The organism is Marinobacter sp. es.048 (genome assembly GCF_900188435.1).
Classification (GTDB): domain Bacteria; phylum Pseudomonadota; class Gammaproteobacteria; order Pseudomonadales; family Oleiphilaceae; genus Marinobacter.
In genome coordinates this window covers 1598919-1654405 of record NZ_FYFA01000001.1, presented here as the reverse complement: position 1 = coordinate 1654405, position 55487 = coordinate 1598919, and the positions used below count along the sequence as shown (strand labels likewise).

58 protein-coding genes (2 of these 58 cut by a window edge) are annotated in these 55487 nt (G+C 57.9%); 32 read left to right on the top strand and 26 right to left on the bottom strand.

Annotated elements, in window-relative coordinates; all coding sequences use genetic code 11:
- Together CFT65_RS07690 and CFT65_RS07685 are read left to right on the top strand one after the other, a co-directional pair.
- On the top strand, positions 1-1080 hold the 3' portion of the coding sequence (locus CFT65_RS07690) for a GNAT family N-acetyltransferase (RefSeq protein WP_088827477.1). Its footprint begins 87 nt before the window's first position; 1080 of the gene's 1167 nt are visible here — the last part of the coding sequence; its start codon lies beyond the left edge, outside the window; it ends in the stop codon at positions 1078-1080.
- A gap of 63 nt (positions 1081-1143) precedes the next feature.
- The gene (locus CFT65_RS07685; protein ID WP_228705802.1) at positions 1144-1794 is read left to right on the top strand and encodes a hypothetical protein; all 651 of its coding nucleotides are present in this window, start codon (positions 1144-1146) and stop codon (positions 1792-1794) included.
- Positions 1795-1805: 11 nt separating this feature from the next.
- On the opposite strand, the gene CFT65_RS07680 is transcribed toward CFT65_RS07685, so the two are convergent.
- On the bottom strand, positions 1806-2021 hold the full coding sequence (locus CFT65_RS07680; RefSeq protein ID WP_008173934.1) for a dodecin: 216 nt from the start codon (positions 2019-2021) through the stop codon (positions 1806-1808).
- Between the two features lie 193 nt (positions 2022-2214).
- Between CFT65_RS07680 and CFT65_RS07675 the strand changes: the two genes are divergently transcribed.
- Positions 2215-2982, top strand: coding sequence for a DUF3750 domain-containing protein (locus tag CFT65_RS07675; protein WP_088827475.1), 768 nt, complete (start codon positions 2215-2217; stop codon positions 2980-2982).
- Positions 2983-3115: 133 nt separating this feature from the next.
- On the opposite strand, the gene CFT65_RS07670 is transcribed toward CFT65_RS07675, so the two are convergent.
- The 3 genes from CFT65_RS07670 to CFT65_RS07660 form a co-directional block, all read right to left on the bottom strand.
- Positions 3116-4432, bottom strand: coding sequence for a hypothetical protein (locus tag CFT65_RS07670; protein WP_088827474.1), 1317 nt, complete (start codon positions 4430-4432; stop codon positions 3116-3118).
- Between the two features lie 88 nt (positions 4433-4520).
- Positions 4521-4832: an AzlD family protein gene (locus tag CFT65_RS07665; protein WP_088827473.1), complete on the bottom strand. Its 312-nt coding sequence runs from the start codon at positions 4830-4832 to the stop codon at positions 4521-4523.
- On the bottom strand, positions 4822-5568 hold the full coding sequence (locus CFT65_RS07660) for an AzlC family ABC transporter permease (protein WP_088827472.1): 747 nt from the start codon (positions 5566-5568) through the stop codon (positions 4822-4824). The genes CFT65_RS07665 and CFT65_RS07660 overlap by 11 nt, the downstream gene beginning before the upstream one ends.
- 370 nt (positions 5569-5938) lie before the next feature.
- Here CFT65_RS07660 and CFT65_RS07655 point away from each other — a divergent pair, with 370 nt between their 5' ends.
- Positions 5939-7036, top strand: a complete 1098-nt coding sequence (locus CFT65_RS07655; protein ID WP_088827471.1) for a Glu/Leu/Phe/Val family dehydrogenase — start codon at positions 5939-5941, stop codon at positions 7034-7036.
- A 91-nt stretch (positions 7037-7127) separates the two neighbouring features.
- The gene (locus CFT65_RS07650; RefSeq protein WP_088827470.1) at positions 7128-8540 is read left to right on the top strand and encodes a sodium-dependent transporter; all 1413 of its coding nucleotides are present in this window, start codon (positions 7128-7130) and stop codon (positions 8538-8540) included.
- A 7-nt stretch (positions 8541-8547) separates the two neighbouring features.
- Here CFT65_RS07650 and CFT65_RS07645 read toward each other — a convergent pair whose 3' ends face one another.
- The 4 genes from CFT65_RS07645 to CFT65_RS07630 form a co-directional block, all read right to left on the bottom strand.
- Complete coding sequence (locus CFT65_RS07645; protein ID WP_088827469.1) at positions 8548-9450, bottom strand: NAD-dependent protein deacetylase; 903 nt, start codon at positions 9448-9450, stop codon at positions 8548-8550.
- A gap of 15 nt (positions 9451-9465) precedes the next feature.
- Positions 9466-10197, bottom strand: a complete 732-nt coding sequence (locus tag CFT65_RS07640; RefSeq protein ID WP_088827468.1) for a spermidine synthase — start codon at positions 10195-10197, stop codon at positions 9466-9468.
- A 4-nt stretch (positions 10198-10201) separates the two neighbouring features.
- A complete protein-coding gene (locus tag CFT65_RS07635) occupies positions 10202-10762 on the bottom strand; it encodes a DUF1415 domain-containing protein (protein WP_088827467.1) in 561 nt (186 codons plus the stop codon).
- 181 nt (positions 10763-10943) lie between these two features.
- Positions 10944-12530: an ABC-F family ATPase gene (locus CFT65_RS07630; RefSeq protein ID WP_088828182.1), complete on the bottom strand. Its 1587-nt coding sequence runs from the start codon at positions 12528-12530 to the stop codon at positions 10944-10946.
- Between the two features lie 182 nt (positions 12531-12712).
- Between CFT65_RS07630 and CFT65_RS07625 the strand changes: the two genes are divergently transcribed.
- Together CFT65_RS07625 and CFT65_RS07620 are read left to right on the top strand one after the other, a co-directional pair.
- Positions 12713-12991: a peptidylprolyl isomerase gene (locus CFT65_RS07625; RefSeq protein WP_088827466.1), complete on the top strand. Its 279-nt coding sequence runs from the start codon at positions 12713-12715 to the stop codon at positions 12989-12991.
- Between the two features lie 23 nt (positions 12992-13014).
- The gene (locus tag CFT65_RS07620; protein WP_228705801.1) at positions 13015-13941 is read left to right on the top strand and encodes a succinyl-CoA synthetase subunit beta; all 927 of its coding nucleotides are present in this window, start codon (positions 13015-13017) and stop codon (positions 13939-13941) included.
- Here the strand turns inward: CFT65_RS07620 and CFT65_RS07615 are convergent.
- Entirely contained in the window at positions 13938-15119 is a 1182-nt protein-coding gene (locus CFT65_RS07615; RefSeq protein ID WP_088827464.1) for a M24 family metallopeptidase, read from the bottom strand. The genes CFT65_RS07620 and CFT65_RS07615 overlap by 4 nt on opposite strands.
- 97 nt (positions 15120-15216) lie before the next feature.
- Here CFT65_RS07615 and CFT65_RS07610 point away from each other — a divergent pair, with 97 nt between their 5' ends.
- Positions 15217-16296: an MBL fold metallo-hydrolase gene (locus tag CFT65_RS07610; protein ID WP_088827463.1), complete on the top strand. Its 1080-nt coding sequence runs from the start codon at positions 15217-15219 to the stop codon at positions 16294-16296.
- Here the strand turns inward: CFT65_RS07610 and CFT65_RS07605 are convergent.
- Positions 16268-17098 (bottom strand): DUF2059 domain-containing protein, encoded by an 831-nt coding sequence (locus tag CFT65_RS07605; RefSeq protein WP_088827461.1) that lies wholly within the window; start codon positions 17096-17098, stop codon positions 16268-16270. The two genes, CFT65_RS07610 and CFT65_RS07605, sit on opposite strands and share 29 nt — an antisense overlap.
- A gap of 186 nt (positions 17099-17284) precedes the next feature.
- Here CFT65_RS07605 and CFT65_RS07600 point away from each other — a divergent pair, with 186 nt between their 5' ends.
- Complete coding sequence (locus tag CFT65_RS07600; RefSeq protein WP_416376651.1) at positions 17285-17905, top strand: lysozyme-like domain containing protein; 621 nt, start codon at positions 17285-17287, stop codon at positions 17903-17905.
- Between the two features lie 6 nt (positions 17906-17911).
- Here CFT65_RS07600 and CFT65_RS07595 read toward each other — a convergent pair whose 3' ends face one another.
- On the bottom strand, positions 17912-18811 hold the full coding sequence (locus CFT65_RS07595; RefSeq protein ID WP_088827460.1) for a LysR family transcriptional regulator: 900 nt from the start codon (positions 18809-18811) through the stop codon (positions 17912-17914).
- A gap of 146 nt (positions 18812-18957) precedes the next feature.
- On the opposite strand from CFT65_RS07595, the gene CFT65_RS07590 reads away from it, so the two are divergent.
- A complete protein-coding gene (locus CFT65_RS07590; RefSeq protein ID WP_039882018.1) occupies positions 18958-19152 on the top strand; it encodes a hypothetical protein in 195 nt (64 codons plus the stop codon).
- Between the two features lie 136 nt (positions 19153-19288).
- Here CFT65_RS07590 and CFT65_RS07585 read toward each other — a convergent pair whose 3' ends face one another.
- Positions 19289-20971, bottom strand: a complete 1683-nt coding sequence (locus tag CFT65_RS07585) for an AMP-binding protein (RefSeq protein ID WP_088827458.1) — start codon at positions 20969-20971, stop codon at positions 19289-19291.
- Between the two features lie 346 nt (positions 20972-21317).
- The gene (locus CFT65_RS07580; protein ID WP_088827456.1) at positions 21318-21746 is read right to left on the bottom strand and encodes an Lrp/AsnC family transcriptional regulator; all 429 of its coding nucleotides are present in this window, start codon (positions 21744-21746) and stop codon (positions 21318-21320) included.
- A gap of 117 nt (positions 21747-21863) precedes the next feature.
- Between CFT65_RS07580 and CFT65_RS07575 the strand changes: the two genes are divergently transcribed.
- Together CFT65_RS07575 and CFT65_RS07570 are read left to right on the top strand one after the other, a co-directional pair.
- A complete protein-coding gene (locus CFT65_RS07575; RefSeq protein ID WP_088828180.1) occupies positions 21864-22985 on the top strand; it encodes an arginine N-succinyltransferase in 1122 nt (373 codons plus the stop codon).
- Entirely contained in the window at positions 22975-23781 is an 807-nt protein-coding gene (locus tag CFT65_RS07570; RefSeq protein WP_088827454.1) for a DUF1338 domain-containing protein, read from the top strand. Before CFT65_RS07575 ends, CFT65_RS07570 begins: the two co-directional genes overlap by 11 nt.
- A 22-nt stretch (positions 23782-23803) precedes the next feature.
- Here CFT65_RS07570 and CFT65_RS07565 read toward each other — a convergent pair whose 3' ends face one another.
- A complete protein-coding gene (locus CFT65_RS07565; RefSeq protein ID WP_088827453.1) occupies positions 23804-24460 on the bottom strand; it encodes a protein-L-isoaspartate(D-aspartate) O-methyltransferase in 657 nt (218 codons plus the stop codon).
- A gap of 191 nt (positions 24461-24651) precedes the next feature.
- Here CFT65_RS07565 and CFT65_RS07560 point away from each other — a divergent pair, with 191 nt between their 5' ends.
- Positions 24652-25317, top strand: a complete 666-nt coding sequence (locus CFT65_RS07560; protein WP_088827451.1) for a hypothetical protein — start codon at positions 24652-24654, stop codon at positions 25315-25317.
- A 15-nt stretch (positions 25318-25332) separates the two neighbouring features.
- Here CFT65_RS07560 and CFT65_RS07555 read toward each other — a convergent pair whose 3' ends face one another.
- On the bottom strand, positions 25333-26109 hold the full coding sequence (locus CFT65_RS07555; RefSeq protein ID WP_088827449.1) for a TSUP family transporter: 777 nt from the start codon (positions 26107-26109) through the stop codon (positions 25333-25335).
- 96 nt (positions 26110-26205) lie between these two features.
- Between CFT65_RS07555 and CFT65_RS07550 the strand changes: the two genes are divergently transcribed.
- The 7 genes from CFT65_RS07550 to CFT65_RS07520 all read left to right on the top strand — a co-directional run bounded on the left by CFT65_RS07550 (position 26206) and on the right by CFT65_RS07520 (position 33862).
- Positions 26206-28083: a methyl-accepting chemotaxis protein gene (locus tag CFT65_RS07550; RefSeq protein WP_088827447.1), complete on the top strand. Its 1878-nt coding sequence runs from the start codon at positions 26206-26208 to the stop codon at positions 28081-28083.
- Positions 28084-28168: 85 nt separating this feature from the next.
- Entirely contained in the window at positions 28169-29230 is a 1062-nt protein-coding gene (locus tag CFT65_RS07545; protein ID WP_088827446.1) for a PA0069 family radical SAM protein, read from the top strand.
- A gap of 66 nt (positions 29231-29296) precedes the next feature.
- Positions 29297-30985, top strand: coding sequence for a L,D-transpeptidase family protein (locus tag CFT65_RS07540; RefSeq protein ID WP_088827444.1), 1689 nt, complete (start codon positions 29297-29299; stop codon positions 30983-30985).
- A gap of 32 nt (positions 30986-31017) precedes the next feature.
- Positions 31018-31470 (top strand): hypothetical protein, encoded by a 453-nt coding sequence (locus CFT65_RS07535; RefSeq protein WP_088827442.1) that lies wholly within the window; start codon positions 31018-31020, stop codon positions 31468-31470.
- A gap of 6 nt (positions 31471-31476) precedes the next feature.
- Entirely contained in the window at positions 31477-31767 is a 291-nt protein-coding gene (locus CFT65_RS07530; protein WP_088827440.1) for a SelT/SelW/SelH family protein, read from the top strand.
- Between the two features lie 104 nt (positions 31768-31871).
- Complete coding sequence (locus CFT65_RS07525) at positions 31872-32972, top strand: NADH:flavin oxidoreductase (protein ID WP_088827438.1); 1101 nt, start codon at positions 31872-31874, stop codon at positions 32970-32972.
- 104 nt (positions 32973-33076) lie between these two features.
- The gene (locus tag CFT65_RS07520) at positions 33077-33862 is read left to right on the top strand and encodes a ZIP family metal transporter (RefSeq protein ID WP_088827437.1); all 786 of its coding nucleotides are present in this window, start codon (positions 33077-33079) and stop codon (positions 33860-33862) included.
- Here the strand turns inward: CFT65_RS07520 and CFT65_RS07515 are convergent.
- Positions 33849-34754 carry a LysR family transcriptional regulator gene (locus CFT65_RS07515; protein ID WP_088827435.1) on the bottom strand — a complete coding sequence of 302 codons (906 nt, stop codon included), beginning with the start codon at positions 34752-34754 and terminating at the stop codon, positions 33849-33851. The two genes, CFT65_RS07520 and CFT65_RS07515, sit on opposite strands and share 14 nt — an antisense overlap.
- Before the next feature lie 186 nt (positions 34755-34940).
- Between CFT65_RS07515 and CFT65_RS07510 the strand changes: the two genes are divergently transcribed.
- The 3 genes from CFT65_RS07510 (at position 34941) to CFT65_RS07500 (ending at position 38862) form a co-directional block, all read left to right on the top strand.
- A complete protein-coding gene (locus CFT65_RS07510) occupies positions 34941-36452 on the top strand; it encodes a CoA-acylating methylmalonate-semialdehyde dehydrogenase (protein WP_088827433.1) in 1512 nt (503 codons plus the stop codon).
- A 28-nt stretch (positions 36453-36480) separates the two neighbouring features.
- Positions 36481-38151, top strand: coding sequence for a GMC family oxidoreductase (locus tag CFT65_RS07505; protein ID WP_088827431.1), 1671 nt, complete (start codon positions 36481-36483; stop codon positions 38149-38151).
- Between the two features lie 90 nt (positions 38152-38241).
- A complete protein-coding gene (locus CFT65_RS07500; protein ID WP_088827429.1) occupies positions 38242-38862 on the top strand; it encodes a LysE family translocator in 621 nt (206 codons plus the stop codon).
- A gap of 5 nt (positions 38863-38867) precedes the next feature.
- Here CFT65_RS07500 and CFT65_RS07495 read toward each other — a convergent pair whose 3' ends face one another.
- A complete protein-coding gene (locus CFT65_RS07495) occupies positions 38868-39539 on the bottom strand; it encodes an NAD(P)H-binding protein (RefSeq protein ID WP_088827427.1) in 672 nt (223 codons plus the stop codon).
- A gap of 139 nt (positions 39540-39678) precedes the next feature.
- Here CFT65_RS07495 and CFT65_RS19015 point away from each other — a divergent pair, with 139 nt between their 5' ends.
- Together CFT65_RS19015 and CFT65_RS07485 are read left to right on the top strand one after the other, a co-directional pair.
- Positions 39679-39849 carry a hypothetical protein gene (locus CFT65_RS19015; RefSeq protein ID WP_172408434.1) on the top strand — a complete coding sequence of 57 codons (171 nt, stop codon included), beginning with the start codon at positions 39679-39681 and terminating at the stop codon, positions 39847-39849.
- 154 nt (positions 39850-40003) lie between these two features.
- Positions 40004-40516, top strand: a complete 513-nt coding sequence (locus CFT65_RS07485; protein ID WP_088827425.1) for a DUF2244 domain-containing protein — start codon at positions 40004-40006, stop codon at positions 40514-40516.
- Positions 40517-40540: 24 nt separating this feature from the next.
- Here the strand turns inward: CFT65_RS07485 and CFT65_RS07480 are convergent, their stop codons facing one another.
- Positions 40541-41323, bottom strand: a complete 783-nt coding sequence (locus tag CFT65_RS07480) for a substrate-binding periplasmic protein (protein ID WP_088827423.1) — start codon at positions 41321-41323, stop codon at positions 40541-40543.
- Positions 41324-41524: 201 nt separating this feature from the next.
- The gene (locus tag CFT65_RS07475; RefSeq protein WP_088827421.1) at positions 41525-42436 is read right to left on the bottom strand and encodes a diacylglycerol/lipid kinase family protein; all 912 of its coding nucleotides are present in this window, start codon (positions 42434-42436) and stop codon (positions 41525-41527) included.
- A gap of 79 nt (positions 42437-42515) precedes the next feature.
- Between CFT65_RS07475 and CFT65_RS07470 the strand changes: the two genes are divergently transcribed.
- Entirely contained in the window at positions 42516-43406 is an 891-nt protein-coding gene (locus tag CFT65_RS07470) for a haloalkane dehalogenase (RefSeq protein ID WP_088827419.1), read from the top strand.
- Positions 43407-43417: 11 nt separating this feature from the next.
- On the opposite strand, the gene rarD is transcribed toward CFT65_RS07470, so the two are convergent.
- From rarD to CFT65_RS07445, 5 genes are all read right to left on the bottom strand, one after another.
- Positions 43418-44308: an EamA family transporter RarD gene (gene rarD, locus CFT65_RS07465; protein WP_088827417.1), complete on the bottom strand. Its 891-nt coding sequence runs from the start codon at positions 44306-44308 to the stop codon at positions 43418-43420.
- A 22-nt stretch (positions 44309-44330) separates the two neighbouring features.
- A complete protein-coding gene (locus CFT65_RS07460) occupies positions 44331-45221 on the bottom strand; it encodes a DMT family transporter (RefSeq protein ID WP_088827415.1) in 891 nt (296 codons plus the stop codon).
- Positions 45222-45321: 100 nt separating this feature from the next.
- The gene (locus CFT65_RS07455; protein WP_088827413.1) at positions 45322-47520 is read right to left on the bottom strand and encodes a hypothetical protein; all 2199 of its coding nucleotides are present in this window, start codon (positions 47518-47520) and stop codon (positions 45322-45324) included.
- Positions 47517-48251, bottom strand: a complete 735-nt coding sequence (locus CFT65_RS07450; protein WP_088827411.1) for a TVP38/TMEM64 family protein — start codon at positions 48249-48251, stop codon at positions 47517-47519. The genes CFT65_RS07455 and CFT65_RS07450 overlap by 4 nt, the downstream gene beginning before the upstream one ends.
- 59 nt (positions 48252-48310) lie before the next feature.
- Positions 48311-48550, bottom strand: coding sequence for a TIGR02647 family protein (locus CFT65_RS07445; protein WP_088827409.1), 240 nt, complete (start codon positions 48548-48550; stop codon positions 48311-48313).
- Positions 48551-48605: 55 nt separating this feature from the next.
- Here CFT65_RS07445 and CFT65_RS07440 point away from each other — a divergent pair, with 55 nt between their 5' ends.
- Positions 48606-49304 (top strand): pseudouridine synthase, encoded by a 699-nt coding sequence (locus CFT65_RS07440; RefSeq protein ID WP_088827408.1) that lies wholly within the window; start codon positions 48606-48608, stop codon positions 49302-49304.
- Positions 49305-49381: 77 nt separating this feature from the next.
- Positions 49382-50731 (top strand): dicarboxylate/amino acid:cation symporter, encoded by a 1350-nt coding sequence (locus CFT65_RS07435; RefSeq protein WP_088827406.1) that lies wholly within the window; start codon positions 49382-49384, stop codon positions 50729-50731.
- 35 nt (positions 50732-50766) lie between these two features.
- Here the strand turns inward: CFT65_RS07435 and CFT65_RS07430 are convergent, their stop codons facing one another.
- On the bottom strand, positions 50767-51246 hold the full coding sequence (locus CFT65_RS07430; RefSeq protein ID WP_088827404.1) for a hypothetical protein: 480 nt from the start codon (positions 51244-51246) through the stop codon (positions 50767-50769).
- A gap of 78 nt (positions 51247-51324) precedes the next feature.
- A complete protein-coding gene (locus CFT65_RS07425; protein WP_088827402.1) occupies positions 51325-51849 on the bottom strand; it encodes a shikimate kinase in 525 nt (174 codons plus the stop codon).
- A 179-nt stretch (positions 51850-52028) separates the two neighbouring features.
- Here CFT65_RS07425 and CFT65_RS07420 point away from each other — a divergent pair, with 179 nt between their 5' ends.
- From CFT65_RS07420 to CFT65_RS07405, 4 genes are all read left to right on the top strand, one after another.
- Complete coding sequence (locus CFT65_RS07420) at positions 52029-52730, top strand: lytic transglycosylase domain-containing protein (RefSeq protein ID WP_088827400.1); 702 nt, start codon at positions 52029-52031, stop codon at positions 52728-52730.
- Positions 52731-52753: 23 nt separating this feature from the next.
- Entirely contained in the window at positions 52754-53686 is a 933-nt protein-coding gene (locus CFT65_RS07415; RefSeq protein ID WP_088827398.1) for a LysR family transcriptional regulator, read from the top strand.
- 68 nt (positions 53687-53754) lie between these two features.
- Positions 53755-54570 (top strand): putative hydro-lyase, encoded by an 816-nt coding sequence (locus CFT65_RS07410; RefSeq protein WP_088827395.1) that lies wholly within the window; start codon positions 53755-53757, stop codon positions 54568-54570.
- A gap of 50 nt (positions 54571-54620) precedes the next feature.
- Positions 54621-55487 carry the 5' portion of a TRAP transporter substrate-binding protein gene (locus CFT65_RS07405; RefSeq protein WP_088827394.1) on the top strand. The gene runs 99 nt beyond the window's last position, so only the first 867 of its 966 coding nucleotides appear in the window; the start codon lies at positions 54621-54623; the stop codon falls past the right edge of the window.

The window sequence follows — 55487 nt, the reverse complement described above, 5'->3', positions numbered from 1 at the left end:
GGGCATACCAATCCTTTTCTTCGCTACGAGTTTTTCCAGGCTCTCGAAGCGTCCAGCTGCACCTCCCCAGAGACCGGATGGTCACCAAGCCACCTCGTGTTCCGGATGGCTGGCAGGATTATTGGCCTGGCGCCGGCTTTTCTGAAGAGCCATTCCATGGGGGAGTATGTTTTTGACTGGGCCTGGGCCGATGCCTATCAACGGCATGGGCTGGCGTACTATCCAAAATTACTGATCGCCATTCCCTTCACGCCCTCCTCCGGGCCAAGACTGTTGCTGGATCCCGAGCTTCGACAACAGCTGACACCGGAACAGATTCATCACATGTTGGACACACTGACGGACGAACTTGGGGCCCACTCCTGGCACCTGCTCTTTCCGGACAGCGAGGACCAGAAACTGCTCCACCACGAGCAGGAGCTACACCGCATCGGATGTCAGTTTCACTGGCATAACCACGACTACCGGAATTTCGAGGATTTTCTGGCAGCGCTCACGTCCCGCAAGCGCAAGTCGATCCGCAAGGAACGTCGCCAGGTTGCGGATCAGGGTATTTCCTTTACGCGCTTTCACGGCCGGGATATTCCGGAGCATGTGTTATCCGCGTTCTACGTTTTTTACCAGGCAACCTACCTGAAACGGGGCCAACGGCCGTACCTCAACAAGCGATTCTTTGAACTGCTTCTGGAACAGCTGCCCGGGCATGTGCATCTGGTCATGGCCGTGCGCGAAGGCGAAATGATTGCCGGCGCCCTGTTCCTGGCGGGCAAAACCACCCTCTATGGGCGTTACTGGGGGTGCCTGGACGAATACAACCACCTGCACTTTGAAACCTGTTATTACCAGGGTATCGAATTGGCTATGGATCTGGGGCTGAGCCATATCGACGCCGGCGCCCAGGGTGAACACAAGCTGGTACGAGGCTTTGAACCGGTCATCACCCACTCCTGGCATGGTATTTTGCACCCCGGCTTCCGCGAAGCCATCGAGAACTTCACCCACGAAGAAGCGGAACACGTCCTTGGTTACTTTAACGATGCCGAATCCGCACTGCCCTTTCGACAGCAGACGCCGGATTAACTTCTATACTGATAGACCCAGACAGGATTTGCGCGGGGGTCAGACACTATGGATACAGACCCAATGTGGAGCATGTTATCAGCAGGCGGCCTGCCGTTTCTGCTTTCGGCGGTAGCGCTGGGCCTGGCCGTTATTGCCCTGTTTATCGGATCGGGAGCTCGTCGCCGCAGTCAGGACCAGTTAACCGCGCTGCGGGAGCGTTCCGATACGCTATGGCGGGAAGTTGACGACATACGGGTGGCACAATTCAATCGTCCCGGTGAGACCGTCAATGGCGCTTCGGGCTCCCCAGTGGAAGAAGCCCGCTATCAAACAGAAGTGGAAGCCTACGCCAAGATCTGGCCCCAGGTATGGCATCTTCATGAACGCCTGGGCATGTTCCTGAGGGCGGTTGAAGGCGGCGAGGCGGCCGGCGAACTCAGACTGGAAGCTCGTAATGCGGCCCTGGAGGCCCGAAATCTGCTTAACCGGAACCGCCCCTTCTGCACAGAGTCAGTCGATGAACTGGTTACCCGGCTGATCGATGCCGAGATCAAGGCGCACCTTGCGGCCTGCCAGTATCTGGACCTGCTCAAAGATGTCTCGAGTGACTCATCCAATCACGACCGCCGGGTATTGCAGGACAAGTGCCACAGCCTGCATGAGGGCGAAGCCCGAGAACTGATGAACCAGCTGGTTTCGTCCATTCGGCACCGGGCAATCAGAAGCAACTGAGGGGTATCTGTTTAGCTGTTGGCGATACGAAACCCTACTTTCATTACCACCTGATAGTGGCCAACCTTGCCATCAACGATATGGCCGCGGGTTTCGGTTACCTCAAACCACTCCATATTGCGGACGCTTTTTCCACACTCCTCAAGGGCGTTCTCGATGGCATCTTCAATGCTCTTCTTGGAAGAACCGACAATTTCCACTTTTTTATAAACGTGATGGTCAGACATAAAAGCCTCCTGAAAATTGCAACTTGTACCTTTCAGCCTAGAAGACAGGCTACCTGCCAGCAAACCGCAGCCCGGCGGCGCCCTCATCTGACAACTAACGACCGGCGTATCTGTTCACTACAATCGACATCGTAATCCGGAACTTTCTGCTCCCCACAGAGTCCCGGTTATCCTCACACTTTGGATAAGGTTCATGAAACGAATTCTCAAATACACCGGTTGGTTCCTCGGTGCCGTGTTCCTGCTACTTTCCGGCCCGATTCTGCTTGCCACCAGCAGCCTGCAGGGAGCCGAGACCTGGCAAACCGCGACCCGGGAAAGTGCCCGGATTGCACCTCCGCCCGACCAGGCCGAGGAGGCCATCGTTCAAGTCTACGGCGCCCGGGCCTGGAGTTGGCGGGGTTACTTTGCCGTTCATACCTGGATAGCCACCAAGGAAAAAGCCGCCAGCCACTATCGTGTTCATGAGGTAACCGGATGGCGAAGCTACGTGGTCAATTCCCGCCCGGGCGAACCGGATAGACACTGGTACGGAGCGAAACCGGAGCTCTATGCCGATATCCGCGGAGAAGAGGCCGAAAAGCTCATTCCCGACATCTACCAGGCGGTGGAATCCTACCCCTACCCGACCGAGTACGAAGCCTGGCCAGGCCCGAACAGCAATACCTTCGTGGCCTGGGTGATACGGGAAGTCCCGGGGCTTGAGGTTGCTTTGCCCAACCATGCCATTGGCAAGGACTACTTGGGCGATCGAGTGGTCGCGGAGGTTCCGGGTGGCGCGGGTTATCAAGTTTCGTTCGGAGGGTATTTTGGCGTGTTGGCAGGTATCCGCGAGGGACTGGAGTTGAACCTTTTAGGCCTCTCTTTCGGTATTAACCCGTTGGCACTGGGCGTCAAACTGCCAGGTATCGGCGAGGTAGCGCTTAGAAACACCAACCCGATGTCTGAAACCGCCCCGTAGGTTCGGGAAACAGTCGGGCGGGGCCTCCCAAAAATGTGCGGAGCCAGCGATGGCGTAGCCAAGCGTACAAGGATGTATTCACAGCGTTTTTTGGGAGGCCCCGCCCGACTGTTTCATGCTCCGAGGCTGAAAATCAAAGACTGGCGAACTCCAGATACCGGCTCGCCGCCTGCTTCTTCTCGTCCTGGCTGTTCAGCATTTCCAGACGCATCCTGTCGATCAGCTTCAGGTAATCATCAAGCGGTGATTCGGGCTTGCCAGCGTCTTTGGATTCTTCGATAAACGCTTTCTGCTTTTCGCGGATTTCATTCAGCTTCTCAAGGGCCGAGCGGATCGATTCCACCCGAGCATCAACCAGACCGTTGCCACCGCGATCCGGGGAGCCACGGTCAGAACTCAGCACGGTCTCGGCAGCCGGCGCGTCGGCAGTGCTCTGCTCGGCAAGGTCAATTTCTTCCAGGGTGCGGACCTCCCGGTCGGTGGTCAGGTAGATTCCCGACCCCTTGATCTGGCCCAGCGGCACGCCCTGGTTGTTGGCCAGGGTGAAGCGGTCTTCCACATTGTCCACGTACAGGGCCTGAACGCCGACTTCCTCCAGGGACCTCAGAGCCTGCGAGCCGTCGGCACCCTGGACCCAAACCGAGAGAGAAGCAAAAATCTCATCGTTGGCATCGATCCAGCGGTTGCCATCGTCATCAAATCTTGCCAGCTCATCAAAACCGGAGCCGCTCTGGGGGCCAAACAGCTCGGAGCCGTCGTCCACCTTCCCGTTGCCATTGCGATCCAACACCAGATAGCCACTGCCGCTGCCCAGGGAGGCGAACTGGCCGGTTTCGCCGTTGCCGTTCAGATCGAACTCGAACAGGGTGTCGGTCAGGCGGGCGGTGGCATTGCCGAAGTTGATCACCAGAGGGTCGGTGAGCGGTCGCTCCTGGATCTGGACCAGTTCCGAGTATTCGTACGTTCGGGACTGGGACTGTCGCAGGGAGAGTGTGAAATCAATGGTTTCGCCGTTCTCCAGACTTATGGTGCCGGTGGAGGCCATGCTTCTGGATTCGCTCTCGGAGTAGAACATGTAGCGCCCGGCTGAAACCGATAGGCTGCCGCGACTCTCGACGCCTGCATCACCGCCCAGGGCGGCTCGGCTGACGCTCAACGCCTGTTGGCCCATCAGAAACAGTTCCGTGGTTTTCTCGGCAAGCTGTGCACTGGTGAACACACTCTGCTGACCGTTCCCGGTTACCGTACTGCTGCCGCTGAAAGCGAGCTGTTCCTGGCTGCTGTAACGGTAGGCAGCCTGGCGCATAAGCGTCAGCTCCGAGCCCACCGCGTTCTCATTGGTCTGAAGCGGCGCCGGAGATTGCCGGTTGATGCGCAGCTGCGTGCTGTCAAAAGCCGATACCTGGCGGGAACTGTCCTGGAAAAGCGAAATCTGGCTGGAAGAAATCATGGCTTCGGGTACCTGTCATCACTACACAGGTGTATCGGCCGCAAACACTCAGACTTGAGCAGTTTTTAACCACCCGAATTTCAGAAGGTTACGTCATAAACCGCACGATCCCTGCGGCGGCAATTCCGGCGGCAATGGCTGGCAGAGGTTTACGTAGCGCCAGCATCGTAACAGCTGTGGTAAGCAGGGCCACCAGCGCTCCCATGTCACCGGTCACCGCCATGGGCACGATTATGGCGATCAGGACCGAGCTGGCCATGGTGTTGATGAAGCTTTCGATGCGGGGATTGATCTTCACGAACGACATGATGAACACGCCGCCAAAACGGGTTACCAGAGTAACGGCGGTCATGATCGCGATCAGGAACAGAATACCGGCTGTGGTGGTCTCAACGGCCATGGGCGCTGTCCTCCGCTTCAGAAGCAGGAGCAGGCTTTCGCTCAAGCCAGAAGAACCCGATCGCACCGCCGGCCAGCGCGCCCACGACAACGTGGGTATTCGCTGGCAGCCATTTCCAGGCCGCCAATGAAGCCAGCGCTGCAACGGTCCAGGCCACGAGCACTCTCGGGGATTTCTTGCCGCCCAGCGCCATGGCCAGGAGGAAGCAGCCGAGAACCATGTCCAGGCCCAGGGATTTGGGATCCTGCAGAAGGCCACCAAAATAGACGCCCAGACCGGTCCCGATGATCCAGGCCAGCCAAAGTGCCAACCCGCCGCCAAGGATAACCTCCAGGTTTCGCCGGCCACTCTGGTATTCCTGGGCCGAAACAGCCCAGTTGGCATCGGTCAGCAGCAGCAAGAGACCATAGCGCTTGCCCGGAGCAACGTCCCGGAGCATCGGGTACAGCGAAGCGCCCATGAGCAGATGGCGGGAATTGATCGCAAAGACCACCGCGATCATCGGGAGCAAAGATACCTCGGTGCCCCACATATCGACGGCAGCAAACTGGGAGGCCCCGGCAAAGACCGTGGCACTCATCAGAACTGCCTGGAGCGGCTCAAGGCCTTTTTGAGTAGCTGCCAACCCGAAGGCAGCGCCAAACGCCACCACGAATAACGAGATGGGAAGTAGCCGAAAAAACTCCACTCGTACCCGAGCCGGCTGCAGTTGATAAGAATAGGAAGCGACAGACATCACGGCAAACTAGGTCAGTTTCCCCGATACGCGTATAGGTAGTTTCCGCAGAATCACAAAATCTGAGACTAATGGAGCAGGTTTATGCCATTAAAGTGGGCTGGCAACACTGTGATCGCTATGCACCTCTCCCGAAAGTCTCGAGATCCCGAGAATGCGCACCGCTCCCAATAGTTCGCTTTTGCATGTTGACGTTAACGTCAATTGCCGCTAGTTTGTTTTTCGTCCAGCCCCAAAAGGGCACTTTCGATGGGCAACCCCCAAGCGAATATAGCGGACACCTGAAATCGGAACGCCGGCCACAAGCCGGTCGACAAGAACAAGATACCCGCTCATGCCGAGATCCGGCCCAGTGGGAGAGGATTTCACAATGCTATTCAGCCATCCCGAGTTCGATAACCACGAACATCTGTCCTTTTTCTGTGATCCCGAAACCGGCCTCAAGGCCATTGTAGCCATCCACAACACCTCCCGAGGCCCTGCTCTCGGCGGCTGCCGTATGTTCCCCTATGCCTCTGATGAGGCGGCCGTGCGCGATGTACTGCGCCTGTCACGGGGCATGACCTACAAATCCGCTCTGGCCAACCTGGATCTGGGTGGCGGCAAGTCGGTGATTATTGGCGACCCGCGCAAACAGAAAACCGAAGCGCTGATGGAGGCCATGGGGCGCCATCTGGAAAGCCTTGGCGGGCAATACATTGCGGCGGAAGACTCCGGCACCAGCGTACCCGACCTCAAGGTCATCGGCCGGCATACCAGCTACATTGCAGGCATCGCCTCCCGCACCGGTTTCGATGGCAACCCCAGCAACGGCGATCCGTCACCGGCAACCGCCTATGGTACTTTTATCGGCCTGAAGGCGGCGGTGAAACACCAGCTCGGTCGGGATAATCTCAAAGGGCTGAAGGTAGCTATTCAGGGCATCGGCAATGTCGGTTTCCGTCTGGCCAAACACCTGAGGAACGCCGGTGCTGAACTCTGGGTCTCTGACATTCACGAAGACAACATGCAGCGGGCAGTGGATCAGCTGGGGGCCAGACCGGCCGCCGCCGAGGACATCCTGTCTTTGCCGGTAGACGTGGTTGCACCCTGTGCCATGGGCGCGGTACTGAACGATGACAGCATTCCACAGCTGCAGGCCCGCATTGTAGCCGGCGCCGCCAACAACCTGCTCGAACATCCGGAGCATGACGCCATGCTGCGCGACCGGGGCATCCTCTATGCACCGGATTTTGCCATCAACGCCGGTGGCATCATTGATGTGTTCTACGAGCGCACCGGCGCCACACCGGAAACGGTTCGGGCCCACGTCGATACCATAGGCGACACCCTGACAGAAATCTTCAACCGTGCCGACCGCTCGGGGCACCCCACGGGGGAAATCGCCAACGAGCTTGCCGAGGAACGGTTCGAAAAGCACACCGCCGGAGCCGGACAGGCACCTGACCGGTGGGCTCGCACCGGCTGAGCTGACACCGGCGCATCCCTCCGGAAGCTGCGGGTTACTGCAGCTTCCCTTCTAAACCCTGATACAAAAACAAATACTCCGGGAGATAGTTATGTCTGTCACTTCATCAGATTCCGCCACCTATGCGGGGCCGCTGGAAGGTTCCAACGCCAAACGCGGGCTCTGGTCATCACGTCTTGCCTTCATTCTTGCCGCCACCGGCTCCGCCGTCGGCCTGGGCAATATCTGGAAATTTCCTTATGTGACCGGTGAGAACGGGGGCGGCGCCTTCGTACTGGTGTATCTGCTGTGCATCGCGGTCGTCGGGATTCCCATCATGATGGCGGAAGTCATGATCGGTCGTCGCGGTGGCAGGAGCCCCGTCAAGAGTCTGAGCCTGATCGCCGAGCATGACCGACTCAAGCCGGCCTGGAAACTGGTCGGTGCCATCGGCATTCTGGCGGGTTTTCTGATTCTGTCGTTCTACTCGGTCATCGGCGGCTGGGCCATTTCCTACGTGGGCACTACCGCCAGCGGCCAGCTTGCCGGGCAGTCTGCCGACGCCGTAGGCGCAATCTTCTCGGGCCTTCTAAGCGATCCCACCAAACTGCTGGCCTGGCATACCCTGTTCATGGCTCTGGTGATGGTTGTGGTAGTGCGAGGCGTTCGCTCGGGGCTTGAGCGGGCTGTCAGCATTCTCATGCCGGCCCTGTTCGTGCTGCTGCTGATCGTGGTCGGCTATGCAATGACCACCGGGCACTTCGGGCAAGCCGCCGCCTTCCTGTTCCAGCCCGATTTCTCCAAGCTCACAACATCCGGAATACTGGTAGCCCTGGGGCACGCGTTCTTCACCCTGAGCCTTGGTATGGCTGTCATGATGGCTTATGGCTCTTACCTGCCCAAGAACATTTCCATTGCCAAGACCTCGATCACCGTATCGGTCATCGACACCGGCGTGGCGCTGCTCGCAGGCCTGGCCATCTTCCCGATTGTGTTCGCGAACGGCCTTGAGCCCGGAGCGGGGCCGGGGCTGATCTTCCAGACCCTGCCGCTGGCCTTCGGTCAGATGCCCATGGGCTCCCTGTTCGGCACCCTGTTCTTTGTACTTCTGATCTTTGCCGCCTGGACGTCGGGGATTTCGCTTTTGGAGCCGATTGTGGAGTGGCTGGAGGAGCGTAAAGGCATGAACCGCACCGTCAGCACACTGGGCGCCGGTTTTGTCTGCTGGGGACTGGGCATTGCCTCGATTCTGTCCCTGAACCTCTGGTCCGACTTCGCACCGCTTGGCTTTGTCCCCATGCTGGAAGGCAAGACCATTTTCGACCTGCTGGACTTCTTCACCGCCAACATCATGCTGCCCCTGGGCGGACTGCTGGTGGCCCTGTTCGCGGGCTGGGTGATGTCACGTCAGGCCATGGAGCGTGAACTGGCACTGTCACCGGCCATGTTTAACCTGTGGCTGATCACCGTGCGTTTCATCACTCCGGTTGCCGTGGCAGTGGTGTTTATCTACAACCTGATGTAATCCATCGCTATAGCTGATCGAGGGAGGCCTTCAGGGTCTCCCCGATCCTCGCGTTCAGCTTCAGATCAACCAGATCCTCGGCCCGTGTTCGCCCCAGATTGAGGGTGGCAATGGGCTTGTTCCATTCGTTGGCGTACCGGCAGAAACGGAACCCGGAATAAACCATCAACGACGAACCGATTACCAAGAGGCCATCACTGGCCTTGAGCGTATCCAGGGCGGAGTAGACCCGGTCTTTGGGGACGAAATCTCCGAAGAACACCACATCCGGCTTGAGAATCCCTTCGCACTGCGGACAGTCCGCCAGCCGGAAATCTGCAAAATCCACATCCAGATCGGCATCGCCATCCGGCGCTGTGTCGGCGGTGTATTTCCGGAACCCCGGATTCAGATCGGCGCAGCGGTCGTGCACCTCATCCCGCGGGCAACGGTAGCCACAACTCATGCACACCACCTCATCGGCCCGCCCGTGCAGGTCCGTCACCGCCCGGGTACCTGCCTTCTGGTGCAACCGATCCACGTTCTGGGTAACCACCAGACTGCTGTGATTAAGCAGCTCCAGATCGGAGATGTAGTGGTGAGAGGGGTTCGGTCTGGCATTACGCATGACCGGCCAGCCAATCAGGCTGCGGCCCCAGTAGCGTTGGCGGGTGTAAACATCTTCCATGAACGCCTTGTGCTGAACCGGCTGCTTGCGCTTCCAGGCACCATCGCCGTCCCGGTAGTCCGGGATGCCCGAATCGGTACTGACCCCCGCGCCAGTCAGAATCAGCAAGCGAGGGTGGCGCTGGATAAACTCCGCCAGCAACGCCCCGGCCTCCTCCGGCTCATGCAACACCGGGGGCTGATCCGGCTCGGGCAGACGCTGGCTGGAGCTGAAGGGTCGGCTGCGGTGCGTGGTTATAGACATTCGGACTCCGGTTTCTCAGCCCGGCTTACGGGCCACGTACACGGTATTGAACGATTCCCTGTTCTGAAATGGATTGAAAAAGGATACGACATGGCAGGCCACATCGGTGAACACCTCGTTGAGAACGGCCATGAACTCGTCATCCTCGCCCTCGTTCGACCACATGGCGAACACCCCTCGGGGCTTCAGTTGGCGGGCCATCAGGCGCAGATTGTTGGCGGTGTAGAAGCTGGCACTGGAATCGTGCAGAAGAGCCCGGGGTGAGTGGTCGATATCGAGCAGAATGGCATCGAATGGCTTGCCGGGGTTCTCCGGATCGAAACCGCCCTCCGCAGGGTCGGCAATCGCCAGATCAAAGAAACTGCCATGAATGTAGCGGTTCCGAGGGTCGGCATTCAGATCTTTGCCGAGAGGCACCAGTTCCTGCTGATGCCAGCCAATCACCGGTTCCAGGTACTCAACCACCAGAAGCTCGGCAACCCGCTCGTGTTTGAGCGCTGCTACGGCTGTGTAACCCAGTCCCAGGCCACCGACAACCACACTGAGGTTATCCCCCTCAGTTTCGCCCAGCCCGATATCAGAGAGAGCCACTTCCGCATCCACAAACATGCTGGACATCAGGAATTCCTCGCCCAGCTTCACCTCATAGATATCCCTGTCGCCAATCGCCGGAATCCGGCGCCGGCGAAGAGTGATCTCACCAATCACCGAAGGCTGGCTGTCAATCTGTTCGAAAAGCAGTCCCATCTGATCAGACCTTAGGGTTTGACACACCAAGACACGAACGCAGGATACTGCGCATCTTCTCCGTGCCCAGCTCGTTCATCAGCTCAATATTTCTCTGCGGAATGCCATCGACATCCGGATAACTGTCAATCGCCGCCTCCAGGCTCGCTTCCCTCAACAGGTGCAGCATGGGGAACGGTGAACGATTGGTATAGTTCTCCGCGGCATCGGGCTCGGTTTCAGCAAACTGATAATCAGGATGGAAACTGGCAATCTGGTAGACGCCTTCCATCTCCAGATACGCCAACAAACCATCTGCCGCATCAAGAAATTCATTGTAGGGCCCGAAACCCTGCAATACACCCGGATGGATCAACAGTGTGGTTTCGATCTCTGGTTCGTCTTCCAGCCGCTGAAGTTCCGAGTGCAGGGCCTGCAGTAGCTCGTCTTCCGTTTCCGCTTCAGAAACCACAAACCGTACCCGGTTCCGCACCAGTTCCCGTTTGGCAAACGGGCACAGGTTGTAGCCAACTACGACGTCCTCGACCCATTTCCGGGTAGCAATAATTACTTCAGTCTCGCCCATCTTTTCCGTATCCGTTGTTTTATTTGAGACTCACTCACAGGTTGGAGCGGGCGTGTGGGACTGGCTTTCCAAAACTGTGCGGAGCCAGGGATGGCCGAGCCCAAGCGTCACCGGGATGTGCCGCAAGGAGCGTGTTTTGGAATGCCAGTCCCACATGACCGCCTGCACCCAAGCCCGAGTCTCAGAGGTACCCTTGGCTCCGAAGGTAATCATCATAAGAGCCACTGAAATCAGTCACCCCATCAGCCTTAAGCTCAATAATTCGAGTCGCAAGGGAAGAAACAAACTCCCGGTCATGGCTAACGAAAATCAGTGTACCCGGATAGTTCTCCAGCGCCAGGTTCAACGCCTCAATGGACTCCATATCCAGGTGGTTCGTGGGCTCGTCCATCAGCATCACATTGGGCTTTTGCAAAATCAGCTTGCCAAACAGCATCCTGCCCTGCTCGCCACCGGAAATCACCCGCACCGATTTGCCGATATCGTCGCCGGAGAACAGCATACGGCCCAGAGTACCGCGCACCAGCTGCTCGCCACCCTTGGTCCACTGGGACATCCAGTCGGTCAGGGTTTCATCGTCGGCAAAGTCCGCCGTATGATCCTGGGCGAAGTAGCCCACTTCCGCGCTGTCGGTCCACTTCACCTCGCCGCTATCGGGCGTGTAGGCGCCGGCCATACATTGCAGGAGCGTGGTTTTGCCGATGCCATTGGGGCCAATGATGGCGATCCGCTCACCAGCCTCTACCTGCAGGTTGAGGTTCTTGAACAGCGGCTTCTCATCAAAGCCCTTGGTCATGTTTTTCAGGGTGACGGCCTGGCGGTGCAGTTTCTTGCCTTGTTCAAAACGGATAAACGGGCTCACACGGCTTGAAGGCTTCACCTCTTCCAGCTGGATCTTGTCGATCTGGCGGGCACGGGATGTCGCCTGTTTAGCCTTGGAGGCGTTGGCCGAGAAGCGGCTGACAAACTGCTGCAGCTCAGCAATCTGGGCCTTTTTCTTGGCGTTATCCGAGAGCATACGCTCGCGCGCCTGGGTGGCGGCGGTCATATATTCGTCGTAGTTGCCCGGGAACAGGCGCAGCTCGCCATAGTCCAGGTCCGCCATGTGGGTGCACACGCTGTTCAGGAAGTGGCGGTCATGAGAAATGATAATCATGGTGCTGTTGCGGGCCACCAGGATGTTTTCCAGCCAACGGATGGTATTGATGTCCAGGTGGTTGGTGGGCTCGTCCAGCAGCAACACGTCGGGATCGGAGAACAATGCCTGGGCCAGCAATACCCGCAATTTCCAGCCGGGCGCCAGGGCGCTCATGGGACCATTGTGCTGTTCCAGCGGAATGTCGAGCCCCAGCAACAGCTCACCGGCGCGCGCATCGGCGGTGTAACCGTCCATTTCGGCGAACTGCACTTCCAGGTCGGCCACGGCCATGCCGTCTTCTTCGCTCATTTCCGACAGGGAATAGATCCGATCACGCTCTTTCTTGACGTTCCAGAGTTCCTCGTGCCCCATGATCACAGTATCAATGACCGAGCAATCCTCGAAGGCAAACTGGTCCTGACGCAGTTTACCCAGCCGGGTGTTGGGCTCCAGCATGACCTGGCCGGCAGATGGCTCAAGGTCGCCACCCAGAATTTTCATCAGTGTGGACTTGCCACAGCCGTTGGCCCCGATCAGGCCATAGCGGTTGCCGTTACCAAATTTGGCGGAGACGTTTTCAAATAGGGGTTTGGCCCCGAATTGCATGGTGATATTGGCGGTGGAGATCAAGAAACAAACCTGTCGATGTGGGGCCGGGCGAACGCCGGCGAAAAGAAAGCCGGCATTGTACAGGTTTGCCGGGCGGACTGTGAGGCCGCAGAAACACGGATAAAAAGGCTTGCCTCTGACGCTCTGGCCGGGCAGCATTCCCGTTCTGATGTACCCATTCATCCGACACAAGGACATTGATCATGGCACAGGCAACAGCGCGCCACATTCTGGTAGACAGCGAAGCAAAATGCGAAGAACTGAAAAAGGCGATTGAAGGCGGACAGGACTTTGCCGAAGTGGCAAAGCAGCACTCCTCATGCCCCTCCGGCCGTAATGGCGGCGACCTGGGCTCTTTCGGCCCTGGCCAGATGGTTCCGGAATTCGACAAGGCAGTGTTCAACAGCGAAGTGAACACGGTCATCGGTCCGGTGAAGACCCAGTTCGGCTATCACCTGCTGGAAGTTACCAGCCGTAGCTGATGATTCCTGGTTTCATACCGGGAATGCCAACCACCAGCCGGCAGCTACCGCTGCTGGCTGGTGCTGCTTCTCTGCTCATCGCGCCTTTCCTCTTTGTAGGCGGGCCGGACTGGGCCTCCGGGCCACTCCTCAAGTCGGCCTGGAACCTCGGCCACATCCTTCTTTTTGCACTGCTGACACTGGCCGTCAGGCCCTGGCGCTGGTTTAGCGGCTGGTGTCTCTGGCTGGTTGTTACCGCAGTATTGCTCGCAGTCGGAATTGGTATCGAACTGATCCAGAACGACTACAACCGCGAAATGGACGGACGGGATTTACTGCGCAACCTGATCGGCAGTTGGCTGGTTATCGCCTGGCACCCGTTGCCTATGCCGGAACGGCGAACGTCTTTCGGCAAGGGTCTGATGGCGGCAACAGTCACGCTGCTGTTATTTTTTGAGCTGGGAGCAACCGGCATGGTGGCCGCTCGGCAGTGGCAGGTTCACCACCAACTTCCCCTGCTCTATGACTTCAGCCATCAAGATACCGACGGGTTCTGGACTGGCAGGCTGGCGGTCTCTGCCGATCACTCGTTAAATCACCGGCAGAGCCTGAAAATTGAGCTGGGCACCGACACCTACTCGGGGGTCTCGCTCAACAATCTCCCCGCCGATTGGCGTGGTTTTGAGAGACTGACCATTACCCTGTTCAATCCCTCTGCCGACTCCCTGGCACTGACGCTTCGAATCAATGATGTCGCCCATGACCGAACCGACCATGCTTACAATGACCGCTACAACACTCGCCTGACCCTGGGCCCGGGCCTCAATACCTTCACCCGGAAACTGGCTGACATCGAAAGCGCACCCGAGGGCCGGTCCATGGACATGTCACAAGTCAGAAGAATGGGACTTTTTGCGGTCCGCCTGCCCGCGCCGCGCACCGTTTACCTGTCGGACCTGCGACTGGACTAACCGAGACTCCAGGGATTATCGGTCATCGGCTCGGCCCCGCCTTCGGTGACCAGAATCGTTTCGCTACACCCAATGCCCCATTGCCCGGGGATACGCAAACAGATGGGCAGGTGGAAGACCATGCCGGGTCGGAACTCCATATTGCCGCCCCTTGCGATAAAGCCCGAGCCCTCGACCCAGGAGGGCGGGAACTGGGCTCCGACCGTGTAGCCGAACACCCCGGAGAAGAACACCTTGCCAGCCAACGGCTGGAGCGACTTCTCCGCATCGTGGGCAGCCTGGTCGAAGGTGACTCCCGGGCGGACTGATGCCAGCAGGGTGTCTATAATCCGCCGGCAGCCGTCATGGACCCGGCGCATTTCAGCCGAGGGCTCGGCCCCGGCAATCACGGTCTGCATCATAGGTGCGGTATAGCGGTTCCAGGCTGAGCCGAATTCCAGAAAAACAGGGTCGCCTTTCTGCACCAACGTACGTTTGTGATTGCAGTGGATCACGCTGCTGCGACGACCGGTAACAACAATTGGCTGCATGCTCATGAATTCACTGCCAGCCGCCAGCAGTGCCCGGGCGCCTTCCGCAGCAATATCGTTGTCGGTGACACCCGGGCGGATGGCCGCCACAGCAGCCTGCAGGCCTTCGGAGGTTATCCGCGCGCTCTCTCGCAGAAAGCCAATTTCGGCATCGGACTTGACGATCCGGATCTGCTTCAAAAGACCACCGTTGTTAAGAAAGCGCACCCCCGCCATCCGTGCCTTAAGGCCTTCCAGCACACCCTGGCGCAGAGAGCCGTGCCAGGCGTCAATGCCGACAGTCTCAACTCCGTCGTTGAGAACCTGGATCAGTGGTTCCAGCACTTCACCGATACCTTCCCAACGGTATCCAATGACCCGGGCGACCCGGGTGGTAATCATCGCTGGCCCCATTTCGATGGAAGGCACCTGTAAGAGCACATCCTCCTGGGTCACCACCAGGGCGACATGAACGGATACCTCAAAAGTGCTATAGCCGGTCAGGTAGAATATGTCCGAAGGATCGGTTAGCAGCAGGGCGCCAAACTCCTCTCGGGCCATCCGATCCCGGACACGCGACAGACGCTCCGTGAATTCCTGCTCCGGAAACGGGCACTCCAGCCCCCTCAGTTGTGAGGACAAGGCTTTCTGATAGGCATTGAAATCCATAACGATACTCCTCACTCGCATATACTAGGGAGATTGGACCCTAATCCCGCTTTGCACAAATCGCACTCACCGAATAATTCGACAGTCGGGAGAATCTATGGACCGCAAGCAACAGAGCGAAGGTGCCGTGCAGGTCAGCGTTGAGCTGGGGGCGCTGACCAGCGTTGCCAACGACCCGCAAGTGGCAGTTCGGGTCGGCCCCGTGGTTGCTTCCCTGGTGAACGGTGTGTGCGGCGACCCGCTATTGCAGCTCAGGCTTCTGCATCAGTCCCGCAGCCTGTTGTTTGATATCGGCGACACCGGGCGCATGCCGCTCCGGTCTGCGCATCAGGTGACCGACGTTTTCATCACCCATTGCCACGCCGACCATATCGGCGGCTTCATGTGGTTCCTGCGCAGCCGGATCGGCTACTTTCCGCCCTGCCGGCTGTTTGGACCACCGGGGTTGATGCGACACATTACCGGCATGATTAGCGGTATCCTGTGGGATCGCGTGGAGGATCGAGGGCCCAGGTTCGTGATTCACGAATGGCACGGCGACCACCTCAAACGCTGGAGAATCACCGCCGGTGACACTGCGCCTACAGCCCTGGAAGACCGGGCCACACCAGGCGGGGTACTGCTCCGGGAACCGGAGTTCCAGGTTCGTGCTGCCATGCTGGACCATGGCACGCCTGTCCTCGCATTCGCCTGGGAACCCTTTGGCAAGCTGCAGGTGCGCAATGATCGGCTACAGGCTGAGGGCCTGAAACCCGGCTCGTGGCTACACGACTTGAAAATGGCTGTGCTGCGCCAGCGACCCGATGAGCTCATCTCGCCAGATGCCAAACGCACCTTTCGCGCCGAGGACCTGGGTCGCAAGCTCCTGATTCAGGCGCCTGGAGAAAAGGTCGCCTATGGTACGGATTTCGCCGATACGCCCGATAACATCAGCAAAATGACAGCACTGGCACAGGGTGCCCACACGCTCTTCTGTGAGGCGTCGTTCATGGCGGCGGATAATGAGCAGGCGCGGCGTACCCACCATCTCACCACCAGGGCCTGCGCACAGATCGCCGATGCGTCACAGGCCCGGCAACTGATCGCCTTCCACTTCTCCCATCGCTATGACCGTAAGCGGCGCGAAGTCTACCGGGAGTTGGGGGAATTCACTGACCGCCTGGTGATTCCGGGCTGAGAAAACGGGACATCTGCTTGCCAATGCTTTCCACCGGCTCGGTGATTGCTTGCTGGATGCTGTTGGTAACAACCTTCGAGAAGGCTGCGCCGGCCGGGCTCTCCAGGAACTCCAGGTACAGATCCATCTCCTGGGCACCGATATTCTGGTAGGTATACAGATAGCTGTCGTAAACCTGCTGACCCACGACACCCCTGAGCATGCTGCGCTGGCTTTCAATACGTTGCCGCAACTGTTCATGATTGTCGGAATCACTGCTGAATGCCGTCATTGCGGTTGCCAGGCCGAGCTGAACCGCAATTGTGGTATCCACGGCGCTTTCCGTTGCCCGCGCCGCCCGATCAAACCGGTCGAACATTTCCGCTTTGCGTGTGCCCTTGTACTGGCTGTTCAGTTCCGCGGCACTGGCCTGGATCTTCGGCCAGGCCGAAGGTTCCGAAGCTGCAATCTCGGCCGAGGAAATCTTGCTGGCCACAGGGGTTTCGTACCAGTCATGGACTGCCTGAAGTTGCAAATCCGTGAGTTTGGCTTGCAGATCATTAATGATCTGCTGCTCGATATCCACAGAGTTGAAACCGCTGCTGACAATGTTGCCAATGGTATTGGCCACCATGGGTGGGAGCTGACCATTCTGCTTGAGACCCTCCCGGATTCCCTGACTCATCATCGCCGGGTAACGTGCCACAATGTCGTCAACGGGGGATACTGCCAGCACCTGGCGGGCATCCGGTGCCGCCTGGGCAATACCGGTCATTAGCAGGGCTGTGACTAAAAGAGGTTTAATTAGGGGAAATCGCGTCATTTACCTATCATCCAGGACGTGTCGTTGATTCCCTTATGCCATGGGTGTAATGCATGCAGCAAGCAATCCCTGGGTGCCGGAGATGACGGTTTGTTAGGAATACGAAAAAGACCTCGCCGTAAAAGCGGAGGCCGGCGCACGACAGTGGAGATCTGGAAAAGCCGGGCCAGATGGTACGGGCTTCCGATGCTGGGTTTATTGATGGGCATCTGGGCAACGCTTCGCTTCAGCCTGCTGGCACCGGATCCTCCGGCGAATCCGGAGAATGTCTGCGAAATCTTCCGGGAGCATCCGGTCTGGTACGACTACGCCAGCGAATCCGAGCAACGCTGGGGCACGCCCATCGCCACCCAGATGGCGTTTGTCTACTACGAATCCTCGTTCCGAAGCCATGCCAGGCCGCCACGCACCCTGCTGTGGGGTTTTATACCCTGGACCAGGCCGACGACAGCCTATGGCTATGCCCAGGCGCTGGACCCAGCCTGGCAGGAATATCTCCTGGCCAACGGCGAGGGCTGGTTTACCGTGCGAACCGACATGGAGTACGCGCTGGATTTCGTGGGCTGGTACAACCGGCTAAGCCACAGACAGCTGGGCATCCCCTTCTCGGCGCCCAGAAAACTGTATCTTGCCTACCATGAGGGCCGCGGCGGATACGCTCGCAGGAGTTTCGAACAGAAGCCGGCCGTCATGGATCTGGCTGCCCGGGTACAGACCCGGGCCTTCCGCTACGACAACCAGCTGAAAACCTGCGAGCAGGAATTCCAGTGCTGGCGCTGGTACCAGTTCTGGCCATTTTGTGGCTGATGCCACCTAGAATGTCGAGGTGATCTCCAACTGGGACTCCAATGCCTGAAGGCGTTCAACCAGGTACTCCATAACGATACGGACACGGGCCATATGCTGAGTGTCCTGGTTCACATGCAGCCAGAGGTCAACACTTTCCCCCTCCAGCGGGTCGGACAGGCGGCGAAGTTCCCGACTGCCCTCACCCAGATAGCAGGGCAAAACCGTCAGGCCTGCGCCGGCTTTCGCCAAAGCATGCATGGATTGCAGGCTGTTGCAGCGAATAAAGGAGGTAACATTCTTCAGGTGCTTCCGATACCAGCGGCCGGTGGCCAGGTGGCTGAAGGTTTCATCGGGTATGATCCAGAGGCAACCTTCCTGGTGGTTCTCAATATCCATATTGCGGTGCCGCCGGCAATAGCGGGCAGATCCATACACAGCGGATTCGATGGCCGCAATCCGCTCACCCTCCAGGGTTGCCTGCGGCTTGTTCTCGGGTCGCAGCGTCAGGTCGGCTTCCCGATGGCTCAGATTGGCCACGTCGTTGTCGGTCAGGGTTTCCAGTTCAATGTCCGGAAACTCTCGAACCAGCTCGGCCAGGATCGGGCTGAGCAACGCGTTCATCATCGCGTCTTCCGCCGCCAGTCTCACTTTACCTACCGGAGCCGAATCTTGCCCGACCAGTTTGCGCTCGAGATTTTCCATCTCGATGGCCAGCCGTTCGGCCTCCCTGAACGCGGTTTCACCCACCGGAGTGAGCTGTAATCCGTCCCGGCTCCGTTCGAAAAATTGCACACCCAGCGACTCTTCCATCTGGTCAAGCCGGCGTAGAACTGTGGTTTGGTGCACACCCAGTAATTCTCCGGCCTTGGCAAAGGTTCCACCTATTGCCAGGGCCCGTACATATCGAAGATAATCCCAGTCCATAGTTACTGCATATTTGCAACGTGAGTACGGATTTTAACGTATTCAAACTGCAAATAAGAACCCTTAGAATTGCTTTAAATTAAAGGTAGATAACTAACTAATCTACCTACCAAAATCAATACACCCGAAAAAAGGAGGAAGGCGCTATGACTCAGAACCATATCGCAACCGTAAACCCGCTGCCGTCCAGTATCCTCCACAACAGTGCTGAGGTCAGGCGCCAGTATACCCGTGCTGCGGCAAAGCAGGCGGTACAGTTTTTCAGTCGCAAAATGCGGAGCTTCAACCGGAAAGCGGCAAACGTTGCTCCGGACATGAGCCAGATGCAGGGCGGCCACTAAAACGGCGGCCGAATCTGGCATGGGCGAGAAGATCACTCAGGCTGAGAACAGAAAGAACATAAGGATTTGAAAACGCCGGTGGCTCCCGAAGTAGCCACCGGCGTTTTGCATTGGGACGCAAAAATATCTGGAAAAATCAGAACTCCCAGACAACTTTTTTCTTCTGACTGAACCAGTCGTCCATCTTTCGGTTGTAAAAGTCTTCTATCACATTCCGCTTGATCTTCATGGTCGGCGTGAGCATGCCGTTCTCCATGGTCCAGGGCTCACCAACCACCACAACGAAAGCCACCTTCTCGTGGGACTCGCACTCCGTGTTTACCGCCTCCAGTTCGGCCGCAAGTTCCTGCTCCAGCTCACCGCGATCGGCTCCGGTTTCCAGCTCACCCCTGGCCTCCTCCGACAGCAGGACCATCAGGCAAGGCTGCGGCTGGTTGGCACCGGCTAAACAGACCACCTCGGCCTTGGGATGATTGAAGCGATTCTCGATGGGCACCGGCACCACGTATTTGCCTTTGGACGTTTTGAACAGATCCTTTACCCGGCCAGTGATCCGAAGGGTACCATCCCGGTCAATTTCCCCCATATCCCCGGTTTTCAGGAAACCGTCATCGGTAAGGTCCTCTTTCGTTTTCTCCTCATTCTTGTAATACCCCAGCATCTGCCCGGGGCTTTTGACCTGAACTTCGCCGCCCTCGCCGATACGGTGTTCGACCCCGGGGTTGGCCATACCCACAGATCCAGCCCTTGCCTGTCCAGGCCGGTTGGCGTGAGAATACCCGAAGTTTTCAGACATCCCATACACTTCCAACAGCTCCAGCCCGAGGTTGCGGTACCAGTTGACGATATCCGCTGAAAGCGGCGCGGCTCCAGTAAGGGCTGCCCGGCAATAGTCCAGTCCCAACTGTTTCAGGACCTTCTTTTTGACCAGACCGCTAATGATAGGAAGATTGAACAACAGCTTCTGTTTCTTCGGCGGCAGTTTGGCGTTCACACCCAGATAGAACTTCATCCAGAGGCGCGGGACCGAGAAAAACAGCGTCGGCCTTGCCCGCTGCAGGTCTTCCTGGAAAGTATCCAGCGAGTTCGCAAAGTAGAGATGGAAACCGTAATACAGGGACTGCGTTTCCACCGCGGCCCGCTCAGCCACATGGGCCAGGGGCAGATAGGAAAGCATCCGCTCTTCAGAGGAGACCGGGAACAACTGCTGCAGGCCGTCAGCCACCGAAATCATGGTCCGGAAACTGTGCATTACGCCTTTGGGACGGCCAGTGCTGCCCGAGGTATAGACAATTGTGGCCAGGTTGTCAGGGTCCGGAAGTTTGGGCGCTGCCGGCTCCAGGTCGGCGATGATGTCCAGCCATTTCGGTGTGTCGTCCCGCGGCGACATGGGCAGGGAAATGAGCGGCAGATCGTCCGGAATGTGGTTCTTGATGTCGTTCCAGCCGTCTGCGGTGCCATCAAGTTTGCCCAGGAACAGAAGCTTTGCCTCACTGTGCTCGAGAACGTAGGCGGCAGTGTCACCGTTGAGCGTGGGATAGAGCGGCACCGAAACATGGCCTGCCGCCCATATCGCCAGATCAGCAAGGATCCAGTGCGCGCTGTTCTTGCCCAGAATACTGATATTACTGGGCGCGGGCAGTTCCAGGCTGTTCAGGTAAGCGGCCACCCTGGATACCTGGTCGGCAGCCTGTTTCCAGGTAATATCTTCGACACGGCCATCCGGGTAAGGCTGAGTAAGGTAAACGTTGTCAGGGGTTTCCTCTGCCCAGTAAAACAGGCAATGGAGTGAGGTCTGCTTCCGGGGGTCTACCGCCATAAACGGCTCCTTTTTGTTATTCTGCTTTATGTTTAAATTTTGCAATTCCTGTTCATACTAGCGTCATTTCAGACCCGCTCAATAGCATTTAGTGCCCCCGCAATTGGCAAATTAATCCTCGTCCGAGAACTATTCCTCAAAATTTTTCGTAACATTTGTCAAGTTTGAGCTACTGTGAAGAGTGTGAACCTACTTTCCGAGCCAATTGGATATGCATATGGCCATGAGCAAAGCAAAACGTTCGTTTTTGATCTTTCCCGCCTGGGGCATCATTCTTCTGGGCTCGGGTGCCTTCCTCTACAGTGCTTATGCAGGAATGCTGGGCTCCTGATCTGACCAACCCTGTTTAGCGCCGGAACCGGGTTTCCAGGACCACGGCAGAGTTGGTCCTCTCAACCCCCTCCAGGTTGCCAATGTCGTCCAGCACGGCGCTCAGTTCCTCCAGGGTCTGTGCCTGAACGATAGCAATCAGGTCGTACTCCCCACTTACCGAAAACAGCTGCGATACCTGGCTGATTCCCTCTAGTGCCGAATTCGTCCGGCTGGTCAGTTTCTGAAAAACCTTGATCGATACGTGGGCCTCGACCTGACTGGCAGAAAATTCCCCACCCAACTGCACCGAGTAGCCCCGGATCACACCGCGGGCCTCCAGGCGTGTAATGCGGTTCTGTACCGTCGACCGTGACACATGCATGGCCTTCGCCAGCTCGGTGATACTGGCTCGGGCATTCTGCCTCAGCAGCATTAAGAGCTTTTGATCCTGAGCACTGATCATTTCGCCTAATATCCTTTTCAATTTGCCTTAATTGTAGATCATTTCGTTCATTATGCAGCTGCAATCTGTCATCCAGGACTTTCATACTGAGCCGAAACAATGCTCGGGACGCTTGCCATGATAATTCGACCGATTACCCCAGGGGATCTTGATGCCCTGGTGCAGATCGCTACTGAATCCGGACCCGGCTTCACCTCACTGATGCCGGACCGTGATGCCCTGAGTCGAAAGATCGATCACTCGGTCGACAGCTTCGCCCGGACCGTGACGAAGCCCGGCGATGAACATTATCTTTTCGTGCTGGAGGACAGTACGACCGGTGACATCATGGGCACCACCGGCATTGAAGCCGCGGCAGGCGTTTCCCGCCCCCTCGTTCATTTCCGCCGCAATGCCGTGATCCACCATGCGGGGGATCGACAGAAACGTCATACTGAGGAAAGCCTGATCCGATGCCAGCATTACACCGGTTGCACCGAGGTCTGCTCGCTGTACCTCCGGCCCGGATTTCGCCGAGCCAATGCCGGCAAGCTGCTCTCCCGGGTTCGCTTTCTGTTCATGGCCCTGCACCCGGAGCGTTTTGGGGACACGGTGATCGCAGAGATGCGCGGTGTTTCCGATCGTTCCGGCCAATCTCCGTTCTGGGACTGGCTCAAGCACCAGGTGGCCGACCTGGACTTCCTGTCAGCAACACAGCTGGCCTGTTGCGGTCAGAGCGGCTTTATTGAAGAGTTCATCCCCGCCAAGCCGTTGTATACGCGGCAGATGACCAGTGAAGCCAGGGAAGTTATCGGCCAGGTGCATGAGGACACGCGCCCGGCACGGCATATGCTGGAACGCGAGGGCTTTCGACATCGGGGGTTCGTGGATCTCCTGGATGGTGGCCCAACTCTGGAATGCCCCAGGCAAGACATAGCCAGCGTCCGCGACACTTTCCTGACCCGCGCTGTGTTTCGGAAGGGAGAAAAGGATCCCGCGAGCAATGCGGGAGAACTCTTTAATTCCGCTATAGTTGCCAATGCCAGCTGTTCGGAATTCAGGGCCTCGGTGACCGATCAGGTCTGGCCGGCCCCCGACACCAATAACCTGGTGGTGCAAGACCAACTGGCGAAGCTACTGAACCTTGACGAAGGAAGCCTGGCCTGCTACATGCCGCTGAGCCAGACCGGCCAACAGTCACAGGAGCACCAACAGCCCCGCCAGAAACCGGCTACTGAGGAGATTCGCTATGCATACTGATCCGGACACCCTGTTTGCGAGGCTCTGGGAATCCTACCGCCAGGTGACCCCCTCGGCCGATCGCATACACAAAATCCTGGGCGCCGAAGAGGGTCAGGCGATCGTCAACGACCATATCGCGCTTCGCACCTTCAACCTGGATCCAGTTCGGCTGGACACTCTGGCAGAGCACTTCCTCAGCTTGGGTTATAAAGAAGGTGGCGAATATCATTTCGAGGCCAAAAAGCTTTATGCCCGACACTATGAGCACCCCTCCCGCGAGCTGCCAAAGGTGTTCATCTCCGAGCTGCTGGTGGAGCAATGCTCACCGGAGTTGCAATCTGTGGTGAAACGTCTTGTTGAACAGGTAAAACCGGAAGCGGTTACGGCTAATGATTTTCTCTATTCCGGACGCCACTGGGAGCTCGACTACGAAACCTACCGCGAGCTGATGAAAGAAAGCGAGTACGCCGCATGGATGGCCGCCTGGGGCTACCGCGCGAACCATTTCACGGTCAGCATCAACCATCTGGAACAGTTCCGCTCGGTACCGGAGATCAATCAGTTGCTGAAAGATCACGGCTATACGGTGAATTCATCCGGCGGCGAGGTGAAGGGCTCTCCAAAAGACTTGCTGGAGCAATCGTCAACCATGGCCGATCGGGTGCCCGTTACCTTTTCCGACCAGACCGTGACCATACCCAGTTGTTTCTACGAATTTGCACTCCGGTATCCGAAGCCGGATGGCCAGCTCTATTCGGGTTTCGTAGCGGCATCGGCCGACAAGATCTTTGAAAGCACTAATGCTGGAGGCTGATTCATCACGTCAGGTCCTGCAGTTACGACCACCCCTGTTCGCCGAGCAGGGGGACAAAGCGGACTGAGCCCAGGTCCTCAGTCCGGAACTCGTCCTCAGCCAGCCGGGTAACGCGTATCAGTGACTGCACCGAATACTCCGAGCCCACCGGAATGACCAGATGCCCACCAATCGCCAGTTGATGCTTTAGCGAATCCGGCACCGCCGGAGCCCCGGCAGCAACGATAATGCCATCGTAGGGTTGATGTTCAGGCCAGCCCATCGTGCCGTCGCCACAGAGTACCTCAACATTATCAAAGCCCTCGGCGGCAAGCACACCGGCTGCGCGATCTGCCAGCTCCCGAATCCGTTCAATGCTGAACACTGCGCCGGCAATACAACCCAGAACAGCAGCTGCATAGCCAGAACCGGTACCTATATCGAGAACCTTTTCCCCGCCCTCCAGATCCAGAGCTTCCGTCATCAATGCCACAATGTACGGCTGAGAGATGGTCTGCCCTGCCCCGATGGGTAAGGGACCGTCATCGTAGGCGCACTCCCGCATACGTTTGGGAACGAAGTGTTCCCGTGCCACCCGGCCCATGGCATCAAGCACCAGCGGCGACTCGATTCCACGAGCACGAAGCTGATAATCCACCATGGAAGCTCTCTGTGATTCAAAGCCATTATCCCGATTCATCGTGTCTCTCCCTTCCCGTGGCCTGGCTGCTTACCAGCCGTTACAAAGCGGTAACTTTTTTACAACGGCACCCCCGGCATTATCTGACTACTTTTTAGTCACCGGCAATGACAGATACAACCATCGAATGCCAAAAACAACAAACGGACAACGGGATGAATCACAGGGAAACCCGTTGCCGAGGAGGAGAAATGTCGACATCCGTAAACCATCTCGATGAGCGCACGCGGGATTCCGCAGACTTGCTCGAAGGGATCATGCCCTCAGCCATAACCCTCGCCATGATGCTTCGCCACCGGAAAATGGCCGCCTGGCTGCGTACCGAATTTGACGGTTACCAGGATGTTGCTGCCGCACCGCCCTACCGCAGGGGCTTGCACGGGCACATCGTTGCCAAATCTCCCCAGTACGGCTGGATTCCTGCGCCGGTAGACGATCAGCAAAAGGAAGAGTTCGGCTACATGGATCTGCTTGAGGGCGTAAAAGCCCTCGAGAAAATCTGTGTTAACTGCAAGAAGGGCAACGGCAACCGGGTATTGCTGGAAAAAGACGAGATGGCAGTGCTGCAAAAGCAGATCAATCTGACGGCCGAACTGGCTATCAACCTGAGCCGCGAGGTTTACTGCCGGCTACTGAGAACCGTCCGGGCCGCCATCTATCTCTGGACCCAGGAGCTCATGGCCGAGGGCATTGCCGGGGAACACAACCACTATAGCCCGGACGAGCGCGCTAAAGTGGCCCACCTGGATGAACCCGAGAAGTTCTGGCGGCGGGCTATGGAAGAAGTCGACAGCCTGCCGATACCGGACGTGCGGGAAGTCGGATTCTTCGAAAGGGTGTTCGGACGCGCGGGCTGAAGCTCGCCGCCCCGCTTACCACAAGACGCTGACAATCCCGACGCTGCTCACCAGCAGCAGAACCGCTCCCAGCAACCGGAAAAATATCGGCGTTTCCGCCTGGAGGATGCGATCATGGGCGTAGAGCCCGATGACATGACCCACCGCTGCGCAGGGCAGCAGCCAGAGGTGGTGGATAAGCTGAAGATCGACGCCAGCCCAGACAAAAGCGGCCATCTTGATCAGCACCAGAATGAACCATAGGGCGAACAACGTATCCCGCAGTTTTTCTTTTGGCAGGTGCTGGGCTGCCACAGCAATGATAAGGGGCGCACCGATCAGGGAGGTACCACTGATGTACCCGCCCACCATCAGGAATATCGCGTCGACCGTTTTGCTGCCACTACGAAACGGCCGGTTGATGATGTAGGAAATCGAATAAAGCGCCACGATAACGAAAATAATGGCACTCAGGATGTCGCTGGGCATGGTGATCAACCCGAATACACCAATCAGCTTGGGCACAATCATGATGGCGAGGATCCGCCACAGGTATTGCCAGTCGACAGTGCCCGAGCCCGCCTCACGTTGCTCGCCTGCCCCGATGCGATTGTTCATCCAGATTGTCAGGGATGAAAACACCAAAAGGTGGACCGCAATGATCGGCAGAAAGACTAGCGGTTGATCAAGAACCAGCAACAGAAATGGCAGGGACAGAACGGCACCACCGAATCCCAGCCCGGAGCGGACAAAACCACTCCAGACGAAAATCATGGCAATCAGCAGATATTGGTAAATCACGAGATCAGACATGGATTCCCGGTTGTCGTCAAAAGAGCCGTCGTTTATCCGGAACTGGTCTAAGCTCAACTAGTTGCGAAGAAAAACCACATTGTTCGGAGGATGTTAATGGCCCTGTCATGGAAACAGAAGTTCCTGCTGTTGATTGTTGCCACGCTGATTGGTCTGGCGATTGCCACTCTGGCTTCCCTGAGCGGGCTCGGCAAGGTATCCGACGCTTATGAGGCCCGAAGCGAAGCAAGAGCCTATGAATCCGCGTCCCTGACCCTGCTGAACGACTGGCTGGCACTCGAGAGAACGAGTGAGAATCTGGAACCGAACCAGGTTGAGAACTATCAGGAGAGACTGGCGTCGCTCGCGGCCCAGTCGTCGGCGCTCAGTGAATCCGCCGGAACCCTGCCGGGTGACGCGGTAAAGACCACTGCACAACAAATCCAGGAGCAGGTTGCGGAGTATACCCGACTTCGCACCGAATGGCTGGCCCTGAATCAACAGCTGGGCCTCACTCCGTCCAGCGGTCTGAGAGCAACAATGTCCGAAGCCATAAACGACAGGCTTCGGCAAATCAGCATTTCCATCTTTAACGACGACATCAACACCATCGCCTCCACCTACCGCGACTACCTGTCTACCTTCGATGCGACCTACGCCGAGTCAACCCGTGAGGCCCTGGCGCGGATGCAGGCCACCGTCACAGAGATGGACTGGCAGGAAATTGAAATCGGCCAGGCCGTCCAGGCGTTCGCCACAGCCTTTTCCGATGCCGAATCCCTGATCGCCGACCTGTCTGCCATCGAGCACCAGCTGTCTGCCACCGGCACCGGTATTCGCGATCTGATTGCCGAACAGAACACCCTCCTCCGCCAGGACATTATTGTGGCAACCAGCCAGCAGGCCGAAGAGGCCCGCGCCGCCTCGACCTGGCTGATCATTGCAACCGCCGCTGCGGTGGTCATCATCCTGGTCCTGACACTGACGACCGCCTCCAGAACCCTGGTGAAACGACTCAATGAGACGGTAAACCTGCTCACCCGGGTTGCCGGCGGTGACCTCAGTCAGCGCCTCGAGCCGGGCAGGAATCCGAATGATGAATTCAATCGCCTGGGCGAGGCGGCCAACAAGATGCTGGACGATGTCTCGGACGTTATCGGGCAGGTTGTCGAGGGCAATCGGACGCTTTCATCGCTTCAGGTTGAACTGGACGCGCTGGTTGAACAGATGGGCAGAAACGGCGAGCAGGTTGAAGACGAGACCGAGCAAACCGCCACTGCGGTTCAGGAAATCTCCCACACGGCGGTGGATATTGCCCAATACACCCAGTCGGTCAATGACGCCGTTCAGAACGCAAACGGCGCCGCCCATTCCGGTGCCGAGGTGGTCAGGCGAAGCGCCAAAACCATGACCGAACTGGCCGAGAGAATTCAGAAAACGCACGATCAGGTCAGCCAGTTGAGCAAAACCGGCGAGAAGGTCAACTCCATCGTTGGCGTAATCAACGGCCTGGCTGAACAGACCAACCTGCTGGCATTGAATGCTGCCATTGAGGCGGCAAGAGCCGGTGAGGCCGGACGCGGTTTCTCGGTTGTTGCCGACGAAGTTCGTTCCCTTGCAGAAAAAACCGTTTCTGCAACCAATGGGATCGCTGAGATCGTGGAATCCCTTAACCGTGAGACCCAGGCCATTTCCAGACTGATGAAAGAAGGCCTGGCTTCCGCCGGTGAGGGAGAGGAAAGTTCGAAAGAGGCAGCGCACTCGATAGAACAGATCACCGGCTCCATACAACAACTGGCTGGCGACATGAATCAGGTGGTGTCCTCGGTTGAAGGGATATCAACCACCACCGAGGAAATCGCCCAGAAGGTGGAACAGATCCACGGACACACCCGGGAAACCTCGGATATCCGCCAGAAGCTCAACGCCCATATCGTGCGACTGTCGTCCCAGGTAACCACCCTGACCCAGGCCTCACAGGGCTTCCGTCTGTAACAGCACCGCTGGGACAGGTTGCACGACAGGGGCTCAGGCGTTAGTATGCTCGATACTGTACATTTAAACAGTATCGAGCATTCCCATGAAAACTCGCGCCACCGCCCTGAATCCCCAAAACCGGTTCCAGCCCATTGTCACGGACCGTGAGACAGACCATGACTGGTATCACGATCCGGAAGACGACCTGAATCCCGATACCCTGGCTACCGAAGTCGTCCTTGAGACCGCGAAATCCATAATCAGTCGCAATACCTCACCGGACGTGCCGTTTGACCAGTCGATCAACCCATACCGTGGCTGTGAGCATGCCTGCATTTACTGTTTTGCCCGACCTACCCATGCCTATTGGGATATGTCCCCGGGGCTGGATTTCGAAACCCGGTTGATAGCGAAACCCAACGCTGCCGCCCGTCTGAGAGAAGAGCTCGACAAGTCCGGCTACCGGGTTTCGCCCATTGCCCTCGGCGTCAATACGGATGCCTACCAGCCCCTTGAGCGGGACCAGAAAATTACCCGACAGGTGCTGGAAGTTCTGGCAGAGTATCGCCACCCGGTGTCCATCATTACCAAGGGCGCTCTCATTCTCAGGGACCTTGATCTGCTCGCCTATATGGCTTCTGAGGGGCTCTGCTCAGTACGCATCAGCCTCACCAGCCTGAGCAACGATCTGAAACGACGCATGGAGCCGAGGACAGCCGCTCCTGCCACTCGCCTCAAGATGATCAGGCAGCTCGCCGAAGCCGGCATTCCGACAGGTATTATTCTCGGGCCGGTAATCCCCTTCATCAACGATCACGAAATCGAGTCGATTCTGGAAGCCGCTGCAGAGGCAGGCGCCACCCGAGCCAGCTGGATTATGCTTCGGTTACCCCATGAACTGGACGAGCTGTTCCAGGACTGGCTGCACCGGCATTTTCCGCAAAGGGCCGAGCATGTAATGAACCGGATGCGGGACCTCCGGGGCGGCAAGAGTTATGACGCCACCTTCGGTCGCAGAATGACGGGCACGGGCCCATACTCGGACCTGATTCGCCAGCGTTTCACCAAAAAAGCACGGCGTTTGGGGCTCAACCTCCATGAAGAGGAACCGTTGCGTAACGATCTTTTCCGGCGGCCAGGTGGGGAACAAATGCCGCTGTGGTAGCATCATAATATTGGTTACCCCTACGGCCTTAATTGATGCCTCTCAGGGATGAGGTGGAGAACACCCATGCATGGAATCAGACGTTTTTCCTTCGCCACAACACTTTTTGCCCTGTTTACCGCCCTCTGGCAGCCCGCTTGCCTGGCAGCAGATGAAGCCATTGTCGCCAGGATCGAGGCCATGGAGGCCGGTTTCCCCGTGCAGGTGCTCGGAAGCAGGTTAATGGCCCACAAGGCACTGTCGGCCTTTTATGGGGCCAACGGCTACCAGACGGTATGGCAGTCAGCTGAACTTCGTCGGCAGCTGATTGATTCGGTTGAACAAGCCAGCCGTGAAGGTCTGAACCCGGCGGACTATCACGCGGATATTCTCTCCGGGCTGGCACTCAGACCGATGAGCGATTTTTCTGAAGACCTGAGGGCCGATCTGGACCTGCTTTTCTCTGACGCTTTTCTGATGCTCAGCTCACACATGCTGGTCGGCAAGGTCAACCCACAGACGGTTCACGCCGAATGGACCGCCAACAGACGCCAGCGCCAGATGGAATCCGTTCTGAGGGATGCATTGGAGCGCTCGGATGTTACCGGCATGCTGGATTCGTTGCGGCCGGCCGATCCTGCTTACCGAAAGTTGATGATTGCAAGGCAGGACCTGACCAGATTGCTGGGCCAGCCCTGGTTACCTCTGGCCTCGCGCCCGACCATTCGCCCTGGCGACAGGGATGAGCGGCTGAATGAAATCCGCCGCAGACTCTCTCTATTGCAAGAGCCTGCACAGGAAGCGACAACAGCCACAGACCCGCTTTACTACGACACGGAACTTGAATCTGCGGTCATACGTTTTCAGGCCCGACATGGCCTTGAACCCGATGGCCTTGTCGGGCGGGACACTCTGACGGCCCTGAACCTGATGCCGGTGGAACAACTGCGCCAGATTGACGCCACGCTCGAACGTTGGCGGTGGCTGCCGGAATCCCTCGGCGACACCTATGTGTTGGTCAATATCGCCGGATTTGAACTGAAGATGGTGGAAAATGGCGAGGAAGTACTGCGCAAACGAGTGATCGTGGGCCAGCCCTTCCGTCAAACCCCGGTGTTCAGCGATCGCATTCGGTATCTGGTGTTCAATCCCACCTGGACCGTCCCACGCACATTGATGATTCAGGACCAGTTGCCCCAGATTCTCCGCGATCCGGACTATCTCTCCCGACTCAATATCAGCGTTTACCGTGGCTGGGGCGCTGACCGGCAAAAGCTGGATCCGCTGGACGTTGACTGGTCATCACTGAACCGGAACAACTTCCCGTACCAACTGGTGCAGGAACCTGGCCCCCGGAATGCCCTGGGGCAGATCAAGTTCATGTTTCCGAACCAGTACGATGTTTACCTGCACGATACGCCGGGTCGCGGCCAGTTCACCAGGGCGGAGCGATCATTCAGCTCTGGCTGTATCCGGGTTGAGCAACCTTTTGATCTAGCAGAGCGGCTTCTGGCATCGGCGCCCGACTGGTCCCGGGAGAAGATTGACCGGCTGGTTTCCAGGGCAGAACCCCAGACTGTTGTGCTACCGGAACCTGTGCCAGTGCATATCCAGTACTGGACCTCCTGGGTCGATAACGACGGACGACTGCAGTTCCGCAATGATTTATACAACCGCGATGCCCGCCTGATCGACCAGCTCCGGGGAACCGCCGACGGGGATACGCGCTACAATACTCCGGTCGCCGGCTCGAGCCCGGTAAAGGAGAAGCTCTGAAACAGAATACGCGCATCAGTTGAGGGGATATCATGAAACAGACCCTGTTCTTGTTTTTCGGGATACTGTTACTCCAGGGATGCCAGTCGCTGCCCCCCGCCCAGGACGGGATTGACGCAGACACTGTCTTCGTCAGCGCCAGTCACTGTCTCAACGAATACCTGGATGATCTCGAGAAGGTGCATTACGGCCCCTGTCTCAAGGTCACCGCTATCAACGGCGAAGAGCCGGATGTAAGAGAGGACGGATTTGTTGAGCTACCGGCAGCGACAGCGCTGACCATCAGAGTCAGCTGCGTTTATCGCCACGCCGATGGCTCGCCTATCCCGGCAACCATGGAAAATGCGGACTTTGCCGTGGACACAAGCACGTTCGCAGAAGCCGGCCAACGCTGGTATCTCCACGCCCACAAACAGGCCCGTGGCGTTGTCGGCTGCGAGCCGACCCTGTCGCGCTCGGTCTATCCCACCTACGACACGGACTGATTCTCCATGACCAACAAAATCGGTATTCACTACTGCACCGGTTGCCGCTGGCTTCTGCGCTCGGCCTGGATGGCCCAGGAGCTGCTGACAACGTTTGAAGGCGAGATCAGTGAACTGAGCCTGCATCCGGGTACTGGCGGCATTTTCGAGGTATGGGTCAATGGCGAGCGGATCTGGTCCCGCAAAGAAAACGGCGGCTTCCCGGAAATCACCAGACTCAAGCAGCTGGTCCGGGATCAGGTTGCGCCGGAACGTTTGCTTGGCCATTCCGACACGAAAACCGGCGCTTCAGAATAATCATTCAAAAATACTGACAGGCTGTGTCGATATTCTCCGCTTTTAGAGAAGGCTCTGCACCCCGATAGTGCCCCCGTTCAATTCAACAACATGAGAGGGTATCTATGAGCGACGTGATGCAGTCGATAAAATTCAACACCATCGAGGTACCTAATCGATTCGCCCTGGCACCGATGACGCGCACCAGCGCCGAGCCGGACGGCACCCCGAATACCCTGATGGCAGATCATTACGAAGGCTACGCCAAAGGCGGCTTTGGTCTGGTGATTACCGAAGGGACCTACACCGATGACAAGGCAAGTCAGGGCTATGGCAATCAGCCCGGCATCATTAACCAGGATCAGATCGATGGCTGGAAGACCATTGTCGATCGGGTGCACGCCGCAGGCAGCAAAATCTTCGTGCAGTTGATGCACGCCGGTGCCCAGTTCCAGGCCAACCGTTTCACCCAACAGCCCCAGGGCCCCAGTGAAGTCACGCCCAAGGGCGCCCCACTCGGTTTCTACGGTGACCAGACTGAGTGGCAAATCCCGAGTGCAATGACCAAGGCCGACATTCAGGCGGCTGTTGATGGTTTCGCAAAATCTGCCGCCAATGCGAAAGCCGCGGGTTTTGACGGCATTGAGATTCACGGTGCCAACGGCTATCTGTTAAATCAGTTCCTGAGTACCTACTTTAACCTCCGCGACGATGAATATGGCGGAGCACTGGAAAACCGGCTGCGCCTGATGGTGGAAGTGGTTCGCGCGGTACGCGAAGCCGTTGGCGAGGACTTTACGGTAGGGATTCGCTTGTCCCAGGGCACAGTAACCGATCCGGACTACCAACTGCCCGAAGGCGAAGCCGGATTCCGCCAGATCGTGGAGGCGGTGCGCGATGCCGGTGCCGATTTCGTTCATACAACCGACGGTGACGTTAACCGGAAGCACTTCGTGACGGGTGACGAGAGTCTGTCAGGCGCGGCGGCCAGCGTTGAAGGCATCAGACTGATCCTCAATGGCAACATTGATGAAACCAACTGCCAGGACGTGGCCAACCAGTTCCCGAACACCCTGCTTGCGGTCGGCAAGAAAGCACTTGCAAACCCCGACTTCGTGCAGCGTCTCAAGGACGGCAAGGAGATAGCAGACATCGATTTCGCGATGCTGCAGCCGAAGGCCACAATCCCCAACGAGCTGGCCTGGCGCAAGCAAAACGCCGCCTGATGTTCTTTCCCTCCCGAGGAATGCGCCGGAGGAACCCAATCTGGGTTCTCCGGCGTAGCTACTTCAAGCTGCTATGCTGACGTCACAAGCCAACGGGAGACTGAATGACCTCTGATATCAGTATTGTCTGGCTGGGAACGATCGCCAGTCTGCTCGCTGGTCTGGCCAGCGGTGTGGGCGCCATGGGGGTGTTCCTTGTCCGCACCCTCACCCATAAGCTGCAGGACGGAATGCTGGCCTCTGCCGCTGGCGTGATGCTGGCTGCGTCATTCTTCTCACTGTTGCTGCCTGGCCTCGAGTACGGCGAACAGATTACCGGCGAAACCTGGACCGCCGCGCTCATTGTCATCTTTGGCCTGCTCTCCGGTGCCGCCGCGCTCTACTTTGTACACCAGAAACTCCCGCACCAGCACTTCGAACTGGGCCGTGAGGGATCCGACGCGTCCTATATTCGCGGCATCTGGCTTTTCATCGTTGCCATCACGCTTCATAACTTTCCCGAAGGCATGGCGGTCGGCGTCGGTTTTGCAGGCGGTGACGTGAACAACGGGTATGTCCTGGCCACTGGCATCGGCCTTCAGAACATTCCTGAGGGACTGGCCGTGGCGTTTTCACTGCTTGCCATCGACTATTCCCGGATCAAAGCCTTCGGCATTGCCCTGATGACTGGCCTCGCCGAGCCTTTGGGCGGGCTGTTCGGTGCCACCCTCGTGTGGCTGGCCGAGCCCCTGATGCCCTGGACACTCGGTTTCGCAGCGGGCGCCATGCTGTTTATCATCAGCAACGAAATCATCCCGGAGACTCACCACCGGCAATGGAAAATCATGTCCACCTTCTGCCTGATGGGCGGGTTCGCCGTGATGATGTTCCTGGATGCTACGCTGGGCTAGCCCAGACACCCGCCAGGGCTTCCAGCGCTTCTGCAATCAGTGGCTCGTCCTGGCGGTCGCGGTGCCATATGAAACTGAGCGCGCAAGGCAACTGGACCCCATCGACAATTTCCAAGCCGGTTTCCTGGCGCTCAGCCATCGCCAGTGCATCCCGCGCGAGGCTCAGACCCACACCGGCCCGAACCAGGTCCAGCATGCAGGCCTCCTGATCGACCTGGGCCACGCCACGGGGCATTAACCCCATGGGGTCCAGAGTGCCTTTGAGCAACCGGTGATGAACGGAGTCCTCGGGGGTTACAATCCACGGCATGGCCGCCAGGTCCGACCACTGCGCAGATCGAAGCCTTGGCCCCCAACCGGCCGGGGCAACCACATAGTAATGAAACCGTGTCAGCTCCCGGTGAAACACGTCGGGCGCCAGTGAGCCTGGTCCAACGCCGGGCGGAGCCAGAAAAAAGCCAACGTCGAGCCGACCATCCCGTACCTGCTCCAATACGCTGCCGCTCATGCCCTGCCGTAGCTCAGTTTCCATTTGAGGCGCCCGTTCAACCAGCCGGTGCAGAAAGGCCCCGAGACGGATGAATTCCGGATCCACAATGGTGCCGATTCGCAAACGGCCCCGCAGAGTGCTGTGCATTGCCCGGGCACTCTGCTCAAATGCCGCCACGGCTGCCAGTGCTTTCTCGGCCGAAGGCAAAAGGGCCTGACCATCCGGTGTCAGAACCAGTCCCTGGGGTTTGCGCAGAAACAATTTAAGGTCCAGTTCGTTCTGCAACTGTTTGAGTTTCAGGCTGACCGCCGGCTGGGTCAGATGGAGGCGAGTCGCAGCACGGGACACACTGCCCTCCCTCGCTACGGTGACGAACGCCCGAAGGCTCTGAAGAGGGTGCATAAGCGTCTCGTTTCAGGTTTTTAATATAAGCATAACTTATATCGTGATTTTGAAAATCTCAATTGCTTTGCCTCCTGTCCGCCCCTAATCTGTATGGTCAGTTATTACACAATGCTCCTTCAGGCCCCAAGGCAGAGTGCACCGCTGCCATTTTGAACGGCCAAATGCGAAAAGACCGAGGCTTCCATGACCAACGCAACCATTCAGCATTATATCAATGGCGAAATATCTCCCGGCAAATCCAGCCAGTCTCAGGAGGTATTCAATCCGGCCACCGGTCAGGTCACCGGCCGGGTGGCCCTGGCCGGCCGCGAGGATGTGGACGCCGCGGTTGCTGCCGCCGATGCTGCGTTCCCCGCATGGGCCGATACACCGCCCATTCGCCGGGCCAGGGTCATGTTCAAATTTCTGGAGCTGTTGAACACCCACAAGGATGGCCTGGCCCGCGCCATCACCGCCGAGCATGGCAAGGTGTTCACTGACGCACAAGGCGAAGTGGCCCGGGGCATCGACATCGTCGAGTTCGCCTGCGGCATTCCCCAGCTTCTGAAAGGCGATTACACCGAGCAGGTCAGCACCGGCATCGACAACTGGACCACCCGCCAGCCTCTGGGTGTGGTCGCCGGCGTTACCCCGTTCAACTTTCCGGCCATGGTGCCCATGTGGATGTTTCCGGTGGCGATCGCAGCGGGCAACACCTTTGTCCTGAAACCCAGCCCTCTGGACCCGAGTGCCTCCCTGATGATTGCTGACCTGCTGAAACAGGCCGGCCTGCCCGATGGCGTATTCAATGTGATGCAGGGCGACAAGGAAGCGGTGAACGCCCTGATCGAGCATCCAGATGTCCAGGCCCTGAGTTTTGTCGGCTCCACGCCGATTGCCAACCTGCTTTACGAGAAAGGAGCCAGGCACGGCAAGCGCATTCAGGCCCTTGGCGGCGCCAAGAACCACATGGTGGTGATGCCGGATGCCGATCTGGACAAGGCGGTCGATGCCCTGATCGGTGCCGCCTACGGCAGTGCCGGCGAGCGCTGCATGGCCATCAGTGTGGCGGTGCTTGTCGGGGATGTTGCGGACAAGATCGTGCCAAGACTGGCCGACCGGGCCCGAAGCCTGAAAGTGAAGAACGGCGAACAACTGGATGCCGAGATGGGCCCGATTGTCACCGCTGCCGCACACCAGCGCATTACCGGCTACATTGACAAGGGTGTGGCCGAAGGTGCCGAGCTGGTCGTCGATGGCAGGGAGTTCGATGCATCGAACACCGGCGACGGCTGTGCCGATGGTTTCTGGATGGGCGGCTCACTGTTCGATCATGTCACGCCCGACATGACGATCTATAAAGAGGAGATCTTCGGCCCGGTTCTGGCCTGCGTCCGGGTACCGGATGTCGCCACCGCAATCCGCCTGATCAACGATCACGAATTCGGCAACGGTGTCAGCTGCTTCACCGAGAGCGGCAGCGTGGCCCGGGAATTTGGTCGGCGAATTCAGGTCGGCATGGTCGGGATTAACGTACCCATTCCCGTACCCATGGCCTGGCACGGCTTTGGTGGCTGGAAGCGCTCGATGTTTGGCGACACCCACGCCTACGGCGAAGAGGGCGTAAAATTCTACACGCGCCAGAAATCCATCATGCAGCGCTGGTCCGATTCCATTGATGCCGGTGCGGAATTTGTGATGCCGACCGCCAAGTAACAACAGAACCAGCAGCGGAGAAAACGCCATGTCCGACAACAACAATGCGACGGGACATCACGAGTTCGACTACATCATCATCGGCGCCGGCACTGCCGGCTGCCTGCTCGCCAACCGCCTGAGCGCAAATCCGGACAACCGGGTCCTGCTCATTGAGGCTGGTGGACGGGATAACTACCACTGGATTCACATTCCGGTCGGCTATCTCTACTGCATCGACAATCCGAGAACCGATTGGCGTTTCCGTACCGAGCCGGACCCGGGCCTGAACGGCCGATCCCTTATTTACCCCCGCGGCAAGACACTGGGGGGCTGCTCCAGCATCAACGGAATGCTCTACATTCGTGGCCAGGCTCGCGATTACCAGCAGTGGGCCGAGATTACCGGCGAGGACGCCTGGAACTGGGATAACTGCCTCCCCGATTTCATGTGCCACGAGGATCACTACCGCCTTGATGATGGCGGCGATGCCGATCCGGAGCACCACAAGTACCACGGCCACGGCGGAGAATGGCGTGTGGAGCACCAGCGCCTGAAATGGAAAGTGCTGGAGGACTTCGCCACCGCCTGCGTCGAGGCGGGCATACCCCGGACCCGGGATTTCAACCGCGGTGATAACGAGGGCGTGGACTACTTCGAGGTAAACCAGCGCTCCGGCTGGCGCTGGAACACCTCCAAAGCCTTTCTTCGGGGAGCGGAAAAACGCCCCAACCTGACGCTCTGGCACTCCACACATGTGCTGGGCCTGGAAACCGAAACCTCTGATACCGGCCCCCGCTGCACGGGTGTACGCGTGGAACGGTCCGGTGAAGGCAAAGTCACGGTGAGGGCGCAGCGGGAAGTCATCCTGTCCGCCGGCGCCATTGGCTCCCCGCAACTGCTGCAGCTCTCCGGAATCGGTCCCGGCGACCTTCTGAAAGAACATGGAATTGATGTGGTTGCCGACCTGCCGGGCGTTGGTGAGAACCTCCAGGATCACCTGCAGATCCGCTCCGTGTACAAGGTGAAAGGGGTTACCACCCTGAACACCATGGTCAATTCGCTGATCGGCAAGGCCCGAATTGGCCTGGAGTACCTGCTCACCCGCTCTGGCCCCATGAGCATGGCGCCGTCCCAGCTCTGCCTGTTTACCCGCAGCTCTGAGGAATACAAACATGCCAACATCGAATACCACGTTCAGCCGCTGAGCCTGGACGCGTTCGGCCAACCTCTGCACAACTTCCCGGCCATCACCGCCAGCGTCTGCAACCTGAACCCCACCAGTCGGGGCACCGTGCGCATTCGCAGTAACAATCCCAAGCAAGCACCGGCCATCTCGCCCAATTACCTGAGTACGCCGGAAGACCGGAAAGTAGCCGCGGATTCTTTGCGGGTGACCCGGCGTATTGCCGAACAGCCCGCCTTCATGCAATACCAGCCAGAAGAGTTCAAACCCGGCCTCGAGTACCAGACCGACGACGAACTCACCAAGCTTGCCGGGGATATTGGTACCACGATCTTTCATCCCGTGGGCACCACCAGGATGGGACGGGCAGATGATGAACAGGCCGTAGTCGATCCGCACCTGAGGGTTCGGGGCGTGGCCGGGCTGCGCGTGGTGGATGCGGGCGTTATGCCCACCATCACCAGCGGCAACACCAACTCTCCAACCCTGATGATTGCCGAAAAGGCTGCACGGTGGATTCTCGCTGGTGATTGAGCATTGAACTGATTGCAGTTTCCAGGTTTTTACCGGCGGACAGGCTGCTAAAATCGGCAGCCTGTTTCATCTGCAAAGGACCAACTCAACATGACGCTTGCCACCTGGTTGGCCGTTGTCACCATCTGCGTTCTGGGCGCCATGTCACCGGGCCCATCATTGGCGCTGGTGCTCAAACAGACACTCACCGGCGGTCGACGCAACGGCGTGATTACCGCCCTTTGCCATGGCCTCGGTGTCGGCATCTACGCCTTCCTGAGCATCCTCGGGCTGGCAGCCATCATCACCGCCTCGCCAACGGCGTTTTCAATCCTCCAGTGGGGCGGCGCCCTGTACCTGGCCTGGCTGGGCGTGAAAGGACTGATGGCAAAACGGCAGCCGGATGACGAACTGCCCGAGCCGCCCACCACCAAAAGTGCGGCCCGTGACGGTTTTCTGATTGCCTTCTTCAACCCGAAAATCGCGGTATTCTTCCTGGCCCTGTTCAGCCAGGTGGTGGGCACCGACACCAGCCTGATGGCCAAGTTTGGCTATGCCGCAACCGCTCTTGTCATTGATACCAGCTGGTACCTGATCGTTGCCTGGCTGTTCTCCAACCCGAAATGGCTGACCCTGCTCAGACAGAAAGCCGTGTGGTTCGAGCGTATTTTTGGCGCCATTCTCGTGGGCCTGGCCGGCCGTATGGTCGTCGGCATTCTGAACGGCAAATAACCGGCTCAGTCCGCCAGCTGGACAATCTCATCGTATTCGCGAGTCTGGATCACCTGCTCGGCGGCGGGTTCTGACGCCAGACTGCAGGCCTCATTAACCATGGCACTGGCGACCGTTTGCGCCTCGATACCGCGGTATTTGTCCAGGGGACCGATCAGCAGGCGGTTAACCAGCGGCATCGCTTTTATGCCCAAGGCTTCGGCGGTGCGCTGCTCTTTCCGGTCGCCCAGCAAAAGACTAGGGTGATAGATGGACAGGTACGGGTAATCGAGATCTCCCAGGGCATCTTCAAGCTCGCCCTTTACCCGGTTATAGAAAATGGTCGACGTGGAGGAGGCACCAATCGCTGACATCAGGATAAACGCCCGCACTCCGTGGGAACGGCCCAATTCCCCTGCTTTCAGGGGATACCCAAGATCCACTTTTCGAAACTGATTCTGTGAGCCGGCCTTTTTGATGGTGGTACCCAGACAGCAGATAATCACGTCGACATCGAACAGCGCCGCATGGTCTTCCAGCTTGTCGAAATCAACCTCATGCTGGTCCAGCTTGTCGTGCAAAGTTGGCAGCTTGTGCCGTACCAGTGCCACCACCTGCGAAACCTCATCCCTGCCCAGCAAACTCTGCAGCACTTTGCCACCAGTCAAACCGGTAGCGCCCAGCAACATCACCCTCATAACCGTCTTTCCCCGAGATTCATCTACATTCATCCTACCAAAGACTAACAACAAGCGCTGATAGGATGGCGCAAATCTACCGGAACAGCGATACTGTTTGTAGAATCAATGCCTTACTCAAAGAGTATAGGAGTCCTGCTTGAGAACGTTGGCCTTAACCTTCGTGACTGTCACCTTCCTGACCGGCTGCCAGGAATCCCCCACCGGTCGGGACCGGCTGGCCCTGGTTCCCGACGCCGCTCTGGCAGAACATGGCCGAAGCTTCGAGCGCACAACCGATGGAATTTCTTTCCACCCACCCGAACCATGATACCCGTATAACTTCCCTGCAAAATCAGCTGGCTGCCGCCCGCTCGGTTTTCGAGACCGTACCCCCAGCCAACTGTCAGATCTGATCCAGTCGCACTCACCGTACAATTGACTATCATCAAGTCTAGCGCCACGTTATAACTGAGGCAGATTCCATGGTGGAAAGCTTGCCACATCCGGATGGTTTCCGGCTGGTCCTGACACCCAACCGCTCCCTCAGCTGGCATGGCAATGTCAGGATCTGGGCAGCTCTCTTTGTCCTCTCAGCCCTCATAGCGACAGGCTTCACGCTGATGGGCGCCTGGGTGATCATTCCGTTTGCCGGGCTGGAACTTATCGCCCTTGCCTGCGGTATCTACCTTACCTCCCGCGAGTGCCAACGACAGGAGGTTCTTTCCATCGACACCGACGACATTCGCCTGGAGAAAGGCAGAAAACGAAAACAGGCGGAATGGACCCTCCCGACCCGTTATGCACGGCTCCGGGTTCATTCACCTCCGCATCCGTTCACACCGGCCAAACTCTCTCTCACCCATCGGGATACAGAGGTATCGGTTGGCGGTTTCCTGAATATCGAGGATACCGAGAAGCTCATTGGCATGCTTGAGAAAAACGGACTGCTTATTGAACGCAAAGAGCCCGATCCGAAGATCGGGCTCTGGTTTTGACGCCTTCCTCACTTACCCGATCGTTTATTCGTAGCTGGCTGCGATTCTGTCGATCTCTCCGGCCTCACGGGCTTCGTCCAGAGCCTGCTGGAGCTCATCAATCACTCCCGTATCGGTGTTGTTGCTAAACGCCAGATACATGGGCGTTTCCCGGAATACCAGTACCGGTTGCAGCCCGGTAATTCCATGTTCTTCCTCAGCCATCAGGGGGCCTACCAGACCATCGGTCACCCAAAGATCCGCCTGGCCCAGGGTAAGGCGGCGGGTATTCACATCACCGGAAATCCCCATGGTCACATTAAAGCCCTGATCGACCAGATAATCGGACATTACATCGCCCTTGTAGCCGGCGATTCTCAGGTCTTTGGCATCTTCCAGTGAATTCAGGGTGATGTCGGAGTCCGGCGCAGCGAACAGGGTCCACTTGATGGATGCCAGAGGGCCAACCCACTGGAACTGATCTTCCCGCTCATCGGTGCGGGCGGTACAGAAAAGGCCATGGTTTTCCCGATCCTGAACCCAGTTATAGGCGTAACTCCAGTCCCGCATCTTCATCACATAGTCATAGTCGACCCGGGAGAGCATCGCCTTGACCATATCCGCACAGATCCCGGTTATGTCGTCTTCGTTATGGGCGAACCCTTTTCCGGTTTCAGACGCATTATAGGGAGGGTAGTTCTCCGTAAAGATATACAAACGCTCGGCGGCAACAGCCTGCTGGCCGATGGCCGACAGCGTCAATGCGATGAAGCCGGTTTTAATGCCTTTGATTAACTTCGAGGAGACCGATGCAGTTTCTGTGGGCATTCTCTAGTCCTTTTCGACGATTCAGCTGGAACGGAAGTCAGACGGACGCAATCGATGGCCACAAACCAGGGACATGGTTGCAAAAGCGACACAATGGCGTTTAATGTCAGCCATGGTGGTTGATTATGCCAGCAAAGCCCATGATTGCGCTTCCTGCTGGAAAAGTCAGTGACAAAACGTATCTGAAAATCCGCTACTGTTTCAGACAGCGCCGGGTATACCTTGTCCGCGGTCACCGGTAGCAGCGGTACTGACGACCTTCGGACCGATAACACGCAGGTTGCTATGCTTACAGATTACGCTGAGAGGGGTGCGGGAGACCACATCACCATCGGCCGTAACCGTTTTCGGTTTTTCGGTCTGTACCAGACAGCTTTGGCTCTTCATATGGACCAGAGTGCTGGTGCGCCGTGGGGCCTGCCTGTTCAGGCGAACCATCAGAAACGTAAACAGAAGCTGAAGAATCGGGCGCGGCCGCACCGCAACAATATTGAGCTGGCCATCGCTGGCTGATGCCTCGGGAATCTCGTTGCCGCCACCGAAAAAAGCCCCACTGGCGACAGCAATTGAAAGCCAGCGGCCCTTGAGGATACCCCGGTCACATCGAATGGTTGCTCGGAAACCTCGCTTTGCGTTCAACCAACGCAGCAACTTCACAACGTAGCTAAAACGCCCCAGAATTTTCTTCTCAGTACCCCGGGACTCCCGTGCAGGTAAGGTCCCTATACCGACATGGGCGACATTCAGAAAAATGCCATCACCATAATCTGCCACATCAACCGTTTGCGTAATGCCCCTGGCAATCATCTCGCACAGGGCTTGCGGCTGGTGAGGAAGCCCGAGATTCCGGGAAAAGTCGTTGGCCGTTCCGGAGGGCAGAATGGCCAGCGTGGCGCCTTTGTCTCGGCAGATGGCAGCGGCCCGGTTTACCGAGCCATCGCCGCCTGCGACGATAACCGTGTCGCGAACGTCCAGATTCTCGGTCCACTCGGCCTCTTCAAAATCACGGCACCGGGGATCGTGGATGCCAGCGGACGCAAGATGGTTCAGCCAGAATTCCCGACCCCGCTCACCATCACCAGCCATGGAATTGCAAATCAACCAATAGGCCATTGCGCTTGTCTCCGCCCCCCTGCTCCAGCACAATTCTTTCAACCATTTCCTCACAATAACGAACAACAAGGCAAGCGCGATGGATTTTGTCAGAACCCCGGAAAACCGCTTTGAAAGACTGCTCGACTACCCGTTTGAGCCCCACTACCTGGAGGTGAGCGGTCTGCGAATGCACTACGTGGATGAGGGTCCTGCCGACACAAGCCCCGTTCTCATGATGCATGGTGAACCTTCCTGGTCCTACCTCTACCGTCATATGATTCCGGTCTGTGCGGCGGCCGGCCACCGGGTTATCGCACCGGACCTGATCGGTTTCGGCAAATCCGACAAACCCACGGCTATCGACGACTACTCCTACCAGCAACACATCGACTGGATGCAGTCGTTCCTGGATCAACTGGGCCTGACCAACATCACCCTGGTTTGCCAGGATTGGGGCTCCCTGTTGGGGCTGCGGCTGGCCGCAGAGAATCCCGACCGATTCCGGGCCATTGTGGTCGGTAACGGCATGCTGCCTACGGGCGATCAGAAAGCGCCGCCTGCGTTCAAGATCTGGAAGAATTTTGCCCTGCACAGCCCCTGGTTTCCCATCGCTCGGATTATCAACACCGGCTCTTTCCACAAGTTGGGCCCGGATGAAATGCGCGCCTATGACGCGCCCTTCCCCGGCAAGAAATACAAAGCCGGCGCCCGCGCCTTTCCCCGCCTGGTGCCAATGCAGCCCAACGACCCCGCCAGTGAAGCCAACCGGAACGCCTGGCAAGTGCTCGAACGCTGGGAAAAGCCGTTTCTGACCACCTTCAGCAACGGTGATCCGATCACCCGGGGTGGGGATGCGTATATGCAGAAGCGGATCCCGGGGGCCAAAGACCAGCCCCACGTCACCCTAAAAGGCGGCCATTTTCTCCAGGAGGATTCGCCCGTGCCCTTCGCCCGGGCCATCAATGACCTGCTCGCCACCCTCTCCTGAGGGCAGCAACCTCAGTCCTGGCCGACCGGCACTCGTGGCCGGTAGTGCCAGGAAGACCAGCTATACAGTCCCAGTGCGATCCAGATCACTACGAAACTGATCAACTGAACATCACTTAATGGCTCACCAAAAACCAGCAGAGCGATGAAAAACTGCAGAGTGGGGTTGATGTACATCAGGAAGCCCACTGTCGCCAGCCGCAAGCGCCGGGCAGCGCCTGCAAACAGAAGCAGGGGAACGGCCGTCACGATGCCGCTGGCCATCAGCAGGCCCCCGACATAAGCGCTTTCGCCGAAGTGGGACATGCCCTCATTCGCCAGCCAACCAAAGGTCAGCAGGCCGACCGGCAGCAGCAACATGGTCTCAACGAAGAGCCCCGACAGCCCATCCAGCATGACCTGCTTGCGAACGAGGCCATAGGTGCCAAAACTCATGGCAAGGGCCAATGAAATCCAGGGCAGCTCGCCGAGAAGCGCCAGCTGGATCAGGATTCCGATACCTGCGAGCACCACCGCTGCCATCTGCCAGGGCCCCATGCGCTCACGAAGCACGAGCATACCCAGGGCAACATTCACCAGCGGCGTGAGGAAATAACCAAGACTGGCCTGAAAAACGTGGCGGGTTTCCACCGAATAAATGTAGATACCCCAGTTGACGGCAATAAGCAGCGCACAGGCAAGTACGCGCCAGAGTTGGGCCGGATTTGCCAAGGCAGCGCTCACCGCAGGCCAACGTCTCAAGCCACTGATAACCAGAGCCAGAAAAACACAGGACCAGATAATCCGGTGAATCAGGATTTCAAAAGCAGGCACGCCCTGGAACAGCGCGAAGAAGAGAGGAAAGCAGCCCCAGATGGTATAGGCACTAAGGCCATACCAGACACCTTTGGTCACATCCGTCATGTGCTAACCACCCCGGGAACGATTATTGAACTGTTTTTTTCTGGGAAACGACCAGCGCCACACCCACGATGGCGATGAGACCACCGGTCATGGCCAGCCCGCCCAGGCGCTCATCGAACAGCAGGTAAGCTTCAAGGGCAGTTACGGGCGGCACCAGATAGAACAGGCTGGCAACCTGGGAAGCTGCACCCTGTCGGATCAGCCACATTAGCAACAGGACAGCGCCCGTGGACAAGCCGATGACAAGCCATGCCATGGACAACTGAAGCTGCAGGCTCCACTCGACCTCCCGGGTTTCCAGGGCAAAGGCTCCAATGGCAAACAAGACGGCCGCTGCCGCAAATTGAATCAGCGTGCCAGCAACCAGATCCGCACTGGCGCCGTAGCGTTTCTGGTAGACGGTGCCCATGGATATGCCGGCAAGTGCAAAAACGGCCCAGAGCAGACTCCAGGGTGAGAACATTGAGTCTGCACCGTTGACTCCGAATTTTTCGAGAAGCACCAGAGCAACACCGATGAGGCCGAGAGCGAGCCCGGCCCACTGCCTGCCACTGACGGATTCCTTCAGGAAGGCAACTGCCGCAGCTGCGGTTACAAGCGGCTGCAAGCCAACGATCAGGGAAACAATACCGGACGCCATGCCGTCCTGGATCGCGTAGTAGACACCGCCCAGGTAGCAGCCATGCACCAGCATTCCGGTGACCGCAAGATGCCCGGCACCGCGCCAGCCCGGCCAGCGGGTTTTCATGAGCCAGGCCAGCCCGCCCAGCACCACCAGTGTCAGCAGCATGCGAATCAGCAGCAGCGTAAACGGCTCCGCAAACGGCAGGCCGTACTTGGCGCCGATAAAACCGGTACTCCACAGCCAGACGAACAGCGCGGGCACGAAAAACGAGTAAAACAGTGAGCGCATGAAACTCAACCGGATTCGATGTATTTGTCAGTCAGCTTACTTTATAAGTTAGCAGGCAAACAAAACAGATACAGCAAACGGGTTTCGTGACCAGTACAGTTCATCCGGCGCCAGGCTCCGGAAGCCTTACCTCGATCTCGGGTTCTGCGCCGTGCCAGTTGCCCTCCCAGGTTACTGCGGAAGCCTCACCCGACCGTGGAGTAATGGTGATCGACAGGGTTCCGAAACTGGTCGGTGCCGGACCAAAGCGGATTGGTTTGTCCTGTTCCAGCCAGCGCGGGGGAATACCGGCACAGAGAATCAGGCGATCGCCCTCCTCCCGGACAAAGCAGTTACGTACCATCAACACCCACTCTGCAGACGCCCAGACATGATGACCATCGCCCATACAACCGCCTGCAGTTGCCGGATGGATCGCTTCGGGCCACTGCCCGGTGGGTGACGCCAGCCCGGCAACCGCATCGACCAGTTCGAGGAACCGGGGATCACCGGCCCGCAGGAGCACCTGCGCCACATGCAGGGTCAGGTAGGCGTTGAGCCCGGAGTGGATCATATCCTGATAAAAAGCCCCTTTGACAAAGCATCTTTCGAGCAGGAACTCGGCACAGTCGAGCAATCTCGGATCATCCGGCTCGCACAACTGGGTGGGGTAACCCATGGCCAGAGAACCAATGGCACCGGCATCCAGGCGGCGGTAAGGCGAAGCCGGCATCCCCGGTCGTTTCAGGCGTTGTTCACAGCTCGCCAGACTGCGATCAACGGTCTGGGTGAACTCCTGGGCCCCGGCACCAAAGTGTTCAGCCTTCTCACGGTCGATGGGCCCGAACAATGCCTCGGCGGCCTTCAGACCTGCAATGCCCCAGAAATCGTCCCAGTAGTAATAGTCATTGGGCCCCAAATGCTCGGCACTGAATCCGGCAGGCAACAGGCCAGCGTGGGGCTCATCGATGTTTTCAGTCAGGCGTTTGTTCTCTATCCAACGAGCGCCCTTTCGCACTGGCTCCTGCCACTCGCGATGCAGCGACCGGCCAGTGAGTTCATGGAACCGCCGGAGAATCCATAGCACTTCACCGTTGGCATCCCATTCGCCTTCCTGGGAGCGGAAGTAGCCGTTTTTCAGTTGCCGTGCCGGAAACTGGTACAGCGCCCGTTCGGCCCGATCGGTCAGACCTGCGCATAGCAGGGCATGGATAATGAAGGCGGCATCACGAAACCAGAAACGCTTATAGGTGTAGGGGCCGGGGTATACGTCCTCCGGCGAATGCAGCACCAGGGAACGGAGAGCCGCCTCGTACAGAAACTGCCAGGTTTCGTCGGGGCACTCCAGCCGGGCATGACCTTCCAGGGCGCTGGTCCAGGCATCAGAACGGACGGTGGGCGCAGAATCGTCCGACAGCGGCACCCTTACCGTAAGTTCTGAATCTTCCCCGGCCTGAACCGTAAACAGGGCAGCGGCGGTAACCATACCGACATCGCACCGGCCTTCACTCTGGTCCTCTTTATCCTGAAGGTGAATGCGAACATCGCCCTGACGGTAGTCAGAGACATGATGGCGCTCAGCCGGCCGGCTGAAAAACACCGCCGGCTTTCCGTCCACCGTCCAGGCATCGCGCTGCTCCGACAGCCGAACCCGGTTGATGAAACTGACCCCTTCAGGATTGGCCGGACGCAGGGCGAGCACCAGTGAGCCGGATGTCTCTAACCGCGCCTTCACAACCATCTCGCAAACCGGTCGACCATTCTCGACCACGACCCGCGACCTGCTGGTCAGGGTCAGCCCATCCAGTTCAGACTCCGTGACCACACAGGGACCATCCGCAAATTCCTGGCGCTGGCTGGCCGTTTTGCTGCGAGAGGGCAACAGGCACCGGCCATCGTCCGCAAGGACCCAGGCATCAAGCGACCAGCCGTCATGGAAAGGCGTCAGCAAACCACGGGGATCCACAACCGGCAGTTCATCCACATCCGGCTGGCCAATGGCCGTCCAGTTACGGTTACTCAGATTGATGTGGGTGATGGAGAACGCCCGGGGAATGAAGGCAACGTCTTCGGGGTCAAACTGCCGTTCCACCCAGTACGGCCAAACCCAGTCGAGGTTATGCTGGATAACCCGGCTGTTGATTAAACCCCGCGCGTGGAAAACCACGCCGGCCCTGAGCAGCTCGATAGGCTCCCCCACTTCGGAGGGCTGGGCAAAACTGTGCAGTTTGCCCAAAAGCGCGATCGGGTCCAGAAAACCATGACGATGGGCCACGCGCTTTACCAGATAACGCCAGGGCAGCCACTTCATCCAACTCATTGGCTTGTCTCCTGTTCTGTTGGTTCGGTCTCGACTTTGTAGCGGGCCAGTGCCCGACGGGCCAGGCGGTTCAGAAACACGGCCGCCAGTACCGTGCCTACGAACCCGGCACCGTAAATGGCCCACTCCAGTGGCGTGCGACCAGTCTCTCGAGCGCCCAGGGTGGACAAATCAGCCGCCAGCGAGCCCAGGTAGACGTTATGGAGCGAGAAAGGAATCACACCCAGGAAAGTCCCAGCCACAAATCCACCAAACGAAAAGTTGGTGAGACCGAACAGAAAATTGGACAATTTGCCCGGAAAGAAAGGAATCAGACGGGTGAGTAGCACTATTTTCCAGCCATGGGGTGCCATTTCATTGCTCACTACGGACAGGCGAGCCCGGTTGCGGATATACACGTGGGCGTGCTCACCCAGGAAATGCCTGGCAATCAGAAAGGCGATGGCCGAGCCCAGAGTGGTACCCACTACCACATAAGCCGTGCCCTCCAGCACACCGAAGACAAAGCCGGCACCGGTCGTCAGCAAGACTCCAGGCAGCAGGAGCACCATGGCCAGTGTCATGATGCCAATGAACATTAAGGCCGCCCAGGCACCCTGGCTGTCGAACCAGCGCAGCAGCTCAACCACCTGCTGATGGACCCCAAAGGCATACAGCAGTCCAACGATCAGCCCGACGCCGGCAATGCTGCCGCCCATCCAGAGGACGGGCGATTTTTTCCAGTTGCTCATGGCCTTACCCTAACGCGGGATGACACAAGGCCTCAAAGGGCTGGCAGCCTTTTCGCGATTCAGGGGCTACTAAGAATCGATTGAAGCTTTTGGGTCAGCTCTACCGCCTCTGCGCCCAGAGGGGTGAGATAGCCGCCGTCTTTCTGGCTGATCAGTCCCTTGGCGTGAAGGCTTTCGGCAGCCTTCACCGTTTCCGGGGCCGCCGAATGGGCATGCACCTTGAGCCCTTCCTGGGTCGAGGTAGAAGGAAATTGGCCCAGCAGATTGAGTTCGGCAAGGTGTTCAACAGAGAATGGCATGGCATTTCCTCGTATTATTATCGGGGGTTAACATTCAGCATAGCCGATTCACACCATGAAGCTTTCCCGAATTCTCAGCAACCGGAATGGCGTCAGTCGCCGACAGGCTAATTTACTGATAGCTTCAGGACACGTGGCCGTGAATGATGCCATCTGCAGAGAACCGGCTATCGAAGTCGACCGCTTTTCCAGCGTCCGGGTGGACGGCGCAATTATTCAGACCGGAGAGCACCGACTATACCTCATGCTCAACAAACCTCAGGGGTTTCTGAGTGCCACCGTCGACGACAGCCACCGAACTGTGCTGGACCTGATTGACCCGGACCTGCGCCCGGATTTGCATATTGCTGGCAGGCTCGATCGGAGCAGCACCGGACTGCTGATCCTGACTAATGATGGTCACTGGTCCCGCCAGCTCACTGAGCCCCGCATCAAGATTCCGAAAGTCTACCGGGTTAGCACTGCTTACCCGATTTCTCCAGAGACCCCTCAACGATTCGCGGAGGGCATCTGGTTTGAGTTCGAGCAACTGACCACCTCACCCGCTCATCTGGACCTGTTGAGTCCCTGCAAAGCCAGGGTGACCATTTACGAAGGCCGCTACCACCAGCTGAAGCGCATGTTCCATGCCGTCGGCAATCGTGTAACTGCCCTGCACCGGGAACGGATGGGAAATATCCTGTTGGACGATACACTGGCGGTCGGTGAATACCGCCCACTCACTACCGGAGAAATCAACCTGATGCCGGATTGATCTGCCTCACAAACCCTGTGCGAGCATGGGCTATGCTTGTAGGGCAATTTCAACAGAAACAGGGAAGATTCACGGCAATGCCAAACCAGGCGAGCGATTTTTACCCACGGCAACTTCGTCATCTCAGCAGCTACCTCTCGGGGCTGGTGCAGGGCAAGCTCTGGCTGAAGGTGCTCATTGGCATGTTCCTCGGGTTGATTACAGGCACGCTCCTGGGACCCTCGGTGGGGCTCGTGAAACCGGAAACCGGCACGTTGATCGGTAACTGGCTGGCTTTCCCGGGGCAACTGTTCCTGGCAACCATCCAGATGATCGTAATCCCCCTGGTGATTGCCTCGGTGGTTCGCGGACTCGCCGCCAGCGAAGATCTTGAACAGTTGCGAAAGCTCGGCCTCAGGGTGACCGGCTTTTTCGTGATCACCACGGCCATGGCAGCATCGATCGGTCTCTGGATCGGGGACCTGATCAACCCCGGCAGAATGATGGCAGGGCTCGGTACTCCCGTTGCGGCCGGGGAGAGCAACGTGCCCGTTGCCTCCATGCCGGGTGTGGACGAGCTGCCCAAAACCTTGATCGGACTGTTACCCGGAAACCCGCTGGACGCCATGGTTGAAGGCCAGATGCTCCAGGTGGTGATCTTCTCCATCATTGTCGGCATTGCCCTGGTGAGCATGGCCCCGGAAAAATCCAGGCCCATGCTCGACTTGCTCGATTCCCTACAGCAAATCTGCATGACGGTCGTGCGCTGGGCAATGCGCCTTGCACCGATTGCGGTGTTCGGCCTCATGGCCCAACTGACAACCACCCTCGGATTCCGGGCCATGCTTGGCATGGCCTCTTACGTGGCAACCGTCATTGCCGGGCTGCTCGTGCTGCTGGGCGTATACATGCTGATCCTGAAACTGCTCGCGGGCCAATCACCCGCCCGCTTCCTGAAAGACACCCGCGACGTGTTGCTGCTCGCCTTCTCCACATCCAGCTCGGCGGCTGTCATGCCCCTGTCTATCCGAACTGCCGAAGACAAGCTGGGGGTCCGGCCATCGGTTTCCCAGTTCGTAATCCCATTGGGTGCCACCATCAACATGAATGGAACAGCGCTCTATCAGGCCGTTGCCACCATCTTTCTCGCACAGGTCTACGGAATTGATCTCAGCATGGGGAGTATGGCGCTCGTGGTAGCCATGGCCGTGGGTGCCTCAATCGGCTCTCCCGCCACGCCCGGGGTAGGCATCGTAATCCTCGCCATGGTGTTGCAGACTGTGGGAATCCCCCCCAGCGGCATAGCGCTGATCATGGGTGTGGATCGGATTCTGGATATGTGCCGGACCGCCATCAACGTCACCGGCGACCTTGTCACCTGCCGTCTGATGGAGAACTGGTCCGGGAAGAGGCTGCTATCCGAGCCGGTGCCCAGTGAAACCTCGTAATCAAACCGAAGTGAGATCAGACTCGCAGCGTCTGCTCAGATACTGTCAGAGCGCCTTTCTGATTTCTCATCCAGCTCTTTCTCTGTGTCACTCCATTGCTCCGAGAGCGCTTCATAGGCCTCCGAAAATCCTTTGCGGGCACGCTCCCATGCTGACGCGGAACTTTCTTTAAGCTCCTGGTACCAGTTTTGAACACGAGCCCGCTGTTCCCGCAAAGACTCCAGACTCTTCTGGGCCCGCTCACGAGCGGTGTCGCTCATATCGTCCCAGTTTTCGGAGAGTTGTTGCTCAAGCTCCTGAATACGTTTGTCCAGAGCAGACAATGTTTTGTTGATCGAATCCTCGGCCTGCTCTTTCTGATCAGAACCATACTCCTGAAGCGCCTCACCCAACTCACGGGTTTCCTGCTTAAGCGACTTCACAGAAGAATCGTCTGGTGATGTTTCAGCCAGAGCAGTCCCTGAAAACATTCCAACAAAAACGATCGCAAGTGCGTAAGTCCAGTTCTTCATCATTCAGTCCTCCCAACACATCCCCGGACTTTAGCAGCGAGGCCTGGCCGGATGCACCTTAACTAAACCTAATACTGGGACTCACTGTTGCTTCGAAATGAGGCTATCGACAACCGCCTCGCAGACCTGATCCTGATTCAGACCTGCGCCCTTGACCGTCAGATCCGCATACCGGGAATACAATTCAAACCGCTCTTCGAACAAAGCTTCCAGCGATTGATCCGGCCTCCGGGAAATGCCCCGCATGCTGTGATCACCGATTCGGTCGATGACCAGGTCGAGCGGGATATCAAGGAACACCACGGTGCCATTGCTCTTAAGGTGTTCCATAGCGCCGACACTGTAGACCGCGCTACCTCCCGTGCTGATAACTTTGTGCCGGACATCCAGCTTGAGAAGCACTTGCTCTTCAATCCGGCGCAGGGCTTCGTAGCCGTCCTGGTCTACAATTGCCTGGAGAGTGCGACCGGCTTCTTCCTGAATGAGCAAATCGGTATCAACAAACCCGAGACCCAGGCGCTTGGCCAGCAGAACACCCACGGTGCTCTTGCCGCTGCCGGGCATACCGATGAGAACGAGGTTGCCTGTATTGGTCGGGGTAACCATGATGCTTCTCTGTGACCTCAGTGGAGAATGAGAACTGGCCGCCATTAAAAGCAGAACGTAACATTTTTACGACAGAGCACGCGCTTTATTCCGCCCCGCAAGCCCGTATAATCGGAGCAAAGGCGGTTTGTAGACAATACCTGAAGCCGGCCACTGACGGCATCTTTCGCGAGTGAGTAATGACCATCGGCAGATTAGTTCTGATCCCATCCATCGCAGCTCTTGTGCTTGCCCTGTCCGCATCCGCCCTGGCGGACGGCATCAAGCGTATCGTGCACCCGGATGGCACCGTCGAATTCACCAACGTGAAGAGTAACAGCCAGCCCATAGCCTCCAGCGCCAACGACACCGTTTACCGCTATACCGATGACAACGGCGTGGTTGCCTATAGCAGTGTGCAGCCGGCTGCTGCCGAGTTCGACGTTATCCGTTTCCACTGCTACGCCTGCGACCCCGAGTCCAGCGTCGACTGGCGCAAAACGCCGCTGTTCACCAAACCCTTCAATTCAGAAATCCAGACCGCGGCACAGGAGTTCGGGGTTGATCCCGCGCTGGTCCGCGCTGTGATTCACGCCGAATCGGCGTTCAATGAAAAAGCCCTCTCCCCGGTGGGAGCCCAGGGGCTGATGCAACTGATGCCGGGCACGGCTGAAGAGTTGGGTGTACGGAACGCGTTGGCGGCGGCGGAGAATATCCGTGGCGGCGTCCATTATCTGGCCAAAATGCTCGACCGGTTCAACGGCGACATCCAGCTGGCCACCGCCGCCTACAATGCGGGGCCCGGCGCCGTCAGTCGATACCAGGGTGTACCGCCCTACGCCGAAACAAAAGCCTATGTCGAGAGGGTTGGCATCCTTCACGAGCGCTACGCCGCGCTGTAAGCCCTTCTGAGGTCCGAGAATCCATGAACTTCAAGCGTCTGGAGACCTTTATCTGGGTTGCGACGCTTGGCAGCTTTCGCAAGGCTGCCGAGCACCAGCACACGACCCAGCCGGCGATTTCCAACCGTATCGCCGCTCTTGAAGAGGAGCTTGGCGTCAGGCTGTTTGAACGAGACTCCGGCCACAGCAAGCTTACGAGCAAGGGCCAGGAACTCCTGCCCTATGCCGAAAAGATTGTCTTGATGGCCCAGCAGCTGCGCAAGCGCGCAGACCGAGGCGCCTCGCTGTCAGGCATTCTCAGGCTCGGGGTTTCCGAAACCATCGTGCACTCCTGGCTGCCGCGTTTTTTCCGGGAACTGCACGAAACGGCCCCCAACCTGGATGTGGAAATTACGGTGGATGTCTCCGGCAACCTCCGATCCGGTTTGCTGGACCGTAGCCTCGATCTGGCCTTCCTGATGGGGCCCGTATCTGAGCCGAAAATCGAAAACCGGGCACTGTGCAGCTTCCCGCTGATCTGGGTATCCAGTCCCGAGCTCAATCTTCCGGACCGGCTCCTGGCTCTCAAGGATCTGGCCGAATGGCCTATCATTACCTACGCCCGAAACACCAAACCCTTTGCTGAAATCAGCCAGAAATTCAGTGAGCTGGATGAACTGCCCGCGCGATTCTATTCTTCGAGTTCACTGTCGGCCTGTCGACAATTGACCCTGGATGGCATTGGTATCTCCACACTTCCGCTAAGCGTGATCAAGCACGAACTGGAAAGTGGCCGCCTGGTCCAGCTCAATACCTCATGGACACCCTCCGAACTCGCCTTCACCGCTTCCTATTCCCGTGTACCGTTTAATCCAATTGCAGAGCTTGCAGCAAACCTAGGGGTGATGGTGTCCGACGAGTACGACCGGACAACACATCACGAAAAGTTATCGCAAGACCCAAAAAACGATAATTAGACTTTTTCACCAGCCGGTATACCCTGAAATTTAGATGTAAAAGACAATTTCAATCAGGGGTTACCGTTATGCACACCGGTGCGTATTCCGATTTCAAGAACAACCTGCTTGATCAGGCCTCAGAATTACGCGCCCGCATTCGTTCGGGCGCCCACACAGCGCCCACCAGCGGCCTGGCCAACAGCCTTCTGCAGGGGAACGTGGTCATCCTGCCGTCCGAATGGGCCGGAGATTTTCTCCTATACTGTCAGAATAACCCGGTTGCCTGCCCCCTGATCGGCATGTCTCAACCCGGCGATCCGGCCCTTCCCGACCTGGGGCATGATCTGGATATCCGGACCGATGTACCTGAATACCAGATATTCCGAAATGGCGAGCGGGCGGAGACATCGACTGACCTCAAAAGCCTCTGGCAGGACGACCTGGTGACCTTTGTCCTGGGTTGTTCATTTTCGTTTGAAGATGCCCTGATCAGGGCCGGCCTCTCAGTGCGGAACGTGGACGAGGGAAGGAACGTTTCGATGTTCCGCTCGAATATCGCTACCCGGCCCGCCGGCCCGTTCAGTGGCAACATGGTGGTCTCCATGCGCCCGTTCAACGGTGCGGATGCAATCCGCGCGATACAGATTACGACCCGCCTGCCTAAGGCCCACGGAGCACCGGTTCACATCGGCGATCCGGAGCTCATTGGCATCCAAGACGTCAACCAGCCTGACTTTGGAGATCCGGTAACGATCAGGCCGGGCGAGCTTCCGCTGTTCTGGGCCTGCGGAGTTACCCCGCAACTGGCCCTCGAGAACGCGCGCCTGCCTTTCGCAATAACCCATGTACCGGGAAAAATGCTGCTTACCGAGCGGCTGAATGAAGAACTGGCGGTACTCTGAAGCCGCCGTTCAAATGAAACGATAAAAAACAGAAACACGGGAGATTCGTTATGTTCAAAAAACTCGCCACAGCCACCCTGGTTACCGGGGCGCTGCTGACCTCATCCGTTCAGGCCGATCAATGGCACATGCCAACGCCCTACGGCGACGCCAACCTGCCTACCCAGATCGCCTACGGTTTTGCCGAGGACATCAAAAACGGCACCGACGGTGACCTCACCATCACCGTTCATTCCGGTGCCTCCCTGGTCAAGCACCCGGAAATTCCCCGGGCGGTAAGAACCGGCCAGGTGCAGCTGGGTGAAATCTTCATCGGCATCATGGGTAACACCCATCCGGTATTCAAACACGACAACATTCCGTTCCTGGCAACCAGCTTCGAAGATGCCAAAAGGCTCTGGGAAGCCGCCAAGCCGCAGATCGAAAAGCAACTCGATAAGGAAGGCATGACCCTGCTGTACACCGTGCCCTGGCCCGCCCAGAGTCTGTACACCAAAGCCCCGGTTAACACCCTGGAAGACCTGGAAGGCTTGAAGATGCGGGCTTACAGCCCTTCTACTTCGCGCCTCGCTGACCTGATGAACACCACCCCGACAACCGTTCAGGTGCCCGAAATCCCGCAGGCGTTCAGCACCGGCATTATCGACGCCATGATCACCTCGCCGTCAACCGGCGCCAACGGGCAGGCCTGGGATTACCTTTCCCACTACACCGATATCAAGGCCTGGATTCCCAAGAACGTTGTGGTCGTCAACAAGCGTGCTTTCCGTCGCCTGAGCGATGAACAGCGTCAGGTGATTCTGGATGCGGCCGCCGCTGCCGAGGCCAAAGGCTGGGAAGGCGTTCGCAAGACCGCCGCAGAAGACACCGCCACTCTGGCGGAAAATGGCATCACGGTCTCCGAACCGTCTGATGAA

Excerpts from the sequence above, each read along its gene's own strand:
- CFT65_RS07635 (WP_088827467.1), bottom strand. The coding sequence starts at position 10,762 with ATGGGCGAGACTGAAGTAATTATTGCTACCCGGAAATGGGTCGAGGAC.
- CFT65_RS07425 (WP_088827402.1), bottom strand. The coding sequence starts at position 51,849 with ATGGTTACCCCGACCAATACAGGCAACCTCGTTCTCATCGGTATGCCC.
- CFT65_RS07495 (WP_088827427.1), bottom strand. The coding sequence starts at position 39,539 with ATGAGGGTGATGTTGCTGGGCGCTACCGGTTTGACTGGTGGCAAAGTG.
- CFT65_RS07610 (WP_088827463.1), top strand. The coding sequence starts at position 15,217 with ATGGACCGCAAGCAACAGAGCGAAGGTGCCGTGCAGGTCAGCGTTGAG.
- CFT65_RS07470 (WP_088827419.1), top strand. The coding sequence starts at position 42,516 with ATGGATTTTGTCAGAACCCCGGAAAACCGCTTTGAAAGACTGCTCGAC.
- CFT65_RS07615 (WP_088827464.1), bottom strand. The coding sequence starts at position 15,119 with ATGGATTTCAATGCCTATCAGAAAGCCTTGTCCTCACAACTGAGGGGG.
- CFT65_RS07640 (WP_088827468.1), bottom strand. The coding sequence starts at position 10,197 with ATGGGACTGCTTTTCGAACAGATTGACAGCCAGCCTTCGGTGATTGGT.
- CFT65_RS07650 (WP_088827470.1), top strand. The coding sequence starts at position 7,128 with ATGTCTGTCACTTCATCAGATTCCGCCACCTATGCGGGGCCGCTGGAA.
- CFT65_RS07580 (WP_088827456.1), bottom strand. The coding sequence starts at position 21,746 with ATGATCAGTGCTCAGGATCAAAAGCTCTTAATGCTGCTGAGGCAGAAT.
- CFT65_RS07430 (WP_088827404.1), bottom strand. The coding sequence starts at position 51,246 with ATGATGAAGAACTGGACTTACGCACTTGCGATCGTTTTTGTTGGAATG.
- CFT65_RS07515 (WP_088827435.1), bottom strand. The coding sequence starts at position 34,754 with ATGCACCCTCTTCAGAGCCTTCGGGCGTTCGTCACCGTAGCGAGGGAG.
- CFT65_RS07545 (WP_088827446.1), top strand. The coding sequence starts at position 28,169 with ATGAAAACTCGCGCCACCGCCCTGAATCCCCAAAACCGGTTCCAGCCC.
- CFT65_RS07480 (WP_088827423.1), bottom strand. The coding sequence starts at position 41,323 with ATGCCCACAGAAACTGCATCGGTCTCCTCGAAGTTAATCAAAGGCATT.
- CFT65_RS07625 (WP_088827466.1), top strand. The coding sequence starts at position 12,713 with ATGGCACAGGCAACAGCGCGCCACATTCTGGTAGACAGCGAAGCAAAA.
- CFT65_RS07500 (WP_088827429.1), top strand. The coding sequence starts at position 38,242 with ATGACGCTTGCCACCTGGTTGGCCGTTGTCACCATCTGCGTTCTGGGC.
- CFT65_RS07435 (WP_088827406.1), top strand. The coding sequence starts at position 49,382 with ATGCCAAACCAGGCGAGCGATTTTTACCCACGGCAACTTCGTCATCTC.
- CFT65_RS07420 (WP_088827400.1), top strand. The coding sequence starts at position 52,029 with ATGACCATCGGCAGATTAGTTCTGATCCCATCCATCGCAGCTCTTGTG.
- CFT65_RS07445 (WP_088827409.1), bottom strand. The coding sequence starts at position 48,550 with ATGCCATTCTCTGTTGAACACCTTGCCGAACTCAATCTGCTGGGCCAA.
- CFT65_RS07505 (WP_088827431.1), top strand. The coding sequence starts at position 36,481 with ATGTCCGACAACAACAATGCGACGGGACATCACGAGTTCGACTACATC.
- CFT65_RS07475 (WP_088827421.1), bottom strand. The coding sequence starts at position 42,436 with ATGGCCTATTGGTTGATTTGCAATTCCATGGCTGGTGATGGTGAGCGG.
- CFT65_RS07685 (WP_228705802.1), top strand. The coding sequence starts at position 1,144 with ATGTGGAGCATGTTATCAGCAGGCGGCCTGCCGTTTCTGCTTTCGGCG.
- rarD (WP_088827417.1), bottom strand. The coding sequence starts at position 44,308 with ATGACGGATGTGACCAAAGGTGTCTGGTATGGCCTTAGTGCCTATACC.
- CFT65_RS07670 (WP_088827474.1), bottom strand. The coding sequence starts at position 4,432 with ATGATTTCTTCCAGCCAGATTTCGCTTTTCCAGGACAGTTCCCGCCAG.
- CFT65_RS07620 (WP_228705801.1), top strand. The coding sequence starts at position 13,015 with ATGCCAACCACCAGCCGGCAGCTACCGCTGCTGGCTGGTGCTGCTTCT.
- CFT65_RS07680 (WP_008173934.1), bottom strand. The coding sequence starts at position 2,021 with ATGTCTGACCATCACGTTTATAAAAAAGTGGAAATTGTCGGTTCTTCC.
- CFT65_RS07550 (WP_088827447.1), top strand. The coding sequence starts at position 26,206 with ATGGCCCTGTCATGGAAACAGAAGTTCCTGCTGTTGATTGTTGCCACG.
- CFT65_RS07540 (WP_088827444.1), top strand. The coding sequence starts at position 29,297 with ATGCATGGAATCAGACGTTTTTCCTTCGCCACAACACTTTTTGCCCTG.
- CFT65_RS07570 (WP_088827454.1), top strand. The coding sequence starts at position 22,975 with ATGCATACTGATCCGGACACCCTGTTTGCGAGGCTCTGGGAATCCTAC.
- CFT65_RS07410 (WP_088827395.1), top strand. The coding sequence starts at position 53,755 with ATGCACACCGGTGCGTATTCCGATTTCAAGAACAACCTGCTTGATCAG.
- CFT65_RS07460 (WP_088827415.1), bottom strand. The coding sequence starts at position 45,221 with ATGCGCTCACTGTTTTACTCGTTTTTCGTGCCCGCGCTGTTCGTCTGG.
- CFT65_RS07415 (WP_088827398.1), top strand. The coding sequence starts at position 52,754 with ATGAACTTCAAGCGTCTGGAGACCTTTATCTGGGTTGCGACGCTTGGC.
- CFT65_RS07665 (WP_088827473.1), bottom strand. The coding sequence starts at position 4,832 with ATGGCCGTTGAGACCACCACAGCCGGTATTCTGTTCCTGATCGCGATC.
- CFT65_RS07605 (WP_088827461.1), bottom strand. The coding sequence starts at position 17,098 with ATGACGCGATTTCCCCTAATTAAACCTCTTTTAGTCACAGCCCTGCTA.
- CFT65_RS07675 (WP_088827475.1), top strand. The coding sequence starts at position 2,215 with ATGAAACGAATTCTCAAATACACCGGTTGGTTCCTCGGTGCCGTGTTC.
- CFT65_RS07440 (WP_088827408.1), top strand. The coding sequence starts at position 48,606 with ATGAAGCTTTCCCGAATTCTCAGCAACCGGAATGGCGTCAGTCGCCGA.
- CFT65_RS07510 (WP_088827433.1), top strand. The coding sequence starts at position 34,941 with ATGACCAACGCAACCATTCAGCATTATATCAATGGCGAAATATCTCCC.
- CFT65_RS07565 (WP_088827453.1), bottom strand. The coding sequence starts at position 24,460 with ATGAATCGGGATAATGGCTTTGAATCACAGAGAGCTTCCATGGTGGAT.
- CFT65_RS07595 (WP_088827460.1), bottom strand. The coding sequence starts at position 18,811 with ATGGACTGGGATTATCTTCGATATGTACGGGCCCTGGCAATAGGTGGA.
- CFT65_RS07525 (WP_088827438.1), top strand. The coding sequence starts at position 31,872 with ATGAGCGACGTGATGCAGTCGATAAAATTCAACACCATCGAGGTACCT.
- CFT65_RS07590 (WP_039882018.1), top strand. The coding sequence starts at position 18,958 with ATGACTCAGAACCATATCGCAACCGTAAACCCGCTGCCGTCCAGTATC.
- CFT65_RS07485 (WP_088827425.1), top strand. The coding sequence starts at position 40,004 with ATGGTGGAAAGCTTGCCACATCCGGATGGTTTCCGGCTGGTCCTGACA.
- CFT65_RS07450 (WP_088827411.1), bottom strand. The coding sequence starts at position 48,251 with ATGAGCAACTGGAAAAAATCGCCCGTCCTCTGGATGGGCGGCAGCATT.
- CFT65_RS07585 (WP_088827458.1), bottom strand. The coding sequence starts at position 20,971 with ATGGCGGTAGACCCCCGGAAGCAGACCTCACTCCATTGCCTGTTTTAC.
- CFT65_RS07645 (WP_088827469.1), bottom strand. The coding sequence starts at position 9,450 with ATGTCTATAACCACGCACCGCAGCCGACCCTTCAGCTCCAGCCAGCGT.
- CFT65_RS07530 (WP_088827440.1), top strand. The coding sequence starts at position 31,477 with ATGACCAACAAAATCGGTATTCACTACTGCACCGGTTGCCGCTGGCTT.
- CFT65_RS07535 (WP_088827442.1), top strand. The coding sequence starts at position 31,018 with ATGAAACAGACCCTGTTCTTGTTTTTCGGGATACTGTTACTCCAGGGA.
- CFT65_RS07655 (WP_088827471.1), top strand. The coding sequence starts at position 5,939 with ATGCTATTCAGCCATCCCGAGTTCGATAACCACGAACATCTGTCCTTT.
- CFT65_RS07600 (WP_416376651.1), top strand. The coding sequence starts at position 17,285 with ATGCTGGGTTTATTGATGGGCATCTGGGCAACGCTTCGCTTCAGCCTG.
- CFT65_RS07575 (WP_088828180.1), top strand. The coding sequence starts at position 21,864 with ATGATAATTCGACCGATTACCCCAGGGGATCTTGATGCCCTGGTGCAG.
- CFT65_RS07455 (WP_088827413.1), bottom strand. The coding sequence starts at position 47,520 with ATGAGTTGGATGAAGTGGCTGCCCTGGCGTTATCTGGTAAAGCGCGTG.
- CFT65_RS07560 (WP_088827451.1), top strand. The coding sequence starts at position 24,652 with ATGTCGACATCCGTAAACCATCTCGATGAGCGCACGCGGGATTCCGCA.
- CFT65_RS07520 (WP_088827437.1), top strand. The coding sequence starts at position 33,077 with ATGACCTCTGATATCAGTATTGTCTGGCTGGGAACGATCGCCAGTCTG.
- CFT65_RS07660 (WP_088827472.1), bottom strand. The coding sequence starts at position 5,568 with ATGTCTGTCGCTTCCTATTCTTATCAACTGCAGCCGGCTCGGGTACGA.
- CFT65_RS07555 (WP_088827449.1), bottom strand. The coding sequence starts at position 26,109 with ATGTCTGATCTCGTGATTTACCAATATCTGCTGATTGCCATGATTTTC.